Genomic DNA, 56265 nt, shown 5'->3' on the forward strand with positions numbered 1-56265 from the left:
GGGGGGTGTGGGTTTTGGTTCTTGGGGGTGTCCCCAACCACCTGGTTGTGGCGCCACACCCCCGGGCCACGGCTCGTACGGCCTCCGCCGTGGCCCCGGCGGCCTCGGCCGCCGGTCGGACGGCTCCGGCCGCTTCCTGCGCTCCCGGGACTCATCCGGTCCTTGGACCCGTTCCGCCGGCGCGGGCCGCTGGGCGCGGGAGCGTCAGTCCTGGACGGTACGCCGTTTGCGGACGGCCCACAGGATGCCGCCACCGGCCAGCAGCACCGCGACGGCCGCGCCACCGATGACCGGCGTCGACGACGACGAACCGGTCTCGGCCAGGTCCGGCGAGCTCGGGCTCGGGGCGGGCACGGCGGGCGCGGACTCCGAAGGCTGCTCGCTGGGAGTGGCGCTCGGCTCGGGCGTCCCGGTGGACGGCGTCTCCGACGGGGTCGGCTCGGTCGGCGGGGAGCTGGGCTCCTCGTCGCACACCTCCGCCGTCTCCGTCTTGTCGATGGAGTGCCGGCCGTCTCCCTCGGCGTCCTTGACGACCAGTCGGACGGTCACCGGCTTGTCGTGCTCGGGAAGCGCCAGCTTCTTGTGGAACTCACGGCCGAACGTCTCGGTGGGCAGCAGGTCCTTGCCGTCCACGGTGATGGTCACCGTGTTGGGGACGTCGCTCGTGTAGTTGGTGAGGTCGACCGTCACCTCGGAGCAGGTCACGGCCCAGGTGGGGGTGTGAGCCGCGGCCGGACCGGCGGAGATGACGCCTCCGGTCAGACCGACGACCGCAGCGGCCACGAGTGCTCCCGCGCCACGCCACGATCTCCTGGGTATGGTCATGGATTCTTCCTCCAGATACGTCTCATCGCCCGAGTGGCGGTTGGGGCGCACAGTACTGCCATCGCCCGGGAGCGGCGCACTCGGCCCGTGCGCAGTCCCTCGCACCAACTCAGCCCATATCAGGGCTACTTCCGGCAAGGTGGGCAAGCCTTCCGTCGAGCTGTCCTCCGGCGGTGGCCGAATGAGAGGGTGGGCTGTGCATCTGTCTGCCGCCGCCCGCGCGCCCGAGCCTGGAGCTGAAACCGTTCTATGCGCATGCTGCTGATCCGCCATGGCCAGACACCGTCCAACCTCGGCCACTTCCTGGACACCGCGCGGCCCGGCCCCGGTCTCACCGACCTGGGGCTGCGGCAGGCGGCGGCCCTGCCCGGGGCGCTCGCCGGGGAGGACATCGCCGCGTTGTACGCCTCCACCCTGACGCGTACGCAGCTGACGGCCGCGCCGCTGGCCGCGGAGCGGGGCATCGAGGTCCTGATCCGTGACGGGATCCGGGAACTGTCGGCCGGCGACCTGGAGATGCGGGCCGACGAGGACGCCGTCCGGCAGTATCTGACGACCGCCTTCGCCTGGTCGGCCGGGGACACCGCCCTCCGGATGCCCGGGGGCGAAAGCGGGGCGGAGGCGCTGGCCCGCTTTGACGCGGTGGTGGCCGAAGCGGCGGAGGCCGAGGAGCCCGGGACCGTGGCGCTCGTCAGTCATGGGGCCGCTATCCGTGTGTGGACAGCCGCCCGCGCACGGAACGTCACGGTCGAGTTCGCCGCCGAACACAGCCTGGACAACACAGGCGTGGTGGTGGTCGAGGGCTCGCCGGACTCGGGATGGACGGCCCTGTCCTGGGCCGGAACGGTCGTCCCGGCGGTCACCGCGAGTGGTGTGGTGGACGGCGGCCCGGCAGGCCGCACGTTGCCGGGCCCGGAGCTCTGACCGACAGCGGATCGCCCCGCTCCCCGATCGCCGCCGCTCCTGCTCCAGCCCTGCGCCTGCCCCTGCCCCTGCCCGTACTCCATCTCCTGCTGGTCGGGATGTGGCGATGTGATGACGGTGCGGCGTCACAAGGCCTTGTGCATGATGTGAATGCCCACATAGCCCTGGGTCGGGTGGTTGAAGCCCTCCGGGAGGGTACCGATCACGTCGAAGCCGATCGACCGATACAGCTTGACCGCGTGCGTGTTGGTCTCGACCACCGCGTTGAACTGCATGGCTCGATACCCTTCGGCGCGAGCCCAGTCGACCGAGTACTCGCACAGCGCGCGCCCCACGCCACGGCCGGAGTGAGCGGGGTCGACCATGTAGGTGGCGCTGGCTATGTGGGACCCGTTGCCCATGTGGTTGCGATTCATCTTCGCCGTGCCGAGCACCGTCCCGGCCTCGTCCACGGCGACGACTACGCGGCTCGGCGCCGGGATGAACCACCATCCCTCGGCGTCCTCCTTGCCGAGGTCGAGCGGATAGGTGAGCGTCTCGCCCGCGGAGACGATCGCATGGAAGAACGGCCAGATGGCGGGCCAGTCCTCGGAGGTTGCTTCCCTGATCAACATGTGGACAGGATGGCCCATCCGAACGATCGGCGCGAAGCGTTATCCGCCGCCCCGACCACGCCATCCCAGCCTGGCCAACAGCCCCTTTCCCGTCGGCCTGCCTCCCGCAGCGGAACGCGGCGCCCCGGTGCGGGCGGGCAGAGCAGCCCGGACTCCTCCGTCGTCTCCGGGGCGTGGGGCAGGCCGGTCCTCGCGGGCCGCGTCCAGCTCCAGCGTCAGGTTGACCCGACGCCAGAGGATCTCGTCGGGGTCGTCGGCCAACATCAACTCCCCCATGGCCTCCCTCGCCGCAAGGGACCCCGGACGTCCGAAGACCGGCTCCGGCCGGACCCGTACGAGATAGGCGCGTTCATAGGGATCGTCCACCACCTCCGCCAGTTGCACCGGGTCCAGCGCGGAGGCCTGGACCGCCGTTCGCGCCCAGGGGTCCGTCGTGCGGTCCAGCAGCCGGTCGATGCGCTGCAGACGCCAGTTGCGCGCCCGCCAGTCGGCGCCCGACTCCAGCGTCGTGCGCATCCCCGGAGGCGTCCGTCCGGCGAGCAGCGCGGGCTCTCGTGCCGCGAACGCGGCAAGCTCGTCCGCGAGATAGAGCCAGACCACCGCGCGATACCGGTTCAGATAGAAGGTGACCGGTGAGACGCAGCCCGCACGGGCCAGCCGGGTGAACCGCGCCGGAGCGATATCCAGCAGAGCCGCTCCTTGCGCCGTGCCGACGGTGCGCACCCGCTCCGCCAAGGCATCGGGGAAGCCCGGCTCCTCCCGCAGGCGCGCGATCTCCCTCTCATGCACCCGTGGCCGCCCGCCGCCCGGTGCGCCGACGACGGCGATCAGCCCCAGGTGCACCGCCAGCTCGAACTCCGCACGCCGGATGCCCAGTTCCTGCGATGCGCGCCCGGCCGCGACGGTCACCGCCGGGGCGGAGGACGAGGTGGGCCCGCCCTTCCCCTCCGCGCTCGCGTCCCGGGCATGAGCGCCGGCTCGCGTGCTCGTGCTCTCACTCTCGGCGTCCTGGGTACTGGCGTGCGCTCGGAGCACTTCCTTGACCGTCATGACTGTCCTCCCCCGTCGGCTCGAATACTCTCCGTAATCACGGTAGCCCGAGGGAGTCATCACCCGTCAGCCCTGTGGATAACTCTCCACCGGCGACAAAAGTCGAGGTCAGAAGGGTTCGATGGGTCCGATGTCCTCGGGCCCGCCCTGCCGGACGGAGACTCCGAGGTGTTCGCCGACCCGGTTGACGAGCAGGGTCATCTCGTACGCGACCTGGCCGACGTCGGCTTCGGCCGCGGTCAGCACGCACAGGCAGCTGCCGTCGCCCGCGGCCGTCACGAAGAGCAGCGCATCGTCGAACTCGACCATCGTCTGGCGGGCCCGGCCCGCCCGGAAGTGGCGCCCCGACCCGCGCGCCAGACTCTGCAGACCGGACGAGACCGCCGCCAGGTGCTCCGCGTCCTCGCGTGCGAGCCCGGTGCTGGCCCCGGTGACCAGCCCGTCGTTCGACAGCACCAAGGCGTGCCGTATGAATTGCACTCTGTTGGTGAGATCGTCAAGGAGCCAGTCAAGTCCCCGGTCAAGCGGCATGTGCTCGTCCTCCCCGTACCCTCGTTCCCCGTACCCCGCTACGCGCGTAAGCCTTGCGCAACGGTCCCGTGGGGGCAAGCGCCCCCCACCGCCCGGGGTGCCGCTTCGCGCCATGCGGCGTTCGGGCTCAGGATGGGCTCATGGCACACCACATGACCGAAGAAGAATGGCGGGCCTTCCTCTCCGAGGGCACCCGCACGGTGAAGGTCTCGACGGTGCGGGCCGATGGCAGTCCGCACATCGCACCCGTCTGGTTCCTTCTCGACGGCGACTCGGTGGTCTTCAACACCGGCAAGGAGAGCGTGAAGGGGAGGAACCTCGCACGTGACGGGCGGGTCGCCCTGTGCGTCGACGACGACCGGCCTCCGTACGCGTTCGCCGTGGTGCAGGGGCATGCGGAGCTGAGCGAGGACCCCGAGGAGCTTCTGCGCTGGGCGACTCGGATCGCCGGCCGTTACGTGGAGGCCGACGCCGCCGAGGAGTTCGGCCGGCGCAACGGGGTGCCCGGCGAACTGGTCGTGCGGGTGCGGATCGACAAGGTGGTCGCTATGGCCGACATGGCCGACTGACGGAGGAGTCCCGGACGGCCCGGGCGTCAGCCGACGGAGGCGAGGAGCCGGGCGGTGTGCATGCGCCCGGCGTACTCGACCGTCCGGATCAGGACTTCTTTTCCGGAGGCCCGGTCGCGGGCGTCGCACAGGACGACCGGCGTGCCCCGATCGAGGTCGAGCGCCCGCGCGACGTCGTGCTCCGCATGGTCAGGAGCGCCGGGAAAGCGATTCACGGCGACGACGAACGGAATCCGCCTGCGCTCGAAGTAGTCGACAGCGGCGAAGCAGTCCTCCAGGCGCCGGGTGTCGGCGAGCACGACGGCAGCGAGGGCGCCCTCGCACAGCTCGTCCCAAAGGAAGCGGAAGCGCTCCTGGCCCGGCGTGCCGAACAGGTAGAGCGACAGGCCCGAGTGCACGGTGATACGGCCGAAATCCATCGCTACGGTCGTGGTCGCCTTCCGCTCCACCTCACCGCTGTCGTCCCGGGCCCGCCCGCTCTCGCTCAGCGTCTCCTCCGAGTACAGCGGGCGGATCTCGCTGACCGAGCCGACCAGGGTCGACTTCCCGGCCCCGAATCCGCCCGCAACAATGATCTTCAGGGTGAGCGCGATGTCCTCTCCGATCATGCTCCTGCCGACGTCCCCGGAGGTGCGGTGGGCGGTGCGGGGGCTCTCATGGGTGTCGATGGACTCGGGGGGCATGCGTCCCTTCTCTCTTCAGGAGTCGGATCGGGCTTCAGAAGTCGGACCGTGCTTCAGGTACCGGACCGTGCTTCTGGAACCGGGGCGGGCTTCAGGAACCGGTCGGGCCGACAGCATGGCAATCGGTGGGCTTCGTTCGAGGGGGTTGATCGTTCTTGACCGATGCGGCTCGCCTCGGTCACTCCTCTTGCCGCATCCCGACCTCATCGCGTCTCTCTACAGACAAGCCGGAGACGGGACGGAGGCGGGACGGACACCCCGAGGGAGCCTCGGGCCCTCCCGGCAGGGCCCCTACACTGGTCTTTTCGGCCGTCCGGAACGGGCAGCGGTGTCAGGTCCGCGCAGACGGCCCGGGGACGGGAGATGCGAGCGTGTCGACAGGTTCCGGCGGCGGTTTCCAGGATCCGCCCGCGGAGGTGCTGGCGGAGGCCGCGGCGGCGTTCGGGCTCCTGGCGACACCGGCACGGCTGCACATCGTGTGGGCGCTGGCCCAGGGCGAGAGCGACGTGACCGGGCTCGCCGAGCGGGTGAACGGGACGCTTCCCTCGGTCAGTCAGCATCTGACGAAACTGAAGCTGGCGGGCCTCGTCCGGTCGCGCCGTGAAGGCCGGCGACAGGTCTATCTGGTCGACGATCCCGATGTGGTGACGGTCGTCCGGCTCATAGTCGGCCAGCTGACCGAACGCGCCGGGCACCCCACCCAGGAGCTCGTCCGCCTGCGTGAGCTGGGTGCCTGAGAGCAGTCCAGCCGCGGGCCCAGACACGTCACCGTCGGCACGCCGGCCCCGTCACGCCGTTTCCCGGCACCGTGCCCACCGCTCTGCAGACGCTGCGCGCCCTCGACAGCGGGCCGCGCGGGCTGCTGGAGACGGAGGCCGAGATCCGCCTCGGCCGGACGGGCGGGAACGTACTGCCCGACCGGCGGCCCGTGCCCTGGCCCCGGCGCTTCCTGCGCAGCCTGCGGGACCCCTTTACGTCCGTGCTTCTCTGCCTGGGCCTGGTGTCGGCCCTCGTCTCGGCCTGGGGCACGGCCTGCGTCATCCTGGCCTTGGTCGCGGTGAGCTGCCTGTTGCGTTCGGCCGAAGAGCACCGTGCCCACCGGTCGTCCGCGGCGCTCCGCGAACTGGTGGCGACCACGGCGACCGTGGTGCGTCGCACCTCGGACGACTCCCCTCCCCTGGAACGGGAGGCTGCTCACCAGTGATCACCCGGGCACGGCGGCCCGGGTGTGCGCGGACCTCGGTCTGCGTCCGGAGGGCCACCCCGGCCCCGACGCTGTGGTGACGGCCGAGCTGCTGGACAGCCTGTCGGACGCGGAACGGGTCAGGGGGCGGACCGGGCCACGGTGTTCGCGCGCTGCACCCCCGAGCGCAAGGCCCGGATCGTCTCGGCCCTGCGCGCCGGCGGTCACACGACCGGCTTTCTCGGCGACGGCGTCAACGGCCTCCCCGCCCTGCACGCCGCCGACGTCGGCATCTGCCCCGCAACGCCGTGGACGTGGCCCGGGAGGCGGCCGATGTCGTCCTGGCGGAGAAGGACCTCACCGCGATCGACCGTGCGGTGCCGGCGGGGCGCCGCAGCAGCGGGAACATCGCCACCTATCTGCTGATCACTCTCTCGTCGAACCTCGGCAATGTCATCGCCATGCTGACGGCCGGGCTGATGCTGCCCTTCCTTCCGATGCTCCCGGCGCAGTTGCTGGTGCAGAACCTCTGCTTCGACGCGGCACAGCCGGCGTTCGGGTTCGACCGACCGGCGGCGTCGGCCCTGCACCGCCCCACCGCGCTGCGACCGCGCGACTTCCTGCGCTTCATCACGGGTTTCGGCCTGCTCAACGCGTCCGCCGACCTGGCCACCTTCGGGGTGCTCGCCCTCGCCCTGCACAACGCCTCCGGGAACGGCGGCGAGGACGCGTTCCACGCCGGGCGGTGCACGGAGAACCTGCTCACCCAGGCCCTCGTGATGATCCTGCTGCGGACCGGTCGCAGTGCGGCCGAACGCCGGGCGGGTGGGCCTCTGCGGGCCGCCGCGGTCGGCGTCGCCCTCCCCCTCACCCCGCTCGGGCCCGTTGCTCGGTATGAGCGCCCTGCCGCTCCACTACTACCTGTTGCTCGGCTCGGTCCTGGGGCTGTACGCGGTCGGACTCACCGCCGCCCGTCGCCGTTACGAGCGCCGCCGCCTGCCCGAAGCCGCACCGGACCCGTGCGGGTAGGAAAGCGGGGAGGGAAGGAAGAGGGCGTCGGGGAGCTGAGGGGCGGTCGTTCCGGCCGCATGCATGAGTTGTGTAGTTGCGCAATGCGGCAACTTTTGTGCACGTGCGGAGAGAAGGCGGGACCCGAATGCTGCGCAACGGCCTGGAACCGTGGCACCTGCTGATCCTGGCGGTCATCGTGATCGTCCTCTTCGGCTCGAAGAAGCTGCCGGACACAGCCCGCTCGCTGGGCAAGTCCCTGCGCATCCTCAAGAGCGAGGCCAAGGCCATGAAGGACGAGAACGCTCTTTTTCGGACTAGGGCCTGTCTCTCCGATCATGATCGGAGAGACATGAGGAGTGCGGCAGTGGTGACGGTGCCGAGGTAGACGTATCCGCGCTTGTCATGGCGGGTGGCCACGGCTCTGAATTGCTTGAGCTTGCCGATGGCCCGCTCGACCGTGTTGCGATCTCTGTACCGGTCTTTGTCGATGCCCGGGGGCCGTCCACCGCGTGAACCCCGGCGCAGACGGGCGGCCTCGTGGTCCTTCTTCTCCGGGATCGCATGCCGGATGCCGCGTTTACGCAGGTAGGCGCGGATCTTGCGGTTGCTGTACACCTTGTCGGCACTCACGCCGTCCGGCGTGCGGCGGGGACGGCCGCGTCCCGCACGTGGGACATGAATCTTGTCCCTGACCGGCTCCAACTGTGTGCAGTCCGCCCGTTGTCCCGGTGTGCCAGAAGAGACAGCGGGCGGCAGTGGCCCTCCGCGGCAATGTGAATCTTGGCGGTCAGGCCGCCTCAGGACCGGCCGAGAGCCTCGCCGGGGGCACCGCCCCCTCCAGGAGTATCGCCCGGGACGACAGCCGCTGCACCGGCCTTCGGCGTCCCCCTTTTGAAGGCCCCGGCGGCGGCGGAGTCTGAGGTGCTCCGGCGGCGTGCTGGTGAGCGCGCGTGATGGTGGAGTCGACGTTGATGTTCCAGTCGATGCTGCCTTCGGCGTCGGCGGCGGACTGGACGTGCCGCAGGAGCCTCTCCCAGGTTCCGTCGGCCGACCAGAGCAAGTGCCGCTTATGGGCGGTCTTCCATGGGCCGAAGCGTTCGAGCAGTTCCCGCCAGTGCACCCCGGCGCCCAGCCGGTGGATGATCCCGTTGATCACCTGCCGGTGATCGCACCAACGGCCGCACCGGTTGTTGCCCACCGGCAACAGCGGCTCCAACACTGCCCACTCGCCGTCCGTCAGATCCCCCCGACTCAGCATGGTCAGCCTCAGAGTCTCCCTGTTCGCAGTGCTACGGCTATTCGATGACCGCGGTGGCTTCGACCTCGACCAGGAGGTCCGGTTCCCCCAGCGCCGCGACGCCCAGCAGAGTGATCGGCTTGACCGGATCGATGCCCAGTTTCGCTGCCGCCCGGCCCACGCCCTCACCCAGCAGCGGCATCTTCTCGGGACTCCAGTCGACGACGTAGACGGTCAGCTTCGCCACGTCGTCGAAGGAGCCGCCGATCGCGGCCAGAGCGGTGCTGATGTTGAGATAGCACTGCTCGACCTGAGCGGCGAAATCCCCTTGGCCCACGGGCCGGCCGTCAGCGTCGCGGGCGACCTGTCCCGCGAGGAACACCAGCTTCGATCCGGTGGCGACCGACAGCTGTCGGTAGACCTCGGGCTTCGGCAATCCTTCGGGATTGAGCAGCGTCACAGACATGAACGACCTCTTCCTCGTGGCATATGGAGCGGCAAGATCGGCACTCATCAAAGTATAGCGATGCTATGTATTGTGAGGCCATGGCAAGGACGAAAGATCCAGCGGTCCGCTCCCTGCTCCTCGAACGGGCCGCCCAGATGCTGCGGACGCGGCAACCGGTCACACTGCGCACCCTGGTCGCCGGAACCGGCGTATCAACGATGGCCGTGTACACCTACTTCGGCGGTATGGACGGCCTCTGGAAGGCACTTCGACAAGAAGGCTTCACCCGCCTGGCCACCCGACTTGCAGCCGTCAAGATGTCCGCGGACCCGGTACGAGACCTCGCCGCCCTGGGTGGCGCCTACCTGGCCAACGCCCTGGAGAACCCGGACCTCTACCGCGTCATGTTCGACGCGGGCTTCGACCTCGAAGACGCCGGCGCCGCGGACGAAACCCTGCACAGTCTCGTCCAGGCCATCGAGCGGGCCAAGGCGAGTGGCCGCTTCCGCGACGAGGTCGACCCGCTGGAACTGGCAACACAGAGCTGGACCATCGGACACGGACTCGCATCCCTCGTCGCCACAGGGCCCATGCCGCACCAGGCCCTTGCTCACGGCGCACCCATGCTGACCGCACTGTTCACCGGCGCAGGAGACGAACCCGCCCGATGCCGCCAGTCGGTTGAGAACGGCTGGGGCCAGCCGGCCCCAGCCCCGCCCAACTCCCGTGATCGGAGAGACAGGCTCCAATAGATTGATCATGAAGTCGCCGGCTTCAGCACACGGGGGAGGTGGGCGTGCATGTGCTCCATCACGACTTCGCGTCCAAGTTGCTTGAGCCGGTGACCAGCAATTTCTATGAGAGCGCAGGCCCTATGGCGACCGCCGGTTCTCTCGCCCATTTCGACCTGTTGCTTCCGACGGCAATCGATCATGGTGCGGTCTGCCACGGCCCGTACCGCTGAGGCAGGTCGCGCCAAGGAGCCCCGGTCCGCAGCCGCCGCAACACACCATTGACCACCTGCTGTCGGTGATCACGCCATGGACGGCCACGTCCGTCCGCCTGCGGCAGCAGGGGCTCTATCCGCTCCCACGCCGCGTCCGTCACCTCCCCTCAACCTGCCACAAGACCGATTATTGGACCGGCTATAGGGTCCTCCCTGTGGCGAATCATCAGGACGAGACCAGAGCGGCCTACGACGGAGTCGTTGAGCTGTACGCATCGCTGTTCGCAGACCGGCTGGAGACGCAGCCTTTCTCCCGGGCCATGATCGGCACTTTCGCCGAACTGGTGCGCGCGACGGGCAACCTGCGGGCAGCGGACGTTGGGTGCGGGCCCGGACATCTGACGGCCATGCTGCACGACCTGGGCCTGGAAGCCTTCGGACTCGACCTTTCCCACGGCATGATCGACCACGCCCGGCGGGCCCATCCGGCGCTGCGCTTCCAGGAGGCGCGGATGGAGTCCTTGCCGATCGAGGACGGTGTGCTCGGCGGCGTACTGGCCCACTACTCAATGATCCACACCCCACCGGGGGAACTGCCTGAGCTGCTCGCCGAGCAGGTCCGCGTCCTGGCGCCGGGTGGCGTGCTCCTGGTCTCCTTCTTCGGGACCGACGGACCGGAGCCGGTCAAGTTCGACCACAAGGTGGCACCTGCCTACAGCTGGCCGGCGGACCACCTCGCCGCACTGCTGACCGATGCCGGGCTCGTTCCTTTCGCTCGGCTGCTCCACGACCCGGCCTCCGAACGGGGCTTTCTCGACGCCCACCTTCTGGCCCGCCGCCCGTAGGTCCATCCGTCCGGCTGGCGGGCTGGCTCCATCCGCTCGTCGCGCGCGTCAGGTGGTGCTGGTGGGCAGGCTCCGGACAGGGCTGCGGCGGGTGGTGTTGTCGGTGTGCCGGTCCAGCTCTGTGCGGAGTTCGTGGATGACCTGGGCATAGACGGCGACGTGCTCGCGGAGCTGGTCGTTGTCCTCCCGCAATGCGTGGGCGGTGGCTTCGGCGTCGACGGCGCGTGCGTGGAGGTGCTGGAAGGCGGGCGGGATGCCGTTCGCCTCGGTCTTTCGGCGGGCGAATTCTTCTTTCAGGTCAACATGCTTGTGCGTCAGGACCCAGCGCTTGACGCCTGCCTCGGCAGCGAGTTGCAGCGTGGTGAGCGCCCCGGTGGACCGGATCGGGCGGCCGTCGAGCAACCGCTGGATCGCCGCGGTGATGGCGTCACGTTCGGCATCGCGGTCAGTCATCGTGGGCTTCTCCGATGTTGGGGTGGGCCGTGATGATGCGCTCCAGGCGGTCAAGCTCGTGCTGTTCGCGGGCGTGTCTGAAGGCGGGAGCCAGCGGGTCGTCGACGATCGGCCGTAGCTGCTCGATCTGAGCGTGGACCTGTTCGATGTCGTGATCGGTTCGTGCGATGTTGACGCAGTTCGGGCGGCAGTCGTCGAGGTCGGGGGTGCGGCGGGTGCCGTCCTCCTCGCTGCGGAGGCGGCAGGCTGCCCGCTTTGGGTCAAGGACGCAGGTCATGCCCTTGCCGGGGAAGATCTGCAAGTCGGGGTTGGCGAGCATGGCGTTGGCGTGCTGCTTGGTGCGCAGGACTCGGCCGGCGAAGCGAGTGGCGGCCTGGACGCGGTGGCGGTAGGTCTCGGCTGCTGGGCCGCTGATCTGCTCGCCTTCGCGCAGCCGCTGGTGGGCGTCGGCGAGGGTGTCCAGTCGGGCCAGCCAGTCCTCGAACGCGAGGTCGTCGGGGAAGCCCGAGGCGTAGCTGCCGGCGTAGCCGAGGGTCATCTGGACGCGGAGGTGTCCGTATTGGATGGCGGCGGCGACCAGGCCCCGCGGGCGGCGGACGATGAACCAGGCCAGGGTGCGGCGCAGGCGACCGGTGTAGATGACCGGGTGAACCGGGTCGGGCGGGATGTGGTCCCTGCGGCCGTGCTCGGTGCAGTAGGTCTCGACCCAGGCCAGTAACTCGGCGATGTCGTGGTTGATCCGGGTCTCCGACCGGGAGCCGCCGATACGGCTGCGCAGGATGGTCGGGCCGTCGCGGCCGTCGGTGAACATCGTCGCCGGGAACAGCCAGGTGCTCGTGTGCAGCCGTTCCAGGACAGGGACGGCGGTGGCGACGGCCACCGCGCCAACGGACCCGCTTCCACCTCAAGTTCATCGATCATCAATGAGTAAACGTACAGTCACCCTAAGTAGCCGAAACCCCGGCAACAGTTCCTTGTGGCTAGAGACCGCCCGCGCATCCGATGGCGATGCTGCGGGGGCCTGCGGGCAGCATCGCGTAGGACGCCAGGTTGTCGATCAGTTCGCGGGCCCCGGGACGGGTCCAGCCAAGGTGAGCCCAAAAGCCGCCACCGCATGATCTTGAAGCCTTCATCCCTGCTCTCGGATGACCTGGCCGCATCGTCAGGTGGGGCCGCTGGAGTGCACTTCAGCACGCAAAGCGGACTCCGGCACGCACGGCGGCCGCGGCACCGGAAAAGATCTTGAAGAATATCCAGGCCTGGCTGTCGATCCGACGGCACGGTGTTCGTCGTCTTTATGACGGAGCCGGACAGGCCGGCCCGCGACCCAGTGCAGGAGGCAGCTCCATGTCGAAGTACGCGATCCTCATCTACGAAGACCCGGCCTTCTACGCGAACGCGTCGCCCGAGGCGTGGGGCGCGGTGGTCGACGCGCACAACACGTTCGTCAAGCAGGTCTCCGAGCTCGGTGGGTCCCTCGCGGGCGGGGAGGCGCTCGCGCCCACGACGACGGCCACCACGATCAAGGGTGCCGGCACGGTGACGGACGGCCCGTTCGTCGAGACCAAAGAGGCTTTCGGCGGCTACTACGTCGTCGAGGCGCGCGACCTCGACCACGCCGTCGAGATCGCCAAGCTGTGCCCGGCCCCCGGCGGCGGCGTCGAGGTTCGCCCGGTCGTGGACCCGAGTACGAGCCCGTTCTGATCACTCCCGGCGACGAGCCGACCGCGTCCGCGATGCAGGCGGACGCGGTCGCTGCCGCGCTGGCGCAGGCTCACCGCTCCGAGTGGGCCTTCGTGCTGTCCGCCACGGTGCGCGTCGCGGGCGACCTGGACCTCGCGGAGGAGTGCGCGCAGGAGGCGTACGTCAGCGCGCTGCAGGCCTGGACCCGGGACGGCATCCCGGAGCGGCCCGGCGCGTGGCTGACCACGGCGGCGCGGAACCAGGCGCGGGACCGGTTGCGTCGCGAGGTCACCCTCCGGCGCAAGCTCCCGCTGCTCGTGGAGCCGGCGACCGTCGATCCGCAGGACCCGGCCGACCTGGACTGGCCCGACGCCGCGGTGCCGGACGACCGGCTCCGGCTGGTGTTCACCTGCTGCCACCCCACCCTCGCCCCCGAGGCCCGCGTCGCTCTCACCCTGCGCCTGGTCTGCGGCGTTCCCACGCCCGACGTCGCCCGGGCCTTCCTGGTGTCCGAGCCGACGATGGCGGCACGAATCACCCGGGCCAAGAAGAAGATCTCCGAAGCGCGGATCCCCTACCGGGTTCCGGGCCGGGCGGAGCTGCCCGAGCGCCTGGACAGCGTGCTCACCGCCGTCCACCTGCTCTTCAGCACCGGCCATACGGCCGGCGAGGGGGACGCGCTCGTCCGTGAGGAGCTCTGCGACCGGGCCCTGCACCTCGCGCGCACCCTCGCCGCGCTGCTCCCCGAGCAGGCCGAGACCCGCGGTCTGCTGGGCCTGCTGCTCCTCACCGACGCGCGCCGGGCCACTCGGACCGACGAGCAGGGCCGGCTGCTCCTGCTCGCCGACCAGGACCGGACGCGTTGGGACCAGCGCGCGATTCTGGAGGGGCTCACGGTGACGGCCGGGGCGCTGGCGTCCGGCCCACCGGGGCGGTTCACCCTGCAGGCGGCGATCGCCGGCGTGCACGCGATGGCGCCGTCCCTGGAGCAGACCGACTGGCCGCGCGTCGTGCACCTCTACGACCGGCTGCTGGCGGTGTGGAACACCCCGGTGGTCGCGCTCAACCGGGCCGCCGCCGTGGCGTTCGCCGACGGTCCGGCCGCCGCCCTGCCGCTCCTCGACGAGCTGGCGACCGATCCCCGGCTCGCCGACTACCCCTACCTTCCCGCCACCCGCGCCGACCTGCTGCGCCGCCTCGGCGACGCCGCCGGCGCGGCTCAGTCGTACCGGCGCGCGATGGAGCTCACGGCGAACGCCGCGGAGCGCGCCTTCCTGGAGCAGCGCCTGGCCGAGGTCAGCCGCGCCGCCGGCGCCGAGCCTGCGCCCGGCTGAGGACGGCGGGCTCGGCGGTCACCGCTCCGAGGCGTCGCCCGGGGCTCCCGCGTCGCGCCCCAGGTGCGGACCGACGGAACACTGGAGGAAATCCATGGGTGTGACCCTGGCCAAGGGCGGCAATGTCTCCCTGTCGAAGGAAGCCCCCGGCCTGACCGCCGTGACGGTGGGACTCGGCTGGGACGTACGGACCACGACCGGGGCCGATCACGACCTGGATGCCAGTGCGCTGCTGTGTTCCGCGCTGTGTTCCGCGGCGGGCAAGGTCGTCTCCGACGGCCATTTCGTCTTCTACAACAACCTGACAAGCCCCGACGGTTCCGTCCGCCACACCGGTGACAACCTGACGGGTGAGGGCGAGGGCGACGACGAGTCGGTCGAGGTCGACCTGTCGTCGGTCCCCGCCGAGGTCGCCAAGATCGTGTTCCCCGTCTCGATCCACGACGCCCAGAGCCATGGTCAGAGCTTCGGTCAGGTACGCAACGCGTTCATCCGCGTGGTGAACCGGGCAGGCGGCGCAGAGCTCGCCCGTGACGACCTGAGCGAAGATGCCTCCACCGAGACCGCGATGGTCTTCGGCGAGCTGTATCGGCACGGCGCCGAGTGGAAGTTCCGGGCGGTCGGTCAGGGGTACGCCTCCGGCCTGGCGGGCATCGCCTCGGACCACGGTGTCAACATCTGACCGGGCAGGCCGGGTTGCGGCGCTCGCGGCCCCGCCCCTCGCACACCCCCACCCGGTGCGCGAGCATGTCCTCATGACCGACGACCACACCCATGTCCTGGACTTCTTCACCCCGCGTGCGGCCGGCTGGGACAGCCGGTTCCCCGACGACGGCCCCGCCTACGCGGCGGCGGCCGGCCTGCTCGGGCTACGTCCCGGCGATGCCGTGCTCGACGCGGGCTGCGGCACGGGGCGCGCGCTGCCGGCGCTTAGGGCGGCGGTCGGGAGCGAGGGCACGGTGCTGGGAGCCGACCTCACCCCGGCCATGCTGGAGGCGGCGGCACGGGCGGGGCGGGGCGACAGCGGGACGCTCGTCCGTGCCGATGTCGCTCGGCTGCCCCTGCGCGACGGAGCCCTGGACGCGGTGTTCGGAGCCGGGCTGATCTCTCATCTGGCCCGGCCCGAGGCCGATGTGGCGGAACTCGCGCGCGTGGTCCGGCCGGGCGGGGTCCTGGCGCTGTTCCACCCGATCGGCCGGGCCGCCCTCGCCGCGCGCCAGGGGCGCACCGTCACCGACGACGACCTGCGGGCCGAGCCCAGGCTGCGGGCGCTGCTGGGTGGTGCGGGATGGCGGCTGGAGTCCTACACCGATGAGGACGACCGCTTCCTCGCCCTCGCGGTCCGGCAGCCCTGAGGCCGCGGGCCCCGAGCCCGGCAGCCCGGGTCGTCCGGCCCCGCGGCGTACCGGCCGGGGCGGTCGCGTCACTCGGCGGGCGTCTGCGACGGCCGGCGGCCGGGAACCGGGCAGCCACGCACGCCCGGCGTGGGAAACGTGCCGAGCCCCGCGATCCTGTACCCGTCCGGATATCCCTTGATCTCGGGATTCTGGCGCGCGTAGTGGGGTGCCCGCCGGGGTGGCAGGAGCCGTAACGTACGGGCCCGGAGCCGGAGCGCCCCCCTGGTCAGCCCGCGAGCCACCGGCCCCGGACGGCGGTAGCGGAACGCCCTGAGCAACGAATCGTCCAGGAGCGCGAGGCTGGCGCCGCGCACTACCGGGGCGAGGGGTGCCGGATACCAGGACCCCATCAGCGCCAAGGTGGCGTCGGAGACCCGGCGGGCTCCTTCGTCCCAGCCGAAATGCTCGCGCTCGTAGGTGTCGAGGGTGCGCTCGAAGTCCTCGTAGGTCCCCGGGAGCCCCTTGATTCCCATCCGCGCGCCGAGCGTGCGGTAGTAGGCGGCGAAGGCGGCCAGCTCGTGGCAGCAGAGGCGTCGCCAGCCGAAACTGTCCAGCCAGCGCTTCGGGGTGACGACGAACGTACACAGGACGTAGCGCATGTCGTCGTTGCTGATGTCGTAGCTGCGGTGCATCTGGTTGATCCGGCGGACGGCCGTGCGGCCTTCGTCGGTGTCGAAGCCGTGCTCCACCACCGTGTCGAGCAGCAGGGCGGTGTCGTCGTAGCGCTTCTGCGAGCGCTCCGTCAACTCCGCTGTCTCGTCGAGGAGTCGGCCGATTCCGGGCACGGCATAGGTGCGGTAAAGGGCCAGTTCGAGGGCGCGGGTGATGTCCCAGGGGAACTCGTAGGTGACGGAGAGGCGGTAGATCTCCAGGAAGTCCCGCTCGGGGTCCAGTCGCTGAATTTCTTTCAGCCGATCGTAGCGCTTCGCCATGCTGGACCCCCTCGTTCGGCCGGACATCCAACTTTACGCGGAGGCCTCCGCGCGCCCTGCCCTTCGGCCTTCCCCTCACTCCGACGCGGTCGGCGCGGCTCCGGCTGGTCGGTGCTCGTCAGGGCCTCGACGAGGGGGTTACCGAGTAGTTAGGGTGCGCCGACGGACCGAGGGACGCAGGACCGAGCGATGGGCGGGCGGGCGATGAGCGATGGGGAGGACACCGTGGGCGGTGCGGATGATGCGGTCGCCGACGACGCGCTGCTGGTGCTGACCGCGATGTTGCTGACGCCCGCGCGGTTCCCCGGAGTACTGGGGGACGATTACGTGGCCGCGTGCGGTGCGCTCGCGCTCGAACCGTACGAGGAGGGCTACGGGCTCATCCTCGGGCAGGACGGCGAGGGAGCCCGGTGGACGGTGGTCGTCGAGGACGCCTCCCAGGTGGCCGTCGCCATCGCCGCGTGGGACTGCGGCATGGAGCACGACCTCTCCCCCGACGAGCGCTCCATGGTGTGCGCCCTGCCGGGCTGGCCGATGGACCTGGCCGTCTCGGCGCCCGGCGTACCGGATCCGCACGATCCGGATACGGACGGGGAGGGCCCCGCACCGCTCACCCCTCCGGACGCGGAGGCCTGGGGTCCGGCGCAGCGACGGCTCGGCGCGGACGAGATCGCAGCGCAGTGGTCGGCCTGGCGCGAGCAGATCGACGACACGCAGTTCCCGCGGCCGTCGGGCTCCGACGGAAAGCCGGGGAGTGACGCCGGGAGTGAGCCGGAGAACGCCCCCTCCCGATCCCCCCGGCACCCCGGTGTACGCCGGGCCCTTTCGGAGGCGACCGCCTACACGAAGGCTCCGCCGCCACCTGGGAGGATCCGTTCCTCGTACGCCTCGGCCGACGCACGCACCTTGCGCGTCGACGGCCCCGGGTGGTCGATGGTGGCCCGGACCGATGACATCGCCTTGTTCCTGCTGGACGAGGAGCCGGGCACGGTCATTCCCATCGGCCGTGGAGACGCACTGCCCGACCTGCTCACGGCCCTGGACGGGCTGGCCGCCCAGGGCCTGTGACGTCCTCGTTCAGCGTCCGATTTCCTTGCGGTTGATCCTGCGGAGCCTGCGCCGCTGGGAGGGGTCCAGCAGCAGATAGCCCGCCACGGGAACCCCGATCACGATCAGCAGTGCCCACCAGAATCCGATCAGGGGCCACAGGATGGCTGCCGCGAGAACTCCCCCGATAGCGACCTTCGCACCATTTGACATGGTCCACGCCTCCTTCGCGGCCGGCGCCGCTCCTGTTGTGTGAACGCGTCCGCGCGCCCTTACGTTCCCCTTGTGTTCCCCGGTGGCCGCCCTACCGCAGCGGCGCACCGACGTCGTGCATGTGCGACAGCGCCTGCCGGTAGGACTCGATCAGTCCGGTCTCCGCGTACGGCATGCCGATGCGGGCGCAGTGCGACCTGACCAGGGGCTGGGCCAGACGCAGGTTGGGGCGGGGCATGCTCGGGAAGAGGTGGTGTTCGATCTGGTAGTTGAGCCCGCCGAGGAACCAGTCGGTCAGGACGGCGCCGCGTACGTTGCGCGAGGTCAGGACCTGCCGCTGGAGGTGGCCCCAGCGCTCGCCGTCGGCGTCGGGCATCTCCATCCCCTTGTGGTTCGGGGCGAAGGCCAGGCCCAGGTGGAGGCCGAACAGCGCGTGCAGCACCAGGGCGAAGACGATCGCCTTGCCCGGGGACAGCGTGCTGAGCAGCAGTGTCGCGTAGAGGGCGACGTGCGCGGTCAGCAGCAGCGCCGAGACGGCCCGCTCGCGGAAGGGCTGACGGCGCAGGAACTGGAATCCGTAGATCTTCAGCGCGATGCCTTCGAGCAACAGCATCGGGAAGAACAGCCGAGCCTGGTTCCTGGTGAGCCAGCGGGCGAATCCCTCCCGCTGCGCCGCCTGCTTCTGGGTCCAGACGAGGGCGCCGACACCGACATCGGGGTCCTTGTCGATGTGGTTGGGGTTGGCGTGGTGGCGTACGTGCTTGTCGTTCCACCACGCCTCGTTCATGCCGAGGAGCAGATTGGCGTGTACGAGACCGATCAGCCTGCTCGTCCCGCGGTCGCCGGATATCTGCGCATGACCCGCGTCATGGGCGACGAAGGCCGTTCGGGTCCACAGGACCGCCAGCGGCAAGGCGAGGAACAGGCTCCACCAGGTGTCGCCCAACAGGACGAAGCCGGTGATCACCGCGCCCAGGGCCGCCAGGTTGGCGGTGATCCCGAGCGCGTACCGGTCCGTACGGCGCTCCAGCAGGCCCTGGTCCTTCACCATCCGCAGCAGCGGCGCGAAGTCGCTGCCGGCCGTTGCCCGGGGGGCGTCGGCCGGGCGGTCCGGACTGCCTTCGTCGGCGGGATCCGCAACAGTGGCTGTCGCCTGGGGCATGACATCTCCGGTCTCTGGAACCTATGCGCTGACCTCATCGAACGTACGGACCGGGGACCGGTGGGAGCCATGGCGCCACCACCCTGATTCCCCTGGGGCAGACCCCCGTGTCCGATGGTGGGGCTGGCTGCACCATCGACGGCCAAGCCGACGAAAGGGTGATGCACGCCACATGGTGGTACGGCCTGTCGTCGATCGAAGAGGAGTACCCTCGGCGACTCCGCCCGCTAGTCAAATTTGAGGAATCAGACATCGCTGTGCACAGGCACCCTGCGGCAACGCCCTCCGAGATCGCCGAACTGTCCCGCTGCTCCGCGGTCTTCGTCCCCGCGGATCCGGCACGTACCGGCAGGGTCGCGTTCTGGAGTCCGGACGGTAGCACCCCCTGCGACACTCCCGGGACCGTGTCGGAGCTGACCGTGGTCGGAGCCGACCTGCGGCCCCGTACGGTGCCGGCGCTCTTCCTCCCCGCGCGGGACGCTCTGCCGGTGCTGACCCGGGCCCGCGCCGCCGCGCACGCCTCGCCCGCCACCGCCTTCTGGGGCGCCGCCGCGCTCCTCGCTCTCCAGCTCGTCGCCCGCGGTCTGCTGCTGCCGGGGCTGAGCACGACCGACCACGACGCCTGGCGGATCGGACCGTTGAGCACCGAGGACCTCGAGCGGATCCGGGAGCTGGCGGCGTCGATGCCGCCGACCGCGCACGCGACTCCCGTTCCGGACGGGAGGGACGGGGAGCCGTCGCTGCCCGAACCGGAGCGCCTGCTGCGTGCGTTCCTCGATGCGGTGGCCGACGCGATGCCGCGCACCCCTGCTGCCGGGTTCGTCGCCGCCGGCCCCGCGTTCACCGCCCAGCAGCCCCAGCACCTGCCCGAGGGGCGGTCCTGGGCGGCCGATGTGGCGGCAGGTCACGACGCGGGCGTACGGCTTTCGTTGCGTATCGAGGTCACGGGCGTGGACCCGCGGCCGAGCGGCACGGGAGCAGACAGCGAAGCCATCCCGTGGGCGGAGGGGCCGGGATCCGGGACGCGGAAGGAAAGGCCGGGGCCCGGTGCGGACGTGGCCGCGCCATCGTTCCGTGCCGTGCTGCAGATCCACAGTGTCGGCGACCCCTCCCTGGTCGCCGATGCGGCCGAGGTGTGGGCGGGCGGCTCGCGGACCGCCGCCGCGTTCGGGCCGCGGGCCCGGATGGATGCCCTCCTCACCCTTCGGCGGGCCGCCCGCGCCTGGCCCCCGCTGGCGCCGTTGCTCTCCGCCGCGGTGCCGGACGCGGTGGAACCGGCCGACGAGGAGATCGCGGAGCTGCTGGGGTCCGCCTCGCGTGCCCTGGCCGCCGCCGGCGTGCAGGTGCACTGGCCCAGAGAACTGGCCAGGAAGCTCACCGCGCGCGCCGTGATCGGCCCGGACGACGGGGACGCCGCGGACCGGGAGGGAGACGGGCACGGGGCCGGGCCACGGGGGCGTAACGCTGCGGACGCGCCCTCGTTCCTCTCGGCCGACGCCCTGTTGTCGTTCGACTGGCGGTTCGCTCTGGGCGACCAGAAGCTGACCCGCGAGGAGTTGGAGCAACTCGCCGAATCCAGCAGGCCCATCGTGCGACTGCGCGACCAGTGGGTGCTCATCGACCCCGAGGAGGCGCGCCGGGCCCGGGAGACCCAGGACCGCAAGGTCACTCCGATCGACGCTCTCGGCGCGGTGCTGACCGGTTCCACGGAGGTGGACGGCCGTCGCGTCGAGGTGGCGGCGACCGGCTGGCTCCAGCGGTTGCGGGACCGGCTGGCCGATCCGGAGTCCGCCGCCCAGCAGTCGATCGGGCAGCCCGAGGCGCTCACCGCGACCCTGCGCGACTACCAGGTGCGCGGTCTGAACTGGCTGAACACCATGACCTCGCTCGGCCTCGGGGCCTGCCTCGCCGACGACATGGGCCTCGGCAAGACGATCACGCTCATCGCCCTGCACCTTCACCGGCAGAGCGACCGGGACGCGGCGGGCCCCACCCTGGTGGTGTGCCCGACGTCGTTGATGGGCAACTGGCAGCGGGAGATCGAGCGGTTCGCGCCGGGCACCCCCGTCCGCCGCTTCCACGGCGCGTCGCGTTCCCTGGAAGGCCTGGTGGAGGGGGAGTTCGTGCTGACGACGTACGGCACGATGCGCCTCGACGCGCCCCGGCTCGCCGCCGTCACCTGGGGCATGGTCGTCATCGACGAGGCGCAGCACGTGAAGAACCCGCACTCGGCGACGGCCAAGCAGTTGCGGACGATCGGCGCCCGGGCCCGCGTCGCGCTCACCGGCACCCCCGTGGAGAACAACCTCTCCGAGCTGTGGGCGATCCTGGACTGGACGACGCCCGGTCTGCTCGGCCGGCTCGGCACCTTCCGTACGCGGTACGCCGCCGCGGTCGAGGGCGGCAACGATCCGGGCGCCGCGGAGCGACTCGCCGCACTGGTGCGGCCGTTCCTGCTGCGCCGGCGCAAGTCCGACCCGGGGATCGCGCCCGAGCTGCCGCCGAAGACCGAGACCGACCGGGCCGTGTCGCTGACGCCGGAGCAGACCGGCCTGTACGAGGCGGTGGTCCGCGAGACCCTGGCGGAGATCTCCGCCGCAGACGGCTTCGAGCGGCGGGGGCTCGTGATGAAGCTGCTGACCGCCCTGAAGCAGATCTGCAATCACCCGGCTCAGTACCTCAAGGAGGAGCAGCCGCGGATCGCGGACCGGTCGGGGAAGGTCGAGCTGCTGGACGAGCTCCTCGACACGATCCTGGCCGAGCGGGGTTCGGTGCTGGTCTTCACGCAGTACGTGCGGATGGCCCGGCTGTTGGAGGAACACCTGGCCGCGCGCGGGGTCCCCACGCAGTTCCTGCACGGGGGTACGCCGGTGGCCCGGCGCGAGGAGATGGTGGCCCGCTTCCAGACGGGCGAGGCGCCGGTTTTCCTGCTGTCCCTCAAGGCGGCGGGTACCGGGCTCAACCTCACCCGCGCCGGTCATGTCGTCCACTTCGACCGCTGGTGGAATCCGGCGGTCGAGGCGCAGGCGACGGACCGGGCGTACCGGATCGGCCAGACGCAGCCGGTGCAGGTGCACCGGCTGATCGCCGAGGGCACGATCGAGGACCGGATCGCCGAGATGCTCGCTCGCAAGCAGGGCCTCGCGGACGCGGTGCTCGGCTCCGGCGAGGCGGCACTGACCGAACTGACCGATGCGGAACTGGCCGACCTGGTCGAGCTGCGAGGGGGCGCACGATGAGCGACGACTACGACTTCGACTTCGATGACAAGGACGACCACGGATACGGGGCGGGCGACGCGGACGCCTCGGACGGGGGCGACGACGGTGGGGCCTCGGGGGACGGGCGGCGCGGACCGGAGCGTACGTTCGCGGCGTTCCCCCCGGCGCAGGGCCGGGGTTTCGCCACGTCCTGGTGGGGCCGGGCGTGGCTCAAGGCGCTGGAGGACACGGCGCTCGACGGCCAACAGCTCAAGCAGGGGCGGCGGCTGGCCCGGGAGGGCAGGGTCGGGGCGGTCTCCGTACGGCCGGGGCGGATCACGGCCGTGGTGCGGGACCGGGACGGGACGGCCTACCGCAGCGATGTCCTGCTGCAACAGCTCGGGGCGGGCGCCTGGGACCGGTTCCTGGACATGGCCGTGGACCGGGCGGGGCACATCGCGGCGCTGCTGGACCGGGAGATGCCGCCGCACCTGGTCGAGGACGCGGCGGGCGCCGGGGTCGAGCTGCTGCCCGGCATCGGCGATCTGGAGCCGGAGTGCACCTGCGGGACCTGGGACCACTGCCCGCACTCGGGTGCTCTCTGCTATCAGGTGGCGCGCTTGCTGGACGAGGACCCGTTCGTCCTGCTGCTGATGCGGGGGCGCGACGAGCGGGCGCTGCTGGACGAGCTCCAGGTGCGCAGCGCCGCCCGTGCGGTCCGCGGCGGCGTCGGTGACGGTGACGGGAGTGCGTGGGAGCCGGCCGACGGGCCGGAGCGGGAGGCTCGCGGTGTCCCGGCCGGGGAAGCGTTCGCGGCGGCCGGGATCCTGCCGCCGCTCCCCGCTGCCCCGTCGGCCCCCGGCGCCCCCGGGATCGGGCCGTCGTTGGACACGGACACCGCGCCCGCGCCCGGGATCGACCCGGCGGCGCTGGAGGTGCTGGCGGCCGACAGTGCGGTACGGGCCCACCGGATGCTGCTGGACGCCCTGCTCCCGGGGCACGAAGGGCAGCCGCTCCCGGTGGAGCTGACCCCGCAGCAGGACGCGGTGCGGCTGGCCGCGGACGCCCGGCCGGAGGCGCGGATCGGGGCCGCGCTGGCCACGGGGTCCGGCCGCCCGCCCGGGGATCTGGACGCGGCGGTCCGCGCCTGGCGGTACGGCGGGGTCGCGGCACTCGCCGTGCTCGACGAGGAGTGGACGCCGGATCCGGAACAGCTGGCGCGGGCCCGCGCCCGGCTCGGCGAGGCGTGGGAGGCGGACGAGCGGCCGGCACTTCGGGCAAGCGGGCGGGCCCGCTGGACGGTGGCGGGCGCCGACCTCCAGCTCCGGCTCGACCGGAACGGGCGGTGGTGGCCCTACCGCAAGGAGCGCGGACGGTGGGTGCCCGCCGGACCGGCCGACGACGACCCGGCGGGGGCGCTGGCCGGGGCCGACGACCGGGCGGTGGACGTGTCGGACATGACGAACGCGGCGGTCTGAATCGGCGGTGGCAGCGGGTCCTGGGCAAGGGGCTGGGGCGGTGCCCGGGCTCAGGAGGCGAAGGGACCTGGCGAGTCCGTCGTTCTGAATCGGCCGAGGGAGCGGGCGCTGGGCAAGGGGCTGGGGCGGTGCCCGGGCTCAGGAGGCGGAGGGACCTGGCGAGTCCGTCGTTCTGAATCGGCCGAGGGAGCGGGTCCTGGGCCAGGGCTGGGGCGGTACCCGGGCCAGGAGGCGGAAGGACCTGGTGAGTCCGTCGTTCTGAATCGGCCGAGGGAGCGGGTCCTGGGCCAGGGCTGGGGCGGTACCCGGGCCAGGAGGCGAAGGGACCTGGCGAGTCCGTCATTCTGCGGGAAGCGGTCGCTTGCGGATGTGCGGGATCGGCACGCGCGTCCGGAGCGCGGCTGCGGGGAACCGGATCTCCGGCGGGATCGTCATCCGCATCGACGGGGGTGATCCGCAAGCCCGGGGGACTCACCGCCTCAGCTCCGTGTCGCACCCACATACCCGCCCAGGGGCCCGGCCCCGGCCACGGCCCCAGGAGTGCTGTTGCACCGTAGGAGAATCATCCAGTGCGCCGCCGCGTCGATGGCTGCGGCGGCGGTCCTGCCGTCGTCGGTTCGCGCCGTGGCGGCGCCGAAGGGGCCCACCGACTACGCGACAGCTCTCTGGGCTCCGGCCGCCCCCGCCAACTACACCGTCCCCTCGCGCCCTTCCGAGCGCCGGATCGACCGTGTCGTCATCCACGTCGCCCAACAGTTGTTCACGCCGACCGCGGGCATCTTCCGCAATCCCTCCCAGCAGGTGTCGGCCCACTACGTCGTGCGCTCCGGCGACGGCCATGTCGCCCAGTGCGTACGCGAGAGGGACATCGCCTGGCACGCGGGCAACTGGAGCTGGAACACCCGCAGCATCGGCATCGAGCACGAAGGGTGGGTGGACCGCCCGGAGTTCTTCACGGACGTCATGTACCTGCGGTCCGCCAGGCTCACCGCGGACATCTGCGACCGTCACGGCATCCCCAAGGACCGGGAGCACATCGTCGGCCACCACGAGGTACCGGGCAGCGACCACACCGACCCGGGCGTCCACTGGGACTGGGAGCGCTACCTCCGGCTCGTCGGCGACGCCACCTGAGCGCCCTCCCCCACCACCCGTGGTGATGACTCTCCGCACCGAGGTTGTCGCGGAGGCCGACGGCGACGACGATGGGAGAGCACGACGGCCCTGGACGGGAGGGTGAGTTGACGGATCCCTGGGTGGCCCTGGCGGCGGACACCGATCCCGGCGAACGGAGCGGCGCGCTGCGCCGCGCCCACGACGTGTTCACCTCGGCAGGGCGGCTGGAGCGGCCGGTCCGCGCGGTGGTCGGCGCGTCCTGGCGGCGCTCGGCGCGGGCGCGGGTGAGCCCGGACGACGCCCCCGTCGTGGAGCTCGGCCCGGACGAGCTGGGGCCCTACCGGGCGGCGCATCCCCTGGCCCGTGCGATGCCCGTGATCCGCGAGCTGATGGGCGCGTACGCGACGGACGGGGAACACCTGCTGGCCGTCTGCGACGCCCACGGCCGCCTCCTGTGGGTCGAGGGCCACAAGGCCGCGCGGCGGCGGGCCGGTCTGATGAACTTCGTGGAGGGCGCCCGTTGGGCCGAGTCCGTGGCGGGGACGAACGCACCGGGAACGGCCATCGCGGTGGACCGCCCGGTCCAGGTCTTCGCGGCCGAGCACTTCCTGCGCCCGGTCCAGCAGTGGACCTGCGCGGCGGCGCCGTTGCACGATCCCCGTACGGGCCGGGTGCTGGGAGCCGTGGACATCACGGGCGGCGACCGGCTCGCCCATCCGCACAGTCTGGCCTTCGTCCAGGCGGTGGCCCGGGCCGCCGAGTCGCAGCTCGCGCTGCTGACACCGTCTCCCGCGTCCGACGTCGAGTCGGTGCGGCTGAGCGCGCTGGGCCGGGACGAGGCGCTGGTGGTGGCGCGGGGGCGGCGGCTACGCCTCAGCCGGCGGCACAGCGAGATCCTCGTCGCCCTGGCCCGGCGGCCGGAGGGCCTGAGCGGAGACGAGCTGTTGGTCGAGCTGTACGAGGACGAGTCGGTGACCCCGGTGACGCTGCGGGCCGAACTCTCCCGGCTCCGACGGCTGCTGGGGCCCGACCTGCTGGACTCGCGCCCGTATCGGCTGGCTCTCCCCGTGGACGCCGATTTCGACACGGTGACGCGCCGGCTGGGTTCGGGCGCGGTGGCGGCGGCGCTGGACGCGTACACGGGCCCGCTGCTGCCGGGTTCCGGTGCCCCGGCGGTGGTACGCCTGCGGCGGCGGATCGAGGAGCAGTTGCGGGCCGCGCTGATCGCCCGGGGCGATCCGGGGTTGCTGGCCGACTGGGCCTACAGCCCGTGGGGCGAGGAGGACCTGCCGGTGTGGCGCGCGCTGGCCGGGGCGGCCCCGGCGGACCAGCGGGCGGCGTTGCAGGCCCGGGTCCGGGGGCTCGACGCCGAGCAGCGCGGGTAGGGGGATGGTCGGCCGGGTGGCTCGTGTGGTGGGGCATTCGCCGGCCAGGAGGCGAGGGCCCGGTGTCAGGGCCGGAGGGCCGGAGGGCCGAGGCCGGGGCCGGGGCTGGGAGCCAGGGCCCCGGCCGGGGCTGGGGGCCAGGGCCGGGGGCCGGGGCCAGGGCAGGGGGCCAGGGCGCGGGCCGGGGCCGGGGGCCAAGGCGCGGGCCGGGGGCCAGGGGCCAAGGCGCGCGGGCCAAGGCCAGAGGGCCGAGGCCAGGGATCGCGGTCAGGGCCCGTAGAGCGGCGCCCGGCCAGGGCGGCTCCCCGGGCTCCCCTCCCCCGCGACGCGACGCCGCTGCAACGCCCTTGCAACGTCCCCGTACCTAACCTCGCGCCGAGGGCCGTCCAACGGCGGGCGGCACCGGATCCGGGAGGCCACAGAGATGACCCGTTACGCTGCGCCGGGCACCGAGGGCGCGATCGTCACGTACGCGTCCCGCTACGACCACTGGATCGGCGGCGCGTACGTCCCGCCGGCCCGGGGGCAGTACTTCGAGAACCCGAGCCCCGTCAACGGCCGGCCGTTCACCGAGATCGCGCGCGGCACCTCCGAGGACATCGAACTGGCCCTGGACGCCGCCCACGCGGCGGCGCCCGGCTGGGGCACGACGTCCGCCGGAGACCGGGCGTCGGTGCTGAACAGGATCGCCGACCGGATGGAAGCTCACCTGGAGGAGCTGGCCGTCGCCGAGAGCTGGGAGAACGGCAAGCCCGTGCGGGAGACGCTGGCGGCCGACATCCCACTCGCCATCGATCACTTCCGCTACTTCGCGGGGGCCCTGCGCGCCCAGGAGGGTTCGCTCAGCGAGATCGACGACGACACCGTCGCGTACCACTTCCACGAACCGCTGGGCGTGGTCGGGCAGATCATCCCGTGGAACTTCCCCATCCTGATGGCCACCTGGAAGCTCGCCCCGGCGCTCGCCGCGGGCAATGCGGTGGTCCTCAAGCCGGCCGAGCAGACGCCCGCCTCGATCCATTACTGGCTCGGCCTGGTGGCGGATCTGCTCCCGCCGGGCGTCGTCAACATCGTCAACGGCTTCGGAGCGGAGGCCGGCAAGCCCCTCGCTTCCAGCCCGCGGGTCGCGAAGATCGCCTTCACCGGTGAGACCACGACGGGGCGGCTGATCATGCAGTACGCCTCCGAGAACATCAAGCCGGTGACGTTGGAGCTGGGCGGCAAGTCGCCGAACATCTTCTTCGACGACGTGTCGCGCGCCGACGACGACTTCCTCGACAAGGCCCTGGAGGGCTTCACGATGTTCGCCCTCAACCAGGGCGAGGTGTGCACGTGTCCGTCACGCGCCCTCATTCAGCGCGGCCACTACGGCGCGTTCCTGGAGGCGGCCGTCGCCCGCACGGAACAGATCGTTCCGGGTCACCCGCTGGACACCGACACGATGATCGGCGCCCAGGCCTCCAACGACCAGCTGCAGAAGATCCTTTCGTACCTGGACATCGGGCAGCAGGAGGGCGCGAAGATCCTGACCGGCGGTCAGCGCATCGAGCACGGAGGCGAGCTGGAGGGCGGCTACTACGTCCAGCCGACGGTCTTCGAGGGCGACAACCGGATGCGGGTCTTCCAGGAGGAGATCTTCGGCCCGGTCGTGGCCGTGACGTCGTTCACCGACTTCGAGGACGCCATCCGCACGGCGAACGACACCCTGTACGGGCTCGGGGCCGGAGTCTGGACGCGCGACGTCAACACGGCCTACCGGGCGGGGCGCGGTATCAAGGCGGGCAGGGTCTGGACGAACTGCTACCACGCCTACCCGGCCCACGCCGCGTTCGGCGGCTACAAGCAGTCGGGCATCGGCAGGGAGAACCACAAGATGATGCTGGAGCACTACCAGCAGACCAAGAACCTTCTGGTGTCGTACTCGGCACAGAAGCTCGGGTTCTTCTAGGAGCACGAAGAAAGGCGCCTGACCTGGGGCTTTGACCCATCAGGCGCCTTCCGCTGGGCTCGCTCGGAGCTGAGCACGGTATACGTGGTAACTCCCGGTTCCTCCCGCCGGTATCCCGCTCCTGACCAGCTCCTCCGGACCAGTCACAACGAAATGCCAGCGCCCTGCGGAGACGCTTGTGGCCCATGGAACAATCCTCTTCAGCCACGGGCGCAGGGGGATGACGCCGTATGGAACGGGTTGGGGATGCACGGGGGCTCGTGCTTGGTTACGTCGACGCTCTGAACGCGGTTGATGAGGCCATGAGGGCGGCGATCCCCTCGCTTGAGCGACTCGCAGACGTCCTCGGCTTGGTCCGTTCGCACCGGATCATCAACCGGAGTGGGCAGGTCGGCACCCACTCCTACACGGTTCATGGGGCCGGGTGCCGCTTCATCGGCGACAACGGCACGGTGATCGACGTCGACTTCGCACCCGACGGGAGCGAAATCTTCGACCTCTGGCGGCTCCGTCAGTACGGGCTGAGCCTGTCCGAGCCTCTTGACGTCACTGATCAAGACCTGCGGACCGCCGTGCGGTCCCTGCAACCGCTTCTGACCGAGGTGCGACCGGGGTGGTTCAGCGTCGCCAGCTGATCGCTTCAGGATGAGCTCGCCGGCGGCGCAGGCATATGCACCTTGCCCAGTCCGGAGCCGTGAGCGACGCCGCGTCGGGCGAACATCGGATTGATGCCGCGCTTCCACAGCCGGTTGCCGCCGGTGAGCGTGACGGCGAGCGGGGTTCCGTGACGGTCGACGATCAGGTGGTGCTTCGAGCCAGAGCGGGCCCGATCGACGGGCAAAGGTCCGACGTGATCCCCCCTTAAGCGCCCGGACGTGCGATCCGTCCACAGAGCGGTCGTCCAGGTCCAGCAGGCTGGCGCGACGAAGCTCGGTCAACAGGGCGGCGTGCAGGCGCGGCCAGACGCCGGCCTCGGTCCAGTCCCGCAGTCGAAGGAGGAGTTCATCAACGGCGAACACGCCTGCGCGGTCACTTGCGTCCGCATCGGGACCATGTTCGTGGCCTGGCTTCGGTTGAAGTAAGGCGATGCCCGGCCCTGACGTTCAGCCAGGGCGGGGCACCTACCTCTCCCGTTCGAATTCTGAGCTGGACGACAGCCCGGCTCACCTTGCGAAAAGGCCCTCAGCGGAATTCGAGCCTCAGGCTGTGTGCCCTGTGGTCGACTCCGAGGTCCCGGCAGTCGCCGGTGGTGGTCTGGCCGACGCGCACCCACGCTGTGGTCAGGTACGGGTCGGGGCTCCACCGGTGGTCGCACCGGCCCTTCACCCGGTACTCGCCGGTGCCGGTGGCGCAGTGACCGTGGGCGAAACGCTGGTTGTTGCCCGATGTCCAGGTCGTGCAGTTACCAGGAGCTGCCTGCGCTGTGCCGCCCGAGGCGCACACCAGACCGCCCGCGAGCACCACCGCACTCATCAAGATCGCAGTCTTCTTCATCTGCCCTCATTTCTTCCTGCTCCCGACGGAGCGTTCTTCACTCAGCGAGGGCAGTGGATGCTGCTGCCGTTGTCCTGGAGCAGGTCGTCGCGCATCCAGCCGGCGTAGCCGGTGGACAGATTGCGCGCGTAGGTCCAGGTGGATCCGTCCTGGCCTAGGGTCCAGCAGTGGTAGTTGATGGTGTGGCTGAGGTGCGCGAGCCCCCGGCTGGAGCACGAGGTGCTGGAGCCGGTGCGCATGTTGACGCCGTTCGCCTTGCCGGTCCCCTGGACGGGATCCAGGTCAGGCGGGGTGCTGCCGCACGCGTAGTGCGCCGGGGCGGCTGTCGCGGGACTGGTCAGTGCCAGCGGACTCAACAGGGCGGCCGCTGCGGTGAGCGGTAGGAGCCGTGCGGTGAGGGGCATCATGGTCTGCTTCTCCCAGATCGGCGGGGCGTGGTCCGAAACGGGCCCGCGGTGCCCGGTCACCGGAATGATGGGCCGACGCCTGCCGCGCCGACAACGCTTTAAGCAAGGGCTTAAACCCCGCCCTGGATGAACCGCTGCGCCTTCAACGCGACACCACCACCGGCGCCAGCACCCGCGAGCGCCTCGACGCGGCCGGCACCGCCGACGTCGCCGCCACCCTCAGGCCCTGGCCACCCCGTCCCGGCTCTACATCATCGCCCGCCTCCAGGAAGGCACCTGCTCAGTGGGCGACCTCGCTGAAGCCGTCGGCATGGAGAACTCGACCTGCTCCCACCAGCTCCGCCTGGTGCGCAACCTCGGCCTGGTGACCGGAGAACGCCAAGGCCGCAGCATCGTCTACTTCCTCTGCGACAACCACGTCGCCGAACTCCTCGACCGGGCCCTCTACCACGTCGAGCACCTGCGCCTCGAACTGCACGACACCTCGGCCCGCGAACACGCCGCCACCGGCCGCTGACACAAGCGCCCACCTTGAGACGCCAGGTCGACAGCTGGAGCACGTGCCACCGAAGTGCGCGAGCTCCAGCGATTCGCATAAGCCGGCCATCGACTCCGCCCGCGCGATCGACCACCGGCTACACCGAGCTCGACCTGATGGACTCAATTGACGACTCCGAGAACAAGGTTCTTCTCTACGAGTACGACGAACTCGGCCGCAAGACTAGCGGGGCACAGCGATCACACAGCGTCCGCAAGACCGGATCGGTCGATGATGACGAGACGGGGACACCATGAGGACGGCGTGCGCGACGGTTTCCTCGGCAGCCGCCACTCCCTTCCCGGAACAACCGAGGAGACCGAAATGAAGTCGACCAACCCCCTGCGCTCCGCGCTCGTGGCCTGCGTCATGGCACTCGCCGCGGCGTCCACCACACAGGCCGCGCACGCGGCGCCCCCGCGTGTGATGGACGAGTGCGCGTCCAACGCGATCTGCCTGTGGACGGGCGTCAACTACACCGGCGTCAAGTACACCTGGACAAGCGGCTACAAGGACCTCCCCGCGGCCTGGCGCGATCACTCCTACTCCTTCATCGCGAACCGCGACGGCGGGTTCATCGACTGGAGTGGTGGCCAGAAGCTCTGCCGCACGGTCAAGAGCGGCCACTACGCCACCCGCTACGACCAGGGCTTCGGGACGAAGATCGACGCGGTCGACGCCCGGTGCTGAGGGGAGGCGATCCCTGCGCACATAGGCAGAGCTGAGACAACCGTGGCCGGAGGGAGGGAACTCCTCCGGCCACTGTTGTTCCCCCCTGATCCCGGCCGTCAACCAGGGCAGTCCCATGCCCGGCACCGTCGGCGTCGCCGCATCCGACAGCGAACAGGCGATCAGCTTTGATATGCGCGGGCAGCAGGCAGACGAACAGAGGGAGCAGAGCGCGTCCTCGCAAAGGCAACCGCGGGGACACATCATCGTGGCGCTGTGCCGGAACCGCGCCTGCCGCCGGCGGGACGCGGACCCCGGCTTCCTGGTCCGGAACGGCCTGGGCGGGAGAGAGGACCGGCACTCGCCGGAGCACGTACAGGATCCGAGGTCGTGCTGGTGATCCGGAAGACATGCCCGTGGAGGCCCCGGTGCGAAGGCGCGCAGGTCGGCCTCATAGGCTGCTCGCATCAGGGGGGAGCATGCCGCATCGGGCGCATGTCCTGTGCGGATGATGTGAGGCAACAGCTGTGAGACGTCGAGTTCTGAGTGTGGCCCTGGTGTGCGCCGCGGCACTGAGCAGCGGGTGCGCTCAGCAGACTTCGGAGAGCAGGGCACAGCCTGCCGCGAGCGGCACGGCCGCCGCTGCCTCTCCGCGCGCCAACTACACGCAGATGGTTCGGGCAGCCGTCCAGGAGACCCGTGGGAGCAGCGCCCGTACGGTGATGAAGACCGAGATGGGGACCACCCCGGGCGAACCCATGTACACGATCACGGCCAAGGGCGCACACGACTTCGCCCGCAATTCGGGGAACGTCACCGCCAAGGTGGGAGACGTCGCCGAGTTCGAACAGGTCCTCACCAACGATCGGATCTACATCCGCGGCGGCACCGGCACGGAGACCATGCCCTGGTCCTACACCGATCGCGCCGATGCCAAGGTTCAGCACGTGCTCCGGTCTCCCGGGAACGACGCCGCCCACATTCTGCAGCAGGCCTCCATGAGCTCCGGGTACGACCGGTTCGGCACGGAGACGGTGGCGGGCACCGCGACCACCCGCTACAGCGCTCCGCTCAGCTACAAGGCACTCGTTTTCAACATGGCCAAGGAGGCACGCGGGAAGTCGGACCAGCTCCGGGACATGATGGGCGGCGAGATTCCCGCCACCGCCGATGTGTGGGTCGACAAGCGGAAGCGTGCCGTGCAGATACGCCTGTCTCTGGAGATCCCGGGCTCCGTGTCCTCGACCACGACTCTGACTCTCACCGACCTTGGGCTGGCGGTCAAAGTCACTGTTCCGACCGCCGAGGGCGTCGAGGAGTCGGACGCGATTTCCGGATGAGCGTCCCCTTCACGAGCCTGGTGGTGCGCGGATCGAAATTGTCGGCGGACTTGGTACGCGACTCCACCTGGCACGGCACCGACGTGGCCGGCCTCATCGCCGGCATCGCCCATGACGCGAAGGCCCAACCCATCCGCGTCAGCGGTCGCCGGCGGCGACGGTGATGACGTTGACATCTCCGCCCTCGCCGTAGCACTCATCCTTCAAGTACTGGCATCGGACCACGTCGGCGGGGGGACGACGGTGCTGTGTGCCGGTGCTGTTCGTGGGGGGTGGCGCTCAGAACATGCCGTTGTGGTTGGCGGCCGTGGTGGGGACGTCCTGGATGACGTCCCAGTGTTCGACGACCTTGCCGTTCTCCAGGCGGAAGTAGTCGGCGAGCGCCCGGCCGGGGTTCTCGGGGTTGCCGGGGTCGAGGTCGAGGTGGGAGTGGGTGACGACCATGTCGCCTTCGGCGATGACGCGCTTGATGTCCAGCCGCAGATTCGGGTACTCGCCGCGGAGCCAGGTGACGAAACCGATGAAGGCTTCGGGGCCGTCCTGGGCGTCGGGGTTGTGCTGGACGTAGACGGGGCCGAAGTGGTCGGCGACTGCCCTCTGAGGGTCTCCGCCGAACGCCGTCCGGTAGTAGTCGACGACGACGTTCTTGTTCTGCTCCAGCGTGGACATGTCTGCTCCATTTTCGCGACGAGGCGCGCCGGCCGCACGGCACACAGGTGCCGTCGAACACGAGGGGTCTGCCCCGTCAGGTTGGTCGGTGAGGGAGACCCGCGCCATTCGTGGGCGGCCTGATGGGCGACCGGCACGCAGCGCTGGTCAGACTGTGGAGCGCATCCCCAGAAGGGTTGCTTCCGGTATCACCCGGATCGCAGGTGGCGACGTCGCGGACTGCCGGCGGATGAACTCCTGACGCTGCTCGCGGTCACCGTCCGGCCCGCTCTCCATCGCGATGAACGCCCTCGCGACCCGCCCGCATCACCCAGAAACCACACCAACGTGGTGAGGATTATGAACCTCGCCACGTGCACGGAGCGATGTGAGAACGGGTCAAACACGCTCTCGGACTCAGGGAACGGGACACCTGGGCCCCGTTGCGATCAACGGCTGATACCAGATTTATTGCGCCAATACACCTGATATGTGGCGAACGGATAGTAGAGTATGGGAAATACCGCACCGGCTGCGGGTGGCCCGTTCAGTCGACGCCACCTCTGAATGGCCGGCGGCCAGGCGCACGCCTGCACCGGATACCCCGGCCCGATTCCGACGGGCCGGGGTCTCGGCGGCGTTGCCGAGGTATGACTACCACTTGCCGTGGTGGTTCTTGACCACACGGAAGCTGCCGACGACGCCGTTGTCGACGTACAGGCCGCCGTCGACGTAGTGCGGCTTCACCCCGGTGCTGGTGCTGTGCGGACCGACCGTCGCGATGGGCGCCCCGTTGTCACAGGTGGCCCCACGGAAGAGCTCGACGCTCTTCTTCGTGTCGTTGCGAATGTTGAAGCTCTTGGCGCCCAGACCGCTGACGGCGATCACGCAGCCGTCCGAATCCGCGGAGTAGGAGCGCTCGTTGATGTGGATCCGGCCCTCGTGGTCGTAGTCGTCGTCGTACTTGCCGCCGCCGCCGAGGGGGGCGGTGGCGGGAGCGGCGGCCGGAGCGGCTGCGGCAGGGGCCTTCTTCGCGGCCGGGGCGGTCGTGTCGGAGGCAACCGCGTAGTTGATACCGGTCGCGGTGAGAGCCGCTGCGCCGACGACGGCGGCGGTCACGGCGAGTGAACGATTCTTCATCTCACGTCTTCCTGATTCGAGAGCGGACGACCGGGCGGTCGATCCGAGAACGAACTTACCTAAAAGCTGCTTAAGCGATACTTGAGCCGAGGGGAAAGTGTGAAGAATGGGCCGCCTGGCCGTACACCCGGAAGGAATCGCGGGGTTTTTCCAGCAGCTCTTTTGACCGAAGAAGGCTTTTTCCAAGGGAAGTTGACGGACCATTGGTCCATCCGGGCGACCTGTTCAGCCCTGTTCACGCTTTTGATTGCGTGTCGGTCCCCGCCCCAGGACTGACGCGCCCATCCCGGACGGAGTGCCAAGAACCGGTCCGCCCTCAAGCGAAGCCGCCCCCCAGCATTACGCAACGTGAGCGAACGTCTGCCTTCTGGGGGCGGTGCTGCCGACAGAAGGACTGGATGCCGGTCTCGATGACGCGGGCCTCGAAGGTAGAGCCGTCCCCTTACGCCTCCATCGCGTCCTGACCGCTTTCCCCTCGCCCACGTAAGCGAACAATGCTTATTCAAGAAGCAGTTGTTTCGGTATCAGTCATGGCACTGTGCGCGCTGGGCAGACGTCCGCGGAGCAGAGCGGGGACGCCCAGGACGGGCCGGCGAAGCCAGCGCGAGACAGCCCGCGACCGTGCGTCCGTGCCCCCGGGGGGGGGCGAAGGTGACGCGCCCGTCACGGCAGCCGTCGCCCAGCCCAGGGCGCCTTCTCTCCCAGCGACGGTGAAAGCTTCCGGGATCCGCGGAAGCGGTGGGCGGTGGCTGCGGGGACACCCCGGTCGAGCTCGCCGGCAAGGACTCCGTGGGATAGGCCGGTGCAATCACGAGTTGGCATCATCCCCAGCAGGTATCCGCTCCCCCACACTCTCCCCGTACCGTCCCGCGCCCCGTCCGCTCAGCGGACAAACCCCAGGGCACGGCTTCATCGGACAGTAGGAGAAATCCCCCATGAGACACGTCCCGACCGCCATCGCCTCCGCCATCGCCGGCCTCGGCTTCATCGCCGCGCTGGGTGCGGCTCCCGCGGTCTCCGCCGCTCCTGCCCCTGCCACCTCCACCCCGGCCGGCATTGCCGCCTACAACGGATCGGGCGAGAACGCCGCCGCGAACCGGGCCTTCTTCGACGCGGTCATGAAGTCGGTCGCCGAGAAGCGGGCCGCCAACCCCGGAACCCAGGCTGTCACGGTCACGTACAGCGCGGCTTCCGCCCCGAGCTTCCGCACCCAGATAGCCAACAGCACCCGGATCTGGAACAGCTCGGTCTCCAACGTCCGGCTTCAGGAGGGCTCCAGGGCCGACTTCACGTACCGCGAAGGAAACGATCCGCGCGGATCGTACGCCTCGACCAACGGACACGGCCGTGGCTTCATCTTCCTGGACTACCGGCAGAACCAGCAGTACAACTCGACCCGCGTCACCACGCACGAGACCGGACATGTGCTCGGCCTGCCGGACAACTACTCCGGACCGTGCAGCCAGCTGATGTCGGGCGGCGGCCCCGGCCCGTCCTGCACCAACGCCCAGCCGGACGCCAACGAGCGAGCGCGGGTGAACCAGCTCTGGCAGAACGGTTTCGCGGCCGCACTGGCCCGTGCCGCCTCCAACTCCGGGAGCTGACCGCTTCACCTGCATGAGTGGAGGGCCGTTCCGGGCGGGGAACGGCCCTCCACGCTGAGTATTCGACGACACCGCCTGGGCCCGCGTGAAATCGGCGGCGCGGATCCGGTCGTCGCTGGCGCGTCGCGAGGTCGAACTGCTCCCCGCGCTCGCGCGGACGGTCCGACAGGTCAGCTCCGCACGCCCGCCCGGGGCGGGTATTCCCTCATCCGGACAGGGCCGGACAACCGGGCCGGACAACCTGCCCTCGATCACCTGGTTCTCTCGGCTTCGTCGGCGTCCAGCGCGCGCACGAGCTCCACGCACAGGGTGGCCGCGGCGGGGATCGTGCCGGCCAGTTCGTCGAGGTCGGCTCTCAGCTCGGCCAGCGCCCAGGAATGATGGATGCTCGCCAGCGCGGTCCGCAGCCACTTCCGGGACTGGTGCGCTGCTCCCAGGGCGGCGAAGTAGACCGCGAGATTCCCCGCCAGTCGGCCTGCCTCGACACTGGAGCGAGCGGCCCCCCGTTGCCGTTCCGTCTCCTTCCTGATCGCTCCGCCGAGCTGGAGTCTGCTGAGCCGGACCGACCCCGCCAGGTGCAGCGCGAGGGCGTATTGGTACCGGAACCAGGGGAGTTCGGGCGCCTGCGCGTACGCGGCGCGTGCGACGCGCAGGGCCTCCCGGACTCGGCCAGTGGCCCGCAGCGCCGCCGCGAGGGCCCAGAGAACGTCGCTGCTGGGCTCGGGGTAGGGAAAGTTCCTCGTCGCGTCGTCCAGGACCGGGAGGGCTTCGGCGAAGTCGCCTCTCCGAACGAGCACTTGCCCCCGGAGGCGCCTGGGGGCGGGGTACAGCGGAGCCAGATCCGCCGCCCGGTCGAAGTCCGCGAGCGCCTCGTCCCAGCGCCGGAGGTCCATGAGCAGCACGCCCCGACGCAACAGCGGGTACGGATCGTCGGGCGCCAGGAGGACCGCGGCCGTCGTGTCGGCGACGCCCAGGTCCGCCGCGTACAGCACCCGGAGGAGGTCAGCCCGCCGCAGATGAACCTCCATCAGGTCGCGTCCGGAGAAGCCGGGGACCCGCAGGGTGCGGGTGGCGACCGCCAGCGCCTGCTCGGGTCTGTTCAGGTCCGAGAGCGCCCCGATGGCGAAGAGCGCCGCTTCGGGCAGGGCCGCTCCGTCGGACGTCCCACCGTCGGCCGCGGCTGTCAAATAGTGGCCTGCCGCCTCCATCAGGGGCTCCACGGCAGCCGCGGGTGTCGCGGAGACGGCACACCTGGCGTGCTGGAGCAGGGCTACGCCCAGCAGGCTGTCCGACGCCTCGTCCTCGCCCGCCCGCAGGGCCTGGGCGGCTTCCGCGAAGTAGGGAGCCGCCGCCCCGGCCCGGTCCAGCCGACTGAGGCAGGTTCCCATCTCCGCCAGGGTTCGCGCGTACGCGAGCAGACCTGCGGGGCCGGGTGTGCGGGCGCGGACGCCACGGGCCCGGGAGGCTGCTTGCCGTAACGTCGCGTCGAGAACCGGGCCCGCTCCCAGCTGATGCGCGGTCGCTGCCAGCGCCTCGACCAGCTGGGGCTCGTACGTTCGGGGGTCGGCCAAGGCGAGGAAGCGCAGCAACTCGGTACGCCGCCGCAGCGCTCGTCGCAGTGCCGCGACGTCCGCGCGGGTCGCGGCCTGCCTGCTCTCCCTCTCCCGCTGCTCCAGGGCCCGCCGCATGGCGCGCTCGAAACCGGGTGTGAGAAGTGAGGGTGTTTCGACGGGGGCGGGTTCGGCGTCGGCCGTCGGCCGGAGCCCGGCCTCCTTCAGACCGTGCCGCAGGTCGTCCAGTTCGCACAGCGGCCGCTTCCGGGCTGCCGCCCGCGCCCGCGCCACCGCGAGCACGCGCGCACTCAGAGGCGTCAACGGCAAGGGCACCACCGGAAAGGGGCGGGGCTCCGCCTCCAGAGCGGCGAGCAGGTGCTCGGGGGCTACGTACGGGTAGCCATCGGCTTCGGCGGCCGCCGAAGCCGAGCCCAGCGCACCCTGCACGGCCCCGCCCCAGCGAGGGAGAGCGGCGCCGCCGTCCCCTGACGTGTCCGTAACCCGCCCGGCCGTCACTCTTTCCACCGCCCACGCCAGGTCGTCGAGATCGACTCCCGGATGCCCGAGCCCGCGGGCTCGGGACCGCGCCAGATCCCACGCGTGCCGGCCGCTGTGTGTCACCCGCACCACCAGCCGGTCGGGTATGTCCGCCGGGTGCCCGGCGACACCTTCCGTGGTGATGGCGGCCGAGAGTTCCGGGAGTCCCAGCAGGGCCGCGGGGCCGGCGGAGCAGGCCGCACGCGCCGCCTCGAAGAGCACGGCGCGCGCTCGGTCCGTGAACGGACGCGGGTCGGGCAGCCCCAGGGCCCACCGCTCGGGCGGGCCGACAGCCGTCGTGTGATCCGCGTACAGCCAGAGGCCTGCCCGGGCCAGGATCTCTCGAGGATCCGCGCCCACGGAGGTGAGCAGCGACACGGGTATTCCGGTCTCTTGCCGCAGCAGAGCGACGAGCAGGTGGAGCGGGCGGGCCGTTCGCTCTCCACGGCGCCCGGCCGCACGGTGCCGCCCGGCTTCCGCCGCCGCGTCCAGCAGCGCTGTGCGGGCGGGCCCGGCCAGCGTCGCGGCGGTGGGGGTGCGCGGGTTCGTGGCCAGCACGGCGGCCACCGCCGTCCGGAGCGAGGTTCGACCGACGCCGAACGGCTCCAGCAGCGCGGCGCACAGCGGGTCGTCGAGGACCGCCAGCAGCAGGTGCTCGGCGCCGACACGGCTGTGCCCCAGCAGATGTGCTTCGGCCACCGCCGTCAGCAGCATCCAGGACTGCCCGCCGATGAGGGCCTCGGCGGCAGGCAGCCAGTCAGGCGCCCCGAATCGGCCCTGAGGGAGCGGAGCCGCGGGAGGTGTGGCGGGCGGGGGCGGGCTGGAGAACGGGGCAGGGCGGTCGGATCGCGCGGGGGATGCGGGGGATGCGGGAGATGCGGAGGGTCGGGCGGCGTCGGGGAGGCGGGGAGTCGGCGCATCCGGCTGCGTCCGCCTGGCCGAACCGGCCAGAACCGCCGTGATCCGCTCCGCGGTGGACGACCGCGTGGGCGCGGGTTCGGGCACGGGCGGGGAGACCGTGCCGGAGGGTTCCTCCGGCATCCGCCGTGGCACCGGCTCGCCCAGCAGTCCGAACAGGGTGTCCACCGTCCCGACGGCCCTGCCGTGCATCGCGCCGAACACGTCCGGGGACACCGCGATCAGACGCGTGAAGAAGGTGTCCGCCTCTCGTACCGCCTCCAGCAGTCGGGCCCGGTCACCGGTCCGTGTCCACCAGGCCAGGTCGTCGGCGGTGCCTCCCTCCTCGTGCAGCGCGGCCCACCTGCCCTGGGCCGCCCGGTCGGCGAAGACGAACGGCCGGGACTCCATCAGGTGACGGATCGCCGCCCTCTCGTCGCCGGGGCTGTCCGGATCCAGGGCAAGGTGGTACGCGGTGAGTCTCGCGGTCAGCAGCGGGTCCTCGAAGGACGGGGCGAGGGCCACGCAGTGCTCGTACTCCTCGTGGAGGGCGCCGACGACCTGCTGCCCGTTCGCGATCTGGCCTCGCATCTGCTCACAGATCGCCGCCAGCCACAGCCGTACGGCGCCCCGCCAGCGTGGTCCGATCCGGTGGCGCCACCGCAGGAACGCCGAGTCGTCGCCACAGGTGCGCTCATCAACGCCCGTCCTCGTTTCGGCCTGCAGAAACGCCGTCACCGCCTCGGCGGGATGCCCCGCCCCCAGCAGACGACCACCGATGATCATGTGCACGGCGATCGCGACTCTTCTGTTGCCGGGACTGAGCCGCTGTTCGTTCAGCAGCCCGGCAGCGGTGTTCTGCTCCTCGTCGCAGGTGGCTCCCGTTCGGGTGTCGTGGAAGTGGACTCCGAGCGCGGCGGTCCGCACCAGTTCGCCGGTCGGACCGTCCCGGTGGGGGACCCGCTGCGCCCGGCGCAAGGTGAGAGCCGCCGCCTTCCGGTCGCCCAGCTCACCCTGGGCCTGCGCCCGCAGGGCACCGGCCCGTGCGGCGACGACCGCGAGGTCCCCCTCCGGCTCCGCCGCCAGGTCGCGCAGCGCTCCGGCGGCCAGTTCATCGGCGATCTGCGGGCACTCGCACCGCAGGGCTGCCTCGGCGGCCCTGGCCAGCAGGACGCGTACGCACGGATCGGTGTACGGGGCCGGGTGATCGGCCAGGAGCCGCAGGTAACGGTCGAGCGCCGAGGCGGGCCGCCCCTCGCGCATGTCGGTGTCGGCCTGCTTCGTCGCCCCCTTGAGGACGTGGCCGCACCTCAGGCGCGGCGTCAGGGGCAGGGTTCGCACCGGCGGTGTCACGAAGCGCGTGGTCAGCCCTTCCAGCGGCACCTCGTAGAGCAGCCGGTAGAACGCGGCGGCGAGCACCAGCCAGAGCGGTGCGCCCAGGTACGAGGCGGCGCACGCCGCCGGCAGACCGAGGTAGAAGGTCCTTGGCCGTGCCAGTGCGGCAGCCGCCAGGCAGGCCGTGACGTACCAGGGCTCCCCGTGGCGCACCTCGAACCACCCCAGGACGGCCGCCATCGGGCCCCAGCGGGCGGTCAGCCACACGTAGCGCACCTCAGACTCCTGTCCCGGTGTAGGCGAAGGCCTGCCAGACGAAGGGCCTGCCGCCCTTGCCCCGGCGCCACCGGTCCAGGTGGGCGAGCTGCATCTCGCGCAGGGCGTCCGGCGGGGAGGCGCCGGCGCAGAGCCGCCGCGTCAGCAGCCGCGCGGCGGCCTCCAGCTGGTCCGAGGGGTGCAGGACCGGGTAGAGCGTGCAGATGACGTGGTCGGCTCCGGCCAGCAGGAGCGCGGAGCCGAGGCCCAGCCACTCGCTGACCGGGGTATGGACCGTGTCCGCTCCGTCCCGTGAGGAGGGAAGCTCCAGCCCGAGGCTCGCGCAGCCGACGGCCAGCACCTTACGGGGGACGGGGCAGGAGACGCCGGCCTCGGCCGCCGTATCGGAACCGCCGTCGGGGCTGCCCAGCATGTCGGCCATCGACAGCATCGCCGTACCGCCCGGCTCGGTGCCGTCCCCGGGGGTCGGGGCGACACGCAGTCCGCTCAGATACGGATTGCCCGGACGGACCCCGACATGGCCGAGGAGGTACAGCAGTCCCTCACGCTCGTCCAGGTCGTGCAGTTGTCGCAGTGCGCGGGTGAGCTGTTCCTTGGTGACCGGTCCGCGCAACACCCGTCGTGCGGGTGCCGGGAGGCGCAGGGCGAGCGTGTCGCGCCTCGGCGGCTCCCCGCTGACGCCTGCCCGGCCGGTGACGTCGGCCGCCGTGTCCCCGGTCGTCTCCTCTTCGGCGGCATCGGGCCTGAGCACGGCCAGTTGGAGATCGCAGGGAGCCCTGAGCCGGCCCGCGGGACGTGCCAGGCACTGGCTGATCACCGCCCAGGCGGGTACGTGGATCACTCGTGCCACATCGACCACGCGCCGGTCACGGCCGGGCGCCAACGGCAGTGCGGCCACCGGCAGATGGCCCAGTACGGCCGGAAGCGCCACGACGACGGAGGCCGTACTCCCGGTGTGGGAGGCCAGGCCCTTCGCCAGCGGCTCGGGCAGGAAGGCCGCGGCCACCCGCCCCAGCAGGGCGAGTTCGGAGCCGTCGCCCGCCGGTGCCGACAGCGCGCCGCCCGTGACCCGCTCCCGCAACTCCCCGGGATCCTCACCGGCCCGCGGCAACGGCAAGGCCTCGCGCAACGCCGCGTCGGCGAGCGCGGCCTCGGTGCCCGGGCCCAGCTGTTCCCAGCCGTGCGACCATGCGCCCGACGGTGAGCGCACGGTCCAGTAGTAGCGGTCCTGTACGGTCACCGCGCTCCAGTACCAGCAGCGACCCGCGATCGCGATCAGGGCCCGGTCCAGGTCGAAGTCGGCTTCCTCCGGGCCGGCTCCGGGAGGCTCTTCCACCGTTCCGGCCCTGGGCGGCAGCCGTCGCGATCCCGCCACGACCATCGTCGGCGGCCTGCGCACCGGGCTCAGTCCGATCTCCGCCAGCGCCGCCGAACCGGGCCGGTCCGCGCCGTCGTCGCTCGCGGGCCGCTCGCCGGCCGGCCTCCCGGCGCTCTCCGCGCTCTCCGCGCTCCCGGCGCTCTCGGCGCTCTCGGCGCTCTCGGCCGCGAGCGTGCCGCTTCCTCCGGTGCCCCTCAGCTGCGCGGCGCGCACGGTTTCCCGCAACGCGCTGTGGCGGGCCAGCTCGGTATCGTCCATGCGCCGGGGAAGCACCTCACCCCGCGCCGTCTCGACGATCTCCGCGACCACCGGGCTCGCCGTCCTGCCCCGCCCCGAGGACAGCCGCAGGGCAGTGGCGTAGGCGCTGAGCTGCATCTGTTCCCAGAGTTTGCGCCCCTCCGCCGTACCCACGCGGTAGCGGGTGTCGTGCACGGCCAGCAGCGCCTGTACCGCCTGCGCGAGCGCCGCCCTTTCGTGCCCGTCCCTCTCGTCCGCGCGGGCCAGCACCTGTCTCGCGGCAGCGGCGGCGAGCGGCCTGGTTCGTGCGTCGACCTGGGCCAGGGCGGCCAACGCGTCCCGTCGGGCGGCGTCGCGGGTCTCCTCCCGGTCGACCAGGGCGGACGCCGACATCAGCCGCATGCGGGCCGCCTCTTCGGGCTGTACCAGGAAGTCCGACCGCGCGTCGTTGGCGTGGGCGCCCCGCAGGGAATGACGGGCGCCCTCGTCGTTCCCCGCCTCCGTCAGCAGCCGGGCGAGCCACAGTTCCGTGCTGAGCAGCAGCAGTTCGTCGCCGCAGCGCACAGCGGTGCGTCGCATCCGGTGGATGTCACGCAGTGCCTCGTGAGGGGGCTTCTCGCCGATCCCGCGCTCCAGTTCCTCGAGGATCAGCCGCCTGCGGTGGGTACGGCACCGGCGTCCTCGCAGGAGACGGACGGCCTCGGCGCTCATCGCCGCCGCCCGCTCGGCCTCGCCGTTGGCGGCGAACACCCGCGACAGCTCCGCCAGACACCAGCCGCGCATCGGCTCCGGCGCGTTCCGCGCGGCCTCGGCGGCCTCCCTCCCCGTGAGCAGCGCGCCCGCGGGATCCTCCGCGTACAACTGCTGCCTGGCGCTGATCATGAGCAGCACGGGTTCGCAGGCTTTCGGCACCGGCCGTTTCGTCAGCGCGGCGACGAAGGGCGCGACCGTGTCGGCGCGTCCGTGACAGGCGAGATCCACCGCTGTCGCGAAGGACGACCACTGCCGGCGCGCCCTGAGTGTCAGCCGCGTCCGCAGCGGTACGAACCCGAGCGCGGGACCGCGCACCCACCACGGGTGGCACATGATCCGCCCCATGTCCCATGCGCTGAGCATGAGGAACGCCGTGAGCATCGCGAGTATGTGCAGCCACCACAGGCCGGGGAGCGCGACCACGGCCGCCACAGCGGGTCCGGCGGCCCACCGGACGTTACGGATCGTGAGGAGGTTGACGGCGACGAAGACCAGCGAGGCGGCCAGCAGTTCCCGTGGTCCGGTGCCTTCCAGAAGCAGCGTGAGCGTCGCCGCCGTCAGCCCGACCGCCAGCCGGAGCAGTGTCGGATGGAGCATCTCCTTGCGGGCGGACGTTCCTTGCGCGTCGACCAACCACAGGCCGAGACGGTGCCGGGTCGTCAGGTGTCGTCGCCGTGCGCGGAAGTCCCGCACGATCGCGGGAATCACGGCCAGTGTCTCCACGAGGCCGGTCAGGGGCTCATGGCGAGGGGCCATGCGTCTGGTCAGCAACAGGTCGATCGGCGCGACGAGGTCCTCGGCCGCCAGATCCTGCGGCCCGCCGCGTCGGGCGAGCCAGTCGAGCGCCGCCTGTTCGTTCTCGAATTCCGGTGCCCGGCGGAATGTCCGCCTCCCGTCCCTTCCTCTCCCGCTCATCGGCTCGTCTCCGTCTCCGCCGGGTCGTCCTTCGCCCAGGCCTCCAGGCCCTGTCGTGCGAACCAGTCGAAGCGCAGTCCGGGCTCGGCCCCAGGTCCAGCCGCTTCAGACGCAGCCAGGCGCACGTGTGGAGGAGGTCCGTCAGGGCGGCGCAGCAGACCGCGTAGTTCAGTGGCGTCGGGGCGAGCAGCACGGCCGTCGCCTTCATGATCAGCCAGACGGGCGGAAGCACCATGAACGCCCGGCGCTGGACCAGGAAGGTACAGAGCAGCAGCCACCAAAGTCCGTGACCGAGCGCCTGCGCGACCAGGGCGAGGATCGTGCTCCAGCAGACGAGCTCGTCCAGCTGCAGCGCCCACATGAGCCGACGCATCCGTCGTACGCCGCGGGGTGTGTTGTGCCGTGGGACGAACTTCGGCAGGAGGCGGTCGTTGCCCCGGGTCAGTTTCGGCGGCAGGAATCTGGGGGTGTGCCGCCTCAGTTCCTCGATGTCGGGCGGTCTCTCCACCGTGAGCAGATCGGTCGTCGTCCGGCGTGCGGGAGTGAAGGCAGCATCCTCGTCGGTGTGGGCGCCCGGCGCGCGGTGCCGGTGACGGGCGCCCGCGCGAAGGACGACATCGGCTGTCAGCCCCGACTCCCTGAACTCCGACGCTTCCGGGCAGTCCTCGACCAGGGCCGCGAGCAGATGAAGACTCGTCGCCCGAGTGTCGCTCGTCAGGCCGGCCCAGGCGCCCAAGGTGCCCAGCAGGGCACGCAGCTCGACGCCGGGCACGGGCGGGTTCGGCACGTCCGGGCGGGACATATGACCCTGATCGCCCGTCGGCGTGGGTACTGATGTCGGCGTGGGCGTGGGCTGAGGCGGCGCTTCGTACGAGACACCCACGGTTTCCAGGGCATCGCGCAGGGGGCGCGAGGAAGAGGTCTTCGGGCCACCGAGGGCTTCTCTCACCGCTCGTACGAGATGGCTGCCGAGCACCTCCGTCGAACGCTCTTCCACCGCCAGCGCGCGAGAACGGAACAGCAACTCGGCGACCGCGTCGCTCGTTTCGCAGCCGCCCCACTGCTCACTCAACATGACGGTCACGGTCCCCCCTGACTCGTCGAGGCGCCGGGGACGACGGAGGCGGCAGGCGGGCTCGTGACCGGCGAGTTCGTGACCGGCGAGTTCGTGATCGGCGGGTTCACGGCGGGTGGCTCGGGCGGCTCCTCGGCCCGCGCCACGTAGCTGACCGTCAGAAAGGTGACCCGTCGCGCGCTGACGGCGGCCGCGTTGACCTCCGGCAGCACCACGGTCACGTCGTCACCGGGGGGACGGTAGGAGATGTCGCCCCTGAGAGTGAGCTCGCGGTCGCCGTGCTCCGTGGGCACCCGGCTGTAGCTGTGCAACTGCCCCGCGAGATAGCTTCCGTCATCCAGGACACAGCCGACGTAGACGTCCGTGTCGGGATGTTCCCTGAACAGGAGCCACCAGGCGGAGTGCTGTGGTTCGAGCCGTCTGGTCCGCGCTTGCAACCGGTTCCGTACGGCGTCCGGGAGCAGGCCGCGCCAACGGCCCGCGCCCACGCCGTATCCGATCAGACACGCGAGCGTGAGAGCGGCGGCGGACCAGAGGGAGACCGCCGTGAAGTTGTCGGCGACATAGGAATGCGGGTCCCGGTAGAGCGTGCGGAACGCCGGGCTGTACCAGAGCCCGAGGCCTGAACCCGCGGTCAGCAGGGCGAGCGTCACGGCATCGACGACCACGCTGGCGAACAGGATGGACACCAGCTCCATGAACGACGTGTGCACCCGCTTCGGCACATGCCGGTCGAGCGCCTGGTGGTAGACGTAACCGGGCAGAGCGAGCACCACGAGCATGACGAAGCCGGCGACGTTCGTTGGCATGAGCGCTCCTCAGGGCGAACCGAACCGAACGTAGGTAAAGTCATACTTCACCGACTTGCCGGTCATTAATATGCGCCTAGAGATTCCTAGCACTCCTCAAGGAGCCATAAGTGCCGGATGAAGAAGCCGAGTTCGGATCGGTTCCCCAGCGCGCCCCTGCCACCGCGGTCGAACCGGAGGCGGACCTCGACGCGGACCCGGACGCGGAGACCGACGACTGGGACGGCCCCCTCGGTGACCCGCTCGGCGATCCGGTGCCGAAGGTGAAGCCCCCGCGCGCGTCGGCTCCCCCGCCTCCCCCGCCCTCGCCGAAGACGCGATGACCCATGACGCTGTGACGCGACGGCCGGGGCGGGAAGAGACCGTGCGCGGACGGCCCCGGCCCGGCAGATTCCGCGTCAGCTGCGTTCGGGCCCACCTCCCGAAGCTACGCCGCTGTTGGGGTTGCGCCGGAACGAGCACTGTCCCCGCCGACGAACCTGGCGGGGACAGTGCTCAGGGCCCGTACGGAAAGGCCCCGATCGGCGCGGGAATCAGATGATGCTCACACCGTAGACGCTGAGCGCCTCGGTGACGGGCTGGTAGAACGTGGTGCCGCCGGAGGAGCAGTTTCCGCTGCCGCCGGAGGTGAGGCCGAGCGCGGTGCTCCCGGAGAAGAGCGCGCCGCCGCTGTCGCCGGGCTCGGCGCAGACGTTGGTCTGGATCAGACCGGAGACGATGCCGTCGGCACCGTAGTTGACGGTGGCGTTGAGGCCGGTGACCGAGCCGCCGTGCAGGCCGGTGGTGCTGCCGCTGCGCTGGACGGACTGGCCGACCGAGGGGTCCGCGGCGCCGTCGATCTCCTGGTAGCCGCCGTTGTAGAGGAAGACACGGCCGTCGGCCGCGCCGGGGTCGGAGTGCCGGATGATGCCGTAGTCGTTGCCGGGGAAGCTGGATCCGGTGGTGGTGCCGATGGACCACGAGCTGCCGATGTTGGTGCAGTGGCCGGCGGTCAGGGCGAACTTGGTGCCCGCGCCGTCCTGGACGTTGAAGCCCAGGGAGCACCGGGCTCCGCCTGTGGTGATGGCCTCGCCGCCCGCGATGAGCTTGGAGAACTCACCGGGGGTGCGCTTGACCACGAGGGCGCCGGCGTTCGCCCCGGCCTCGTTCTCGATCGTGGCGACCTCGCTCTTGCTGACCGTGCTGTCGACGGTGACGACGACCTTGCCCGACTCGGCATCGACGTACCAGGCGGTGCCGCCGATGTCGGCGGTGCGCACGGAGTCGGCCGTCCGGTTGAGCTCGGTGGCGCTGAACGTCTTCGGGGCCGGCTGGGCGGACGCGGTGGCGGCGGGGACCGCGAGCGCCGCGACGGCGGCGAGGCCGGTGGCCCCGGCGATGAGTCGTGCTCGTCTCGACAGGCTGTGGGGGTGAGAGAGTCGCACTGTAGTCCTCCAGATCGTGGGGGGAACTCGGGGCGTTGGGTGGACGCCCATGACTCGTCATCAGAAGCACGATCAAGCCGACGTGTCCCTGACAACGTTATTCATGCTGGACAGGCCGCCGCACCCACACAAGACCGCCGAGACAAGGGCTGGCCGAAAAGTAGCCGACTGGCGAGATCAAGACACCGCCAAAGTGGTGGATTGATGACCAAAAAGGGAAGGGGGGATGACGCAAAACGAGCGGCGGAGCACCAGCGGACGGCCGAGGGCGGCACGCGTTCCGTCACCGTCCGAGCTGCGAGCCGATCTCGGTGCGGGACGATACCCCCAGCTTCCGCAGGGCACGTGCCACATGGTGCTCGACCGTCCGGTGCGAGAGGACCAGCTCGCGCGCGATCTCGCGGTTCGACAGGCCGCGCGAGGCGAGCCGGGCCACTGCCCGTTCCCGGGGCGAGAGGTGGTCCCCGTACCCCAGCGCGCCGGGTCTGCGGACGGCGATCTGGCCGTGCTCCCGCAGTTCGCGCTGACATCGCAGCACATCCCATACGCCGTCGATGTCCTGGTAGGCCGCGATCGCCTCGTGCAGCACCGTGCGCCCGCCCGGATCACCGGAGGCCAGCAGGTGGAGCCCACGGGCCTCCTGCACGTACGCGACGTCGTACGGTCGCTCCAGCCGTGTCCAGGCGTCTGCGGCGGCCACGTACAGCGCATCGGATGAACCACTTCCGGCCGGTGCGCCGTCCGTGGCGGTGAGCAGGGCCCGGCAGGTCAACAGGGCCGCCCCGGCTGCCGGTGCGTCCCGGTCGGCGATGCCTTCGGCCAGCTCCGCGACGAGGTGGTGGGCCTCTCCGGGGCGGCTGTCCCGGATCAGGGCCTCGACAGCCGGCGGCGCGATGGCGGAGGCCCACACCCACGCACCCGTACGGCGGATGTGATGCAGCGCCTCCTCCGCCGCCCGGACAGCCTGCGGAGGGCGGCCGGCCGCCAGATGCACCCGAGCCACGGCGGCCGCGGCGGCGGTCAGCACGACGCCGGTGTCCAGCGCGGTCGCGCGAACCGCCCGGTCCAGGAGACGGCGCGCCACGTCCGTCTGCCCCTTGGTGTGCAGGCGTAGCAGTCCGCAGACCAGCAGTGCCTCGGCATGGAAGTCGGGCACGTTCCCGTACTGCTCCTCGGCACGCTCGGCCCGGCTCAGGAGCCCCTTCCACCGGCCGCTCGTGAAGGCGGTGACCACATCCGTGGTCTCGACGAACGCTTCCAGGTACGGGGCATGGTTCGTCCGCACCGCCTGCCACGCCCGGGCCTGGAAAGCACGGGCACGTTCCGGGTGACCCAGGGAGGTCGCCGCGCCCGCCAGATTGGCGTGCACCCTCGCCGCCGCCTCACCGGTGATGGTCACGGGCAGGTCGGCCACCGCGTCCCACGCCGACGGGTCGCCCATCAGGGCCAGGGCGGTGGCGCGGTTGGCCAGCACGGCCGAGCGCAGGTCCTCCTCCTCGACCTCGGGCAGCAGTCGCTCCGCCTCGGCCAGCAGCCGCCGGTGCTCGCAGACCGGCCAGCCCTTGAGGGAGGGAATGGCCGTGATCGCCAGCGCCCGTGCGGCCTGCCCGGTGGAGACGACGAGGAGATCGGGGACTGCCCGCGCTATCTCCTCCAGCGCCTCCAGCCCGGAACCCGACTGGTTGCGCAGCAACAGGCCCAGGAGCAGCCGGATCTCGCCGCTCGGGCCGGGGCCCAGGGAGTGCTGGTCCAGCACCTGCCGCAGAGCGGCGGGCACCTGGGGTCCGGGCCGGGCGTTCAGCGCGACGCGGGCGAGCTTCAGCGCGATCCGGTCGCGGGCGACGGACGAGGGGCCGTCGCGCAAGGCGTCGAGGTAGTGAGCCGTGGCCGTACCCGCGTCCCCGTTCCCGGCCGCCCGGTCCGCGGCCGCCTCCCGGCAGCGCGCCGCCTGCGTGCGGCGGCCGGCGCGCCGGTAGTGCTCGGCCATCCCCGCCAACGGGAAGGGACTCGTGTGCCGGGCCAGGGCGCGGGCCGCGCGCAGGTGCAGAACGGGCCTCTCCGGCTCGGCGACCGCCTCGTACGCGGCGCGGCGCGCCAGCTCGTGGGGGAAGGCGTAGGAGCCGCGCGCCGCCCGGACGACGCCCTCCCTGAGTGCCGTGGCGAGCGCGCGACGCGTCCCCATCTCGTCCAACCCCGCTACGGCCACCAGCAGTTCCACCGGCGCGGGGTCGCCCAGGACCGCCGCCGCGGCGACCACCTGCCGTGCCGTCGGGGGAAGCCGACGAAGCCGCTCCACCACCGCACGGCGCACGGACGCGGGCAGAGGCGGCTCCGGCTCCCCCGTCGCGTCGGTGCGGAACTCCGCGAGGGCGGGTCGCCCGCGCAGCACCTCCTCGACCACGTACGGCAGGCCGCCCGTCCACCGGTGCAGGCGGTCGGCGAAGTCCTCCGGCACCGCCCGCACGCCGAGCAGGCCGGCGGCCAACGCACCGGTCTCCGCCGCCGACAGCGGTGCGAGGTGCCGCTCGACCAGCGTGACGTGGGCCGGGGTGCGCAGCGGGAACGGGAGCCCGTCGCTTCCCTCGGCATCGGTGTGGGGAACGGTGTGGCTGCGGGCGGTGAGCACGAGTCCCAGGCGCGGCGGCGGGTCGGAGACGAGCCTGCGGAGGAAGGCGCGGGTGGCTTCGTCGGCCCACTGGAGATCCTCCACGACCAGAACGGCCTCCCCCAGGGCCGCCGTCAAGGCGTGCAGGGCGCGTAGAACGCGGTGGTGTTCGGCGTGCGGCTCTCCCAGGGGAGGCGGCGCGGGCGGGAGGCGATCCGCGAGGTCGGGCAACAGCCCGCGCAGGGCCCCGGTCACCGGAGGCAGGTCCGGAGGGAGTGGTCCGAAGGGGCTCAGCGCCTCGATGAGCGGTGCGAACGGGAAGGGCGCGTCCGACTCCTGGCAGCGGGCGACCAGGGTGGCGGCGCCCGGTGACCCGGTCCGTCGGAGAAGTTCCCGTACGAGCCGGGTCTTCCCCACCCCCTCCTCCCCGGTGATCACCACGACGGCGGGTCCGCGGTCGATCTCCGAGCGAAGGTCGGCCAGAAGGGCGGAGCGTCCTGTCAGGACACCGGGGGCGGAGGGCGGCGGCTCGGCGTTCACGGCTTCCTTCCGCACCCCGGGGCGGCATCGGCGGATGGCGGACAGGCGGGCCAACGCGGCCGGGCCGCCGGACGGCCTCATGATGGCCCGTCCCGACAGCGGTGGAAAGAGGAGGGACGTCTGCGGCGCACGTGCGGGCGCCGCAGACGTCTCCCTCCCCGGCCGGTGAGGTTCGCGGAGAGGCTCGCCGGCCGGGTGTGCCGGGATCCACCGGGGTTCGGGATGTGGATCACCGGCAGTCCGGTGGAGTGGCCCCGGCAGCGGTCGCCGGACCGGGTGACGCTTCCGGGGCCGGCCGGAGCTTCGGAGGGAGCCGCCGACGCCGGTCAGCGCAGTTGTCCCTGCGAGGGCCGGGTGAGGCGGCCGGGATGGGCCGGCTGGTTCAGAACTGGAGGGACCAGGAGTTGACGTAGCCGGTGTCGTTGACCCAGTTGTCGGTGACGCGGAGTTTCCAGACGCCGTTGGCGGGTTTGCCGGAGGCGTCGACCGTGAACGTGCCCTGGACGTTGTCGGCGCTGTCGTTCGCGTTGAAGTTCTTCAGCACGGCCACGCCTCCGCCCGGGGGCAGCAGTTCGACCTTGAGGTCACCGCGGAAGGTGTGGCGGATGTCGAGGGTGACCGCCAGGTTGGCGGGGCCGTTGCCGTCGATGCCGGTCACGGTGATGGGGGACTCGACGGTGGCGTTGTCGCGGATCTGGACCTGGCCGGTGCTCTCGAACTTCTTGCCGGGGGGATCGGTGGGGTCCTCACCGCCGCCGGCGCCGGTGAAGAGAAGCCGGTCGGGTGAGCCGGGGCGGGCGTCGCTGATCTTGTCCGGGGTGGCGTCGGCGGCCAGCTTGTCGCGGACCTGGGCCGGGGTGAGGGACGGGGTGGCGGCCAGGAGCAGCGCGGCGGCACCGGCCGTGTGCGGGGATGCCATGGAGGTGCCGCTCATGGTTTGGTTGGCGCTGTCGCCCGCGTTGGACGTGGAGACGATCTTGTCGCCGGGCGCGAAGATGTCGAGGCAGGTGCCGTAGTTGGAGGCCTGGCCGTTGCTCCAGCCGCTGGCGCGGGCGTCCGAGCTGTTCGTGGCGCCGACCGTGATCGCCGCCGGGGTGGACGAGGGCGAGTACTGGCAGGAGTCGGCGTTGTTGTTCCCTGCCGCGACGACCCAGGTGATGCCGGAGGCGATGGAGTTGTTGATCGCGTCGTTGATGGACTGGGTCTTGCCGCCGCCGACGCTCATGTTGACCACGGCGGGCTTCTTGGCGTTCTTGGTCACCCAGTCGATGCCGCGGAGGACCGGGTCCCAGGTGGTACCGGAGGAGCCCTGGCAGTTCAGGACGCGGACGCTGACGATCTTGGCGGCCTTGGCGACTCCGTAGGAACTGCCGGCGGCGGTCCCGGCGACGTGGGTGCCATGCCCATGACAGTCAGAGGCGTTGGAGTCGTTGTCGATGAAGTCGTAGCCGCTGGCGGCCCGGCCACCGAAGTCGCTGTGGCTCAGGCGTACGCCTGAGTCGACGACGTAGACGGTGACGTCGGAGGCGTCACTGGGGTAGGTGAAGCTCTTGTCCAGCGGGAGGCTGCGCTGGTCGATGCGGTCCAGGCCGTAGGAGGGCGGAGAGGGCTGGGTACCGGTGGCGTAGGCAGCGGCGTCGGCTTCGACCCGGGCCACCGAGGGGTCGGCGGCGAGTCGCTTCGCCTTCTCCTCGCTCATCTTCACCGAGAAGCCGCGCAGGGCCGTGGTGTAGGTGTTTCTGACCGTGCCCGCGTGGCGCTCGGACAGGGACTTCGCGACGGAGGGTATCTCCGCGCGGGCGACCGAGTCCTTGAGCGTGACGATGTAGGAACCTTCGACCGCGCCGGGGCGATCCGCACCGACGATGCGGCCCTCGCCACCACCCGGCGGTACGGGCGCGGCCGTGGCCCCGGCGGTCGAGGCGGCGCCGATGAGCAGGGCGGCACTGGCGCCGACGGCGAGCAGTCTCCGCAAGGTGCGAGCTGGACGATCCACAGTTTCTCCTCATGATGCGTCACAGGCCCGGTCGGGCCTGGTGGGGGTGGACCGCTCGGCATGCAGCACCACGGAAGAGGCATGGTGACTGGAGGTCAGGTCGGGCGGCCGCAGGGATGACCTGTCATGGGGCTTGCCACGCGGGAGGCCGTCGCCCCTCCGCCCGGTAGTGCCGATTCACGCCTGCCGGCGGGGCTGAGGCAGCCGTACACCCCGCATGCGCGGCAGGCGGTGAGCTGGGTTCTTTCGCCTGCCGTTGGACGTGTTCCGGCCACCCAGAGTTTGCGGCGCTCGGACGGCGCCTATCAATGCGTAGCGCTACCTAAAGGAACGGGGGCGCGACGGCTGCGGCAATGGGCACGCCGAAAACCTCGCGCCGCGGCGCCGTCCGGCCCGCTACAAAGACGACTTCAAAGACCGCTGCGAAAACCGCTTCGAGGCCGATCGAAGCCGATCGAAGCCGATCGAGGAAGAAAACGGTTCGCAGGCCCCTGCATGCCTCCCGGACAATGCCCAGGTCCCGAACACGTGCGGGCATGCCAGGGAAGATCCCGTTCGACGACAAGGGGCGAGGCGTATGGGCCTTGACTACAGCTACCGGATCCTCGTGCCCGCTCATGACGTCGGCAGGGCGCTGATCGAGCTCACCGAACTGGCGCCGCCGGCCCGCCGGGAGACGCCGCTCACGGTCACGATGCCCGGTGGTGCCCGGCTCGACGTCCCCTTCACCTCGAACTTCACGAGTGAGCCGGTTGATTGCTCCGCAGGCGACAAGCTTGAACTCGACACGTGCATCCTGTTCGGCGTCGACGACGCCGTGCGCGAGTACTGCGCGGACCGTGAGTACGAAACCGACGCGTCCGGGAGAGTCGGGCTGGGTTACGTCTACCTCACGGTGGAGTTCGCGCCCGTGCCGCACCCTCGCTTCGCGTCACTGGAGTTCACCGCAGCCACGTCGGGGATGAGCCGGCTGTTCGAGCGATCCGCAAGCGTCAGAGCCGTGTTCACCAGCCTCACGGCCGCCTGCGGCGGAGTGTGCGCTCTGCTCGACACCGAGAGCGACACCTTCCACATCTGCTGGCTGAACGGTGAGTCGGTCCACGACACGGTTCCAGGCCCTCGCTTCGCCGAATACGCGGACCTCGTGGCGGTCTGGCCCGATGGCGCCGCGGAGCGAACTCGTTCGGCTCGAAAGCTGTGGCGTCATGCAGGACCAGCTCACCCTTGAGGCCGGTACCTTCATCGATTTCCGGGACGCGTGCTCATCGACCGCTCGGCCGGAAGATCACGCTCCTCGTCACCCGGCCCGTGGCGGGGCGCGGCGGCTGCGCGGGGCGCTGCGGCGGTGGCGGCGTCTTCGGTGGATGGTCCGGGGTGTGATCCGGCACGAGTGCTCCCAGGATCGGTGCGTACACCCATCGTAGTGTGACGGTTACCCAGCGGGGTCGGGAGGTGACCCCCGGAAGCGGGCCACGCGTCCTGCGAGAGAATCCGGCGGTCGAGACCGGAGCAGAATGAAGGCATGGGCGGCGGATCCTGACGGGACCGCGGGCGGATGGCTGGTACAACGACTGTGCCGTGGCCACCACCCGGCCCCGCCACGGGCAGGCTCCGCCGGGCCGAACCTCAGGAGGGCAAGCGTGACCGAAACCAGCGATACCCGATCCGCCGACAGCGCGGCGCGAGGGGAGCCACGGGGCCGACTGCAGCGCCTGATGCGCTACATCCCCCTGGTCGCCCCCGTCCTGCTGTGGGCCGTGCCGTGCTGGGTTCTCCTGCACACCGGGCAGCGCTGGCCGCTCCCCGTCACGCTGATCGGCACCGCGCTGTTCGCCCTCGGCCTGATCGGCATGCCGCTCGCGATGGCGTGGGGCCACGGCCGGCGCCAGCAGGACCGGGCGGCGATCGTCGGTGACACGCTGCTCGGCAGCATATGGGTCCTGTTCACCTGGTCCGTTCTGCTCGGCGTCCTGTTGCGGCTCGCCCTGACGGTGGCCGGCGTCGGTGACGGGCAGGACCGGGCGCGCATCGTCACCTGGGCCGTCCTCGGCGTCGCCGCCGCGCTGCTCGCCTGGGGGTACGCCGAGGCCCGACGCGTGCCACGCGTCCGCCGGCTCGATGTGCTGCTCCCGCGTCTGGGAGCCGGACTGGACGGCACCCGGGTCGTCCTGATCACCGACACCCACTACGGGCCGCTCGACCGCGCCCGCTGGTCCGCACGCGTCTGCGAGAGGGTCAACGCCCTGGAGGCCGACCTGGTCTGCCACACCGGCGACATCGCGGACGGCACGGCCGAACGCCGTCGGGCCCAGGCCGCCCCGCTGGGTACCGTGCAGGCGACTCGGGCCCGCGTCTACGTCACCGGCAACCACGAGTACTACAGCGAGGCCCAGGGCTGGGTCGACCTGATGGACGAGCTGGGATGGGAGCCGCTGCGCAACCGGCATCTGCTGCTCGAACGTGGCGGTGACAGCCTCGTGGTCGCCGGCGTCGACGACGTCACCGCCGAGTCCTCCGGACTGGCCGGCCACCGCGCCCACCTCGCCGGAGCCCTCGACGGCGCCGACTCCGATCTCCCGGTCCTGCTCCTCGCCCATCAGCCTAAGTTCATCGACCGCGCGGCTGCCCACGGCATCGACCTCCAGCTCTCCGGCCACACCCACGGGGGCCAGATCTGGCCGTTCCACTACCTGGTCCGCCTCGACCAGCCGGCCGTCGCCGGCCTCAGCCGCCACGGCGCGCGCACGCTCCTCTACACCAGCCGCGGCACCGGCTTCTGGGGTCCGCCCTTCCGTGTCTTCGCCCCCAGCGAGATCACCCTGCTCGTCCTCCGGTCCCCGCGGGGTTCCACCCCGTCCTGAGGCGGTGGGCGGGCGGCGCCCGGCGAGCCGGGGCGGGGAAGCCGGGCCATGGCGCGAACCTCTGAATGATGGTTCACTTCTTTTATGGCCTACCGCAAGACCCCCGCCGAAATCCGTCGGCTCGAAGCCGCCCGGGAGCACCTCGTCGTCTGCGCCACCGAGGTCGTGGCGGAGGTCGGCTGGGCGCAGGCGTCCGTGACCGCTGTCGCCGACGCGGCCGGCATCGCCGCCGGCTCCGTCTACCAGCACTTCTCGTCCAAGTCCGCGCTGGCCGTGGAGGTCTTCCGACGGGCCGCGCAGCGCGAGGCGGACGTGCTGGGTGAGGTGCTGGAGGGCGGCGGTGACCCCGCCGACCGGTTGCGCCGGGGGGTGGAGGTGTTCGCCCGCCGCGCCCTGGAGAACCACGGCCTGGCGTACGCGCTGCTCGCGGCGCCCGCCGAGCCGGCGGTGGGTACGGAGCGCCTGGCCTTCCGGCGCCGCTACCGGGCGCTGTTCGCCGCGGTGATCGACGAAGGGGTCGCCGCGGGCCGGCTGCCCGGCCAGGACGCGGAGATCACCGCCGCGGCGCTCACCGGCGCCATCGGCGAGGTCCTGGTGTACCCGCTGAGCACCTCGGGCCCGCACGACGCGGACCGGCTCGTCGCCGGCCTCGCCTCCGTGGCCCTGCGGTGCGCGGGCGCGGCCGCCTGACCCGGCCCGTCCGTCCCCCGTCCCCGAACCCGGCGTGCCCCGCCCGGCCGGCCCGCTTCCCGGAGGAGATCCGATGCCCACGCCCGTCGCACCACGCAGCAACCCGACCGCAGTGACGCACGAGGTGACGAACCAGGCGCCTCCGCTCACCGGTCACGACGCCGCCGAGGACGCGGTGCTGCTCGAAGGGGTGCGCCGCGAGGGCGCCGCGTGGCACCTGGAGGAACTGCACCGCTTCGGCCGGTACGCCGGCAGCGAGGAGGCGCAGCACTGGGCCGACCAGGCCAACCGGCACGAGCCGGAGCTGCGTACGCACGACCGCTTCGGCCA

Annotated in this window: 48 protein-coding genes and 6 pseudogenes (1 of these 54 cut by a window edge); 29 read left to right on the plus strand and 25 right to left on the minus strand. The window is 71.2% G+C overall.

The features are described from left to right. Positions 1-204: 204 nt before the first annotated feature. Positions 205-825 carry an LAETG motif-containing sortase-dependent surface protein gene (locus ACFWRV_RS07510; RefSeq protein ID WP_384329634.1) on the minus strand — a complete coding sequence of 207 codons (621 nt, stop codon included), beginning with the start codon at positions 823-825 and terminating at the stop codon, positions 205-207. 249 nt (positions 826-1074) lie between these two features. Between ACFWRV_RS07510 and ACFWRV_RS07515 the strand changes: the two genes are divergently transcribed. Next, positions 1075-1749, plus strand: a complete 675-nt coding sequence (locus ACFWRV_RS07515; RefSeq protein ID WP_384329637.1) for a histidine phosphatase family protein — start codon at positions 1075-1077, stop codon at positions 1747-1749. A gap of 125 nt (positions 1750-1874) precedes the next feature. Here the strand turns inward: ACFWRV_RS07515 and ACFWRV_RS07520 are convergent, their stop codons facing one another. The 3 genes from ACFWRV_RS07520 to ACFWRV_RS07530 all read right to left on the minus strand — a co-directional run bounded on the left by ACFWRV_RS07520 (position 1875) and on the right by ACFWRV_RS07530 (position 3944). Beyond that, a complete protein-coding gene (locus ACFWRV_RS07520; RefSeq protein ID WP_384329640.1) occupies positions 1875-2363 on the minus strand; it encodes a GNAT family N-acetyltransferase in 489 nt (162 codons plus the stop codon). Positions 2364-2402: 39 nt separating this feature from the next. Continuing rightward, positions 2403-3413: a DUF6397 family protein gene (locus tag ACFWRV_RS07525; protein ID WP_384329643.1), complete on the minus strand. Its 1011-nt coding sequence runs from the start codon at positions 3411-3413 to the stop codon at positions 2403-2405. Positions 3414-3521: 108 nt separating this feature from the next. Beyond that, positions 3522-3944: a roadblock/LC7 domain-containing protein gene (locus tag ACFWRV_RS07530; protein WP_384329646.1), complete on the minus strand. Its 423-nt coding sequence runs from the start codon at positions 3942-3944 to the stop codon at positions 3522-3524. A gap of 140 nt (positions 3945-4084) precedes the next feature. On the opposite strand from ACFWRV_RS07530, the gene ACFWRV_RS07535 reads away from it, so the two are divergent. Next, entirely contained in the window at positions 4085-4513 is a 429-nt protein-coding gene (locus tag ACFWRV_RS07535; protein WP_384329649.1) for a PPOX class F420-dependent oxidoreductase, read from the plus strand. Positions 4514-4539: 26 nt separating this feature from the next. Here the strand turns inward: ACFWRV_RS07535 and ACFWRV_RS07540 are convergent, their stop codons facing one another. Next, positions 4540-5121, minus strand: a complete 582-nt coding sequence (locus ACFWRV_RS07540) for an ATP/GTP-binding protein (protein ID WP_384329812.1) — start codon at positions 5119-5121, stop codon at positions 4540-4542. 446 nt (positions 5122-5567) lie between these two features. On the opposite strand from ACFWRV_RS07540, the gene ACFWRV_RS07545 reads away from it, so the two are divergent. The 4 genes and pseudogenes from ACFWRV_RS07545 to tatA all read left to right on the plus strand — a co-directional run. Then, entirely contained in the window at positions 5568-5933 is a 366-nt protein-coding gene (locus tag ACFWRV_RS07545) for an ArsR/SmtB family transcription factor (protein WP_384329652.1), read from the plus strand. Between the two features lie 71 nt (positions 5934-6004). After that, entirely contained in the window at positions 6005-6400 is a 396-nt protein-coding gene (locus tag ACFWRV_RS07550; protein WP_384329655.1) for a cation-transporting P-type ATPase, read from the plus strand. Further along, a pseudogene (locus tag ACFWRV_RS07555) lies at positions 6384-7408 on the plus strand (HAD-IC family P-type ATPase); the annotation flags it as partial. The gene ACFWRV_RS07550 and the pseudogene ACFWRV_RS07555, both read left to right, overlap by 17 nt. A gap of 127 nt (positions 7409-7535) precedes the next feature. Beyond that, positions 7536-7694 (plus strand): annotated as a pseudogene (tatA, locus tag ACFWRV_RS07560) (Sec-independent protein translocase subunit TatA); the annotation flags it as partial. Between the two features lie 29 nt (positions 7695-7723). Here tatA and ACFWRV_RS07565 read toward each other — a convergent pair. Further along, positions 7724-8648 (minus strand): annotated as a pseudogene (locus ACFWRV_RS07565) (IS5 family transposase). Positions 8649-8685: 37 nt separating this feature from the next. Further along, positions 8686-9093, minus strand: a complete 408-nt coding sequence (locus tag ACFWRV_RS07570) for a RidA family protein (protein WP_384329658.1) — start codon at positions 9091-9093, stop codon at positions 8686-8688. An 80-nt stretch (positions 9094-9173) separates the two neighbouring features. On the opposite strand from ACFWRV_RS07570, the gene ACFWRV_RS07575 reads away from it, so the two are divergent. Next, entirely contained in the window at positions 9174-9827 is a 654-nt protein-coding gene (locus tag ACFWRV_RS07575; RefSeq protein ID WP_384329661.1) for a TetR/AcrR family transcriptional regulator, read from the plus strand. Between the two features lie 184 nt (positions 9828-10011). Here ACFWRV_RS07575 and ACFWRV_RS07580 read toward each other — a convergent pair. Continuing rightward, positions 10012-10182: pseudogene (locus ACFWRV_RS07580) on the minus strand (transposase); the annotation flags it as partial. A 54-nt stretch (positions 10183-10236) separates the two neighbouring features. Here ACFWRV_RS07580 and ACFWRV_RS07585 point away from each other — a divergent pair. Continuing rightward, the gene (locus ACFWRV_RS07585) at positions 10237-10866 is read left to right on the plus strand and encodes a class I SAM-dependent methyltransferase (RefSeq protein WP_384329664.1); all 630 of its coding nucleotides are present in this window, start codon (positions 10237-10239) and stop codon (positions 10864-10866) included. Between the two features lie 48 nt (positions 10867-10914). On the opposite strand, the gene ACFWRV_RS07590 is transcribed toward ACFWRV_RS07585, so the two are convergent. Together ACFWRV_RS07590 and ACFWRV_RS07595 are read right to left on the minus strand one after the other, a co-directional pair. Beyond that, positions 10915-11319: a hypothetical protein gene (locus tag ACFWRV_RS07590; RefSeq protein WP_384329667.1), complete on the minus strand. Its 405-nt coding sequence runs from the start codon at positions 11317-11319 to the stop codon at positions 10915-10917. Next, a complete protein-coding gene (locus ACFWRV_RS07595) occupies positions 11312-12199 on the minus strand; it encodes a hypothetical protein (protein WP_384329670.1) in 888 nt (295 codons plus the stop codon). The genes ACFWRV_RS07590 and ACFWRV_RS07595 overlap by 8 nt, the downstream gene beginning before the upstream one ends. A 467-nt stretch (positions 12200-12666) precedes the next feature. Between ACFWRV_RS07595 and ACFWRV_RS07600 the strand changes: the two genes are divergently transcribed. The 4 genes from ACFWRV_RS07600 to ACFWRV_RS07615 all read left to right on the plus strand — a co-directional run bounded on the left by ACFWRV_RS07600 (position 12667) and on the right by ACFWRV_RS07615 (position 15691). Further along, complete coding sequence (locus ACFWRV_RS07600) at positions 12667-13023, plus strand: YciI family protein (protein ID WP_384329673.1); 357 nt, start codon at positions 12667-12669, stop codon at positions 13021-13023. Between the two features lie 32 nt (positions 13024-13055). Beyond that, the gene (locus tag ACFWRV_RS07605) at positions 13056-14336 is read left to right on the plus strand and encodes an RNA polymerase sigma factor (RefSeq protein WP_384329676.1); all 1281 of its coding nucleotides are present in this window, start codon (positions 13056-13058) and stop codon (positions 14334-14336) included. A 94-nt stretch (positions 14337-14430) separates the two neighbouring features. Beyond that, positions 14431-15018, plus strand: coding sequence for a TerD family protein (locus tag ACFWRV_RS07610; RefSeq protein WP_384329679.1), 588 nt, complete (start codon positions 14431-14433; stop codon positions 15016-15018). Between the two features lie 73 nt (positions 15019-15091). Further along, positions 15092-15691 (plus strand): class I SAM-dependent methyltransferase, encoded by a 600-nt coding sequence (locus ACFWRV_RS07615; RefSeq protein ID WP_384329682.1) that lies wholly within the window; start codon positions 15092-15094, stop codon positions 15689-15691. Between the two features lie 68 nt (positions 15692-15759). Here ACFWRV_RS07615 and ACFWRV_RS07620 read toward each other — a convergent pair whose 3' ends face one another. Then, positions 15760-16665, minus strand: coding sequence for an oxygenase MpaB family protein (locus ACFWRV_RS07620; protein WP_384329685.1), 906 nt, complete (start codon positions 16663-16665; stop codon positions 15760-15762). 204 nt (positions 16666-16869) lie between these two features. Between ACFWRV_RS07620 and ACFWRV_RS07625 the strand changes: the two genes are divergently transcribed. After that, positions 16870-17733, plus strand: coding sequence for a hypothetical protein (locus ACFWRV_RS07625; protein ID WP_384329688.1), 864 nt, complete (start codon positions 16870-16872; stop codon positions 17731-17733). A 9-nt stretch (positions 17734-17742) separates the two neighbouring features. Here ACFWRV_RS07625 and ACFWRV_RS07630 read toward each other — a convergent pair whose 3' ends face one another. Both ACFWRV_RS07630 and ACFWRV_RS07635 read right to left on the minus strand, forming a co-directional pair. Then, complete coding sequence (locus tag ACFWRV_RS07630; protein ID WP_050362970.1) at positions 17743-17925, minus strand: hypothetical protein; 183 nt, start codon at positions 17923-17925, stop codon at positions 17743-17745. A 91-nt stretch (positions 17926-18016) separates the two neighbouring features. After that, positions 18017-19087: a fatty acid desaturase family protein gene (locus ACFWRV_RS07635; protein ID WP_384329691.1), complete on the minus strand. Its 1071-nt coding sequence runs from the start codon at positions 19085-19087 to the stop codon at positions 18017-18019. A 257-nt stretch (positions 19088-19344) separates the two neighbouring features. Here ACFWRV_RS07635 and ACFWRV_RS07640 point away from each other — a divergent pair, with 257 nt between their 5' ends. The 6 genes from ACFWRV_RS07640 (at position 19345) to ACFWRV_RS07665 (ending at position 28849) form a co-directional block, all read left to right on the plus strand. Beyond that, entirely contained in the window at positions 19345-22326 is a 2982-nt protein-coding gene (locus ACFWRV_RS07640; RefSeq protein WP_384329694.1) for a DEAD/DEAH box helicase, read from the plus strand. After that, entirely contained in the window at positions 22323-23765 is a 1443-nt protein-coding gene (locus ACFWRV_RS07645) for an SWF or SNF family helicase (protein ID WP_384329697.1), read from the plus strand. Before ACFWRV_RS07640 ends, ACFWRV_RS07645 begins: the two co-directional genes overlap by 4 nt. Positions 23766-24311: 546 nt before the next feature. After that, positions 24312-24899, plus strand: coding sequence for an N-acetylmuramoyl-L-alanine amidase (locus tag ACFWRV_RS07650; RefSeq protein ID WP_384329700.1), 588 nt, complete (start codon positions 24312-24314; stop codon positions 24897-24899). Positions 24900-25006: 107 nt separating this feature from the next. Next, the gene (locus tag ACFWRV_RS07655; protein WP_384329703.1) at positions 25007-26266 is read left to right on the plus strand and encodes a GAF domain-containing protein; all 1260 of its coding nucleotides are present in this window, start codon (positions 25007-25009) and stop codon (positions 26264-26266) included. A gap of 424 nt (positions 26267-26690) precedes the next feature. Further along, positions 26691-28214 (plus strand): aldehyde dehydrogenase family protein, encoded by a 1524-nt coding sequence (locus tag ACFWRV_RS07660; protein WP_384329706.1) that lies wholly within the window; start codon positions 26691-26693, stop codon positions 28212-28214. A 230-nt stretch (positions 28215-28444) separates the two neighbouring features. Continuing rightward, positions 28445-28849: a DUF6896 domain-containing protein gene (locus tag ACFWRV_RS07665; RefSeq protein ID WP_384329709.1), complete on the plus strand. Its 405-nt coding sequence runs from the start codon at positions 28445-28447 to the stop codon at positions 28847-28849. 41 nt (positions 28850-28890) lie between these two features. On the opposite strand, the pseudogene ACFWRV_RS07670 reads toward ACFWRV_RS07665, so the two are convergent. The 3 genes and pseudogenes from ACFWRV_RS07670 to ACFWRV_RS07680 all read right to left on the minus strand — a co-directional run. Continuing rightward, positions 28891-29206: pseudogene (locus ACFWRV_RS07670) on the minus strand (IS5/IS1182 family transposase); the annotation flags it as partial. 190 nt (positions 29207-29396) lie between these two features. After that, entirely contained in the window at positions 29397-29708 is a 312-nt protein-coding gene (locus ACFWRV_RS07675) for a hypothetical protein (protein ID WP_384329712.1), read from the minus strand. Positions 29709-29749: 41 nt separating this feature from the next. Then, positions 29750-30115 carry an SH3 domain-containing protein gene (locus ACFWRV_RS07680; RefSeq protein ID WP_384329715.1) on the minus strand — a complete coding sequence of 122 codons (366 nt, stop codon included), beginning with the start codon at positions 30113-30115 and terminating at the stop codon, positions 29750-29752. A gap of 134 nt (positions 30116-30249) precedes the next feature. Between ACFWRV_RS07680 and ACFWRV_RS07685 the strand changes: the two are divergent. The 4 genes and pseudogenes from ACFWRV_RS07685 (at position 30250) to ACFWRV_RS07700 (ending at position 32826) form a co-directional block, all read left to right on the plus strand. Continuing rightward, a pseudogene (locus tag ACFWRV_RS07685) lies at positions 30250-30632 on the plus strand (ArsR/SmtB family transcription factor). Positions 30633-30977: 345 nt separating this feature from the next. Further along, on the plus strand, positions 30978-31343 hold the full coding sequence (locus ACFWRV_RS07690; protein WP_384329718.1) for a peptidase inhibitor family I36 protein: 366 nt from the start codon (positions 30978-30980) through the stop codon (positions 31341-31343). A 650-nt stretch (positions 31344-31993) separates the two neighbouring features. Then, a complete protein-coding gene (locus ACFWRV_RS07695) occupies positions 31994-32662 on the plus strand; it encodes a hypothetical protein (protein ID WP_384329721.1) in 669 nt (222 codons plus the stop codon). Beyond that, positions 32659-32826 (plus strand): hypothetical protein, encoded by a 168-nt coding sequence (locus tag ACFWRV_RS07700; protein ID WP_384329724.1) that lies wholly within the window; start codon positions 32659-32661, stop codon positions 32824-32826. Before ACFWRV_RS07695 ends, ACFWRV_RS07700 begins: the two co-directional genes overlap by 4 nt. A gap of 115 nt (positions 32827-32941) precedes the next feature. Here ACFWRV_RS07700 and ACFWRV_RS07705 read toward each other — a convergent pair whose 3' ends face one another. After that, positions 32942-33331, minus strand: a complete 390-nt coding sequence (locus ACFWRV_RS07705; RefSeq protein ID WP_384329727.1) for an ester cyclase — start codon at positions 33329-33331, stop codon at positions 32942-32944. Positions 33332-33964: 633 nt separating this feature from the next. After that, positions 33965-34450, minus strand: coding sequence for a hypothetical protein (locus ACFWRV_RS07710; RefSeq protein WP_384329730.1), 486 nt, complete (start codon positions 34448-34450; stop codon positions 33965-33967). Between the two features lie 935 nt (positions 34451-35385). On the opposite strand from ACFWRV_RS07710, the gene snpA reads away from it, so the two are divergent. Beyond that, positions 35386-36054: a snapalysin gene (gene snpA / locus ACFWRV_RS07715; protein WP_384329733.1), complete on the plus strand. Its 669-nt coding sequence runs from the start codon at positions 35386-35388 to the stop codon at positions 36052-36054. Between the two features lie 251 nt (positions 36055-36305). Here snpA and ACFWRV_RS07720 read toward each other — a convergent pair whose 3' ends face one another. From ACFWRV_RS07720 to ACFWRV_RS07735, 4 genes are read right to left on the minus strand one after another with little or no spacing between them, the layout of a single operon-like run. Continuing rightward, positions 36306-40652, minus strand: a complete 4347-nt coding sequence (locus ACFWRV_RS07720) for a Clp protease N-terminal domain-containing protein (RefSeq protein WP_384329736.1) — start codon at positions 40650-40652, stop codon at positions 36306-36308. A gap of 1 nt (position 40653) precedes the next feature. Then, entirely contained in the window at positions 40654-43776 is a 3123-nt protein-coding gene (locus ACFWRV_RS07725) for a CHAT domain-containing protein (RefSeq protein WP_384329815.1), read from the minus strand. Beyond that, complete coding sequence (locus ACFWRV_RS07730; RefSeq protein ID WP_384329739.1) at positions 43760-45010, minus strand: hypothetical protein; 1251 nt, start codon at positions 45008-45010, stop codon at positions 43760-43762. The genes ACFWRV_RS07725 and ACFWRV_RS07730 overlap by 17 nt, the downstream gene beginning before the upstream one ends. 5 nt (positions 45011-45015) lie before the next feature. After that, entirely contained in the window at positions 45016-45819 is an 804-nt protein-coding gene (locus ACFWRV_RS07735) for a DUF6338 family protein (protein WP_384329742.1), read from the minus strand. A 110-nt stretch (positions 45820-45929) separates the two neighbouring features. On the opposite strand from ACFWRV_RS07735, the gene ACFWRV_RS07740 reads away from it, so the two are divergent. After that, on the plus strand, positions 45930-46142 hold the full coding sequence (locus tag ACFWRV_RS07740; RefSeq protein ID WP_384329745.1) for a hypothetical protein: 213 nt from the start codon (positions 45930-45932) through the stop codon (positions 46140-46142). 210 nt (positions 46143-46352) lie between these two features. Here the strand turns inward: ACFWRV_RS07740 and ACFWRV_RS07745 are convergent, their stop codons facing one another. The 3 genes from ACFWRV_RS07745 to ACFWRV_RS07755 form a co-directional block, all read right to left on the minus strand. Further along, complete coding sequence (locus tag ACFWRV_RS07745; protein WP_384329748.1) at positions 46353-47243, minus strand: S1 family peptidase; 891 nt, start codon at positions 47241-47243, stop codon at positions 46353-46355. A gap of 283 nt (positions 47244-47526) precedes the next feature. Further along, complete coding sequence (locus ACFWRV_RS07750; RefSeq protein WP_384329751.1) at positions 47527-50388, minus strand: ATP-binding protein; 2862 nt, start codon at positions 50386-50388, stop codon at positions 47527-47529. 382 nt (positions 50389-50770) lie between these two features. Continuing rightward, on the minus strand, positions 50771-52384 hold the full coding sequence (locus ACFWRV_RS07755) for a S8 family peptidase (protein WP_384329754.1): 1614 nt from the start codon (positions 52382-52384) through the stop codon (positions 50771-50773). Positions 52385-52961: 577 nt separating this feature from the next. Between ACFWRV_RS07755 and ACFWRV_RS07760 the strand changes: the two genes are divergently transcribed. The 4 genes from ACFWRV_RS07760 to ACFWRV_RS07775 form a co-directional block, all read left to right on the plus strand. After that, positions 52962-53612 carry a hypothetical protein gene (locus ACFWRV_RS07760; protein WP_384329757.1) on the plus strand — a complete coding sequence of 217 codons (651 nt, stop codon included), beginning with the start codon at positions 52962-52964 and terminating at the stop codon, positions 53610-53612. A 412-nt stretch (positions 53613-54024) separates the two neighbouring features. Continuing rightward, positions 54025-55245: a metallophosphoesterase gene (locus ACFWRV_RS07765; RefSeq protein ID WP_384329759.1), complete on the plus strand. Its 1221-nt coding sequence runs from the start codon at positions 54025-54027 to the stop codon at positions 55243-55245. Positions 55246-55329: 84 nt separating this feature from the next. Further along, positions 55330-55935: a TetR/AcrR family transcriptional regulator gene (locus ACFWRV_RS07770; protein WP_384329762.1), complete on the plus strand. Its 606-nt coding sequence runs from the start codon at positions 55330-55332 to the stop codon at positions 55933-55935. Positions 55936-56008: 73 nt separating this feature from the next. Further along, positions 56009-56265 carry the start of an acyl-CoA dehydrogenase family protein gene (locus tag ACFWRV_RS07775; protein ID WP_384329765.1) on the plus strand. Its footprint extends 1402 nt past the window's final position, so the window shows 257 of its 1659 coding nt (coding positions 1-257); its start codon is at positions 56009-56011; the stop codon falls past the right edge of the window.

It is taken from the genome of Streptomyces sp. NPDC058576 (genome assembly GCF_042718715.1).
Classification (GTDB): domain Bacteria; phylum Actinomycetota; class Actinomycetes; order Streptomycetales; family Streptomycetaceae; genus Streptomyces.

Coding starts and splice junctions, on each gene's coding strand:
- ACFWRV_RS07510 (WP_384329634.1), bottom strand. CDS start 825: ATGACCATACCCAGGAGATCGTGGCGTGGCGCGGGAGCACTCGTGGCC.
- ACFWRV_RS07515 (WP_384329637.1), top strand. CDS start 1,075: ATGCGCATGCTGCTGATCCGCCATGGCCAGACACCGTCCAACCTCGGC.
- ACFWRV_RS07520 (WP_384329640.1), bottom strand. CDS start 2,363: ATGTTGATCAGGGAAGCAACCTCCGAGGACTGGCCCGCCATCTGGCCG.
- ACFWRV_RS07525 (WP_384329643.1), bottom strand. CDS start 3,413: ATGACGGTCAAGGAAGTGCTCCGAGCGCACGCCAGTACCCAGGACGCC.
- ACFWRV_RS07530 (WP_384329646.1), bottom strand. CDS start 3,944: ATGCCGCTTGACCGGGGACTTGACTGGCTCCTTGACGATCTCACCAAC.
- ACFWRV_RS07535 (WP_384329649.1), top strand. CDS start 4,085: ATGGCACACCACATGACCGAAGAAGAATGGCGGGCCTTCCTCTCCGAG.
- ACFWRV_RS07540 (WP_384329812.1), bottom strand. CDS start 5,121: ATGATCGGAGAGGACATCGCGCTCACCCTGAAGATCATTGTTGCGGGC.
- ACFWRV_RS07570 (WP_384329658.1), bottom strand. CDS start 9,093: ATGTCTGTGACGCTGCTCAATCCCGAAGGATTGCCGAAGCCCGAGGTC.
- ACFWRV_RS07575 (WP_384329661.1), top strand. CDS start 9,174: ATGGCAAGGACGAAAGATCCAGCGGTCCGCTCCCTGCTCCTCGAACGG.
- ACFWRV_RS07590 (WP_384329667.1), bottom strand. CDS start 11,319: ATGACTGACCGCGATGCCGAACGTGACGCCATCACCGCGGCGATCCAG.
- ACFWRV_RS07600 (WP_384329673.1), top strand. CDS start 12,667: ATGTCGAAGTACGCGATCCTCATCTACGAAGACCCGGCCTTCTACGCG.
- ACFWRV_RS07605 (WP_384329676.1), top strand. CDS start 13,056: ATGCAGGCGGACGCGGTCGCTGCCGCGCTGGCGCAGGCTCACCGCTCC.
- ACFWRV_RS07610 (WP_384329679.1), top strand. CDS start 14,431: ATGGGTGTGACCCTGGCCAAGGGCGGCAATGTCTCCCTGTCGAAGGAA.
- ACFWRV_RS07615 (WP_384329682.1), top strand. CDS start 15,092: ATGACCGACGACCACACCCATGTCCTGGACTTCTTCACCCCGCGTGCG.
- ACFWRV_RS07620 (WP_384329685.1), bottom strand. CDS start 16,665: ATGGCGAAGCGCTACGATCGGCTGAAAGAAATTCAGCGACTGGACCCC.
- ACFWRV_RS07625 (WP_384329688.1), top strand. CDS start 16,870: ATGAGCGATGGGGAGGACACCGTGGGCGGTGCGGATGATGCGGTCGCC.
- ACFWRV_RS07630 (WP_050362970.1), bottom strand. CDS start 17,925: ATGTCAAATGGTGCGAAGGTCGCTATCGGGGGAGTTCTCGCGGCAGCC.
- ACFWRV_RS07635 (WP_384329691.1), bottom strand. CDS start 19,087: ATGCCCCAGGCGACAGCCACTGTTGCGGATCCCGCCGACGAAGGCAGT.
- ACFWRV_RS07645 (WP_384329697.1), top strand. CDS start 22,323: ATGAGCGACGACTACGACTTCGACTTCGATGACAAGGACGACCACGGA.
- ACFWRV_RS07660 (WP_384329706.1), top strand. CDS start 26,691: ATGACCCGTTACGCTGCGCCGGGCACCGAGGGCGCGATCGTCACGTAC.
- ACFWRV_RS07665 (WP_384329709.1), top strand. CDS start 28,445: ATGGAACGGGTTGGGGATGCACGGGGGCTCGTGCTTGGTTACGTCGAC.
- ACFWRV_RS07675 (WP_384329712.1), bottom strand. CDS start 29,708: ATGAAGAAGACTGCGATCTTGATGAGTGCGGTGGTGCTCGCGGGCGGT.
- ACFWRV_RS07680 (WP_384329715.1), bottom strand. CDS start 30,115: ATGATGCCCCTCACCGCACGGCTCCTACCGCTCACCGCAGCGGCCGCC.
- ACFWRV_RS07690 (WP_384329718.1), top strand. CDS start 30,978: ATGAAGTCGACCAACCCCCTGCGCTCCGCGCTCGTGGCCTGCGTCATG.
- ACFWRV_RS07695 (WP_384329721.1), top strand. CDS start 31,994: ATGGTTCGGGCAGCCGTCCAGGAGACCCGTGGGAGCAGCGCCCGTACG.
- ACFWRV_RS07700 (WP_384329724.1), top strand. CDS start 32,659: ATGAGCGTCCCCTTCACGAGCCTGGTGGTGCGCGGATCGAAATTGTCG.
- ACFWRV_RS07705 (WP_384329727.1), bottom strand. CDS start 33,331: ATGTCCACGCTGGAGCAGAACAAGAACGTCGTCGTCGACTACTACCGG.
- ACFWRV_RS07710 (WP_384329730.1), bottom strand. CDS start 34,450: ATGAAGAATCGTTCACTCGCCGTGACCGCCGCCGTCGTCGGCGCAGCG.
- snpA (WP_384329733.1), top strand. CDS start 35,386: ATGAGACACGTCCCGACCGCCATCGCCTCCGCCATCGCCGGCCTCGGC.
- ACFWRV_RS07725 (WP_384329815.1), bottom strand. CDS start 43,776: ATGGCCCCTCGCCATGAGCCCCTGACCGGCCTCGTGGAGACACTGGCC.
- ACFWRV_RS07730 (WP_384329739.1), bottom strand. CDS start 45,010: ATGTTGAGTGAGCAGTGGGGCGGCTGCGAAACGAGCGACGCGGTCGCC.
- ACFWRV_RS07735 (WP_384329742.1), bottom strand. CDS start 45,819: ATGCCAACGAACGTCGCCGGCTTCGTCATGCTCGTGGTGCTCGCTCTG.
- ACFWRV_RS07760 (WP_384329757.1), top strand. CDS start 52,962: ATGGGCCTTGACTACAGCTACCGGATCCTCGTGCCCGCTCATGACGTC.
- ACFWRV_RS07770 (WP_384329762.1), top strand. CDS start 55,330: ATGGCCTACCGCAAGACCCCCGCCGAAATCCGTCGGCTCGAAGCCGCC.